Consider the following 52,622-nt stretch of genomic DNA (forward strand, 5'->3'; position numbering starts at 1 on the left):
CTGATGCCTGCTCGAAGTGGACGTCGCATGCTCACACCTTCGTGTATCGGCCCAGCGAGACCAGGGATGAAATCGCCGCGAGGAGGATCGCGGCAGCCAGCAGGAAAGGCGCCACCGTCCAGACGTCACCGGCGCCGATGTAGGGGATCCACCGCACGGAGGTCGCCAGCCAGTCCTGCACCAGGTAGCGCACGCCGAACCACAGGCCGCCGACGGCGAGGCCGGCTCCGATGGTCGCGGCGATCGCGCCCTCGAGCATGAAGGGCAGCTGGATGAACAGGTTCGACGCGCCGACCAGCCGCATGATCCCGGTCTCCCGGCGGCGGCTCATCGCCGAGAGCCTGATCGTCGTGGTGATCAGCAGCGTCGCGGCCAGCAGCATCACCACGGCGAGTCCGCCCGAGATCAGCGTCGCGCGGTTGAGCACCAGGATGAGCGGCTCGAACACCTTGCGCTGGTCCTGGACGACGTCGACCCCGGTGTGCCCGGTGAAGGTGTCCGAGATCACCTGGTACTGGGACGGGTCGACCAGGGCCACCCGGTAGGAGGCCTGCATCTGGTCCGCGGTGACGCTCTGCGCCCACCACTCGTTCGCGTAGCGCTTCTCGAACGACTCGTACGCCTGCTGCTTGGTCTCGAAGTAGACCTTCTTGACGTACGGGGCCAGCGCGTCCGAGTGCAGCTTCTGCCCGATCTCGTCGATCTGGGCCTGGCTCGCCTCGCCACCTGCGCAGGTGGGCTTCTCGGAGTCCTGCGGGCACAGGTAGATCGTGACCTCGACCTTGTCGTACCACTGGTCCTTGACCTGACTGATCTGGGCCTGCAGGAGGGCTGCGGCGCCGACGAACGTCAGCGACACGAAGGTCACCAGGATCACCGAGACCGCCATGGAGAGGTTCCGCCGCAGGCCGACGAACATCTCCGACAGGATGAACTGCAGTCGCACGACGCCCCCTCAGCGATCCGAGCCGTAGACGCCGCGGGACTGGTCGCGCACCACCTGGCCGGTGTCGAGCTCCACCACGCGCTTGCGCATCTGGTCGACGATCTCGTCGTCGTGGGTGGCCATCACGACGGTGGTGCCGGTCCGGTTGATCCGGTCCAGCAGGCGCATGATGCCCACCGACGTGGTGGGGTCGAGGTTCCCGGTGGGCTCGTCGGCGAGCAGGATGCTGGGCCGGTTGACGAAGGCCCGCGCGATGGCCACGCGCTGCTGCTCGCCGCCGGACAGCTCGTGCGGGCGCCGCTTCTCCTTGCCGCCCAGGCCCACGAGCTCGAGGGTGTCGGGCACCGTCGTCATGATGTGGTGCCGCGGTTTGCCGATCACCTGCAGCGCGAACGCCACGTTCTCGAACACCGTCTTGTTGGGCAGCAGGCGGAAGTCCTGGAACACGGTGCCGATCTGGCGGCGCAGGTAGGGCACCTTCCAGGTGGACAGCTTGGACAGGTCCTTGCCGGCGACGAACACCTTGCCGCCCGTGGGGCGTTCCTCGCGCAGCATCAGCCGGAGCAGCGTCGACTTGCCGGACCCGGAGGCGCCGACGAGGAACACGAACTCTCCGCGCTCGATCTCCAGGTCGACGTCGTCCAGCGCCGGGCGCGCGCCGCGGGCGTACACCTTGGTGACGTTGTTGAGTCGAATCACGTGGCTGGCCAGTCGTCGGGGGCAGGGGAGGTACCCGCAGGGCACGCTCCGGTCGAGAGTAAGCACGACGTGGGGGCGGCCCCGCACCGCCACGCCGCGATGACCTGTGCTGATGTGGTGGGGATCGGACCTTTCGGACCGCTGGACGCGACGCGCGCGGGGTGGTTCCGGTCCACCAGCGGCGAGCTCGGGGCGGCCGCCCACGCGGCGAAGGCCCGCTCAGCCGCCCCGGGCCGTCCACCTGGCGGACAGCCGTGCGGACGCTCGTGCACTGGGCGCCGCTCGCCGCGTGGGGCGCCTCCGCTGCGCCGTGGGGCGTAGGGCGGTCCAGGCCGGCGCTGCGCGGGGCAGGATGGAGGCGTGAAGGTCGCAGCGCGTGCCCAGGTCCCACCGTTCGCCGTCATGGAGGTGATCGCCGCCGCCAACGAGCGCCGGCGTGCCGGGCACGAGGTGCTCAACCTCTGCGCCGGTGAGCCCTCCGGCGGCACGCCGGAACCGGTCCGGCGCGCGGCGGCCGCCGCCGTCGCGAGTGCCACCCTGGGGTACACCGAGGCGCTCGGCATGCCCGCACTGCGTGCGGAGATCGCCGAGCACTACCGCCGCTGGTACGGCATCGAGGTGGACCCGCGTCGCATCGCGGTGACCACGGGCGCCTCGGGCGGCTTCGTGCTCACGTTCCTCACCGCGTTCGACGCGGGTGACAGGGTGGCGGTGGTGCGACCGGGCTACCCGGCCTACCGGAACCTGCTCGGCGCGCTCGGCTGCGAGGTGGTGGACGTCCCGTGCGGCCCGGAGGTCCGGTTCCAGCCGACGGTTGAGGTGCTCGAGGCCGTGGTCGCCGAGGGCGGGCCGATCGACGGGCTGGTGCTTGCCGGGCCGGCGAACCCGACGGGGACGCTCGTGGAACCTGCGGCGCTCGACGCACTCGCCGCTTGGTGCAGCGCTCACGGCGTGCGGCTGATCTCCGACGAGATCTACCACGGGATCACCTACGCGACGGCTGCCGGATCGACGCTGCCCGGGCACGGTGCCGGGGCTCCCACGGCCGCGCCGCACCTGGACGCCGGCGCCGTGGTGGTGGGCTCGTTCTCGAAGTACTGGGCGATGACGGGTTGGCGACTGGGCTGGCTGCTGCTGCCGCCGGACCTGGTGGCGGCCGTCGATGCGCTGGCCGGGAACCTGGCGCTGTGCCCGCCGACGCTCTCGCAGCTCGCCGCCGTCGCGGCCTTCAGCCCGGAGTCCTACGCGGCGGCCGACGCCGCCGTGGCCGAGTACGCGCGCTCGCGGGCGGTGGTGCTCGACCGGGTGGGCGACCTGGGCTGGCGGGATCCGGCGCCTGCCGACGGCGCGTTCTACGTCTATGCCGACGTGTCGAGCTCGGGCCTGGACTCGGTGACCTACTGCGCACGGCTGCTGGACGAGGCCGGCGTGGCGCTCACGCCGGGCACCGACTTCGACCCGGTCGGCGGCGGGGCGTACGTGCGGCTGAGCTTCGCGACCACGCCGGACGTGGTGTCTGCCGCGGTGGACCGGATAGCCGCCTGGCGGGCCCGGCTCGGCTGAGGGCAGCCCGGCGCGGGGCGGGCGCCGCGGTCAGTCGTCGGCGCTCGTCAGCGTGAGGTCCACCAGGACCTCCGAGGCGATCCGCTCCAGGGCGGCGCGCAGGCCGGTCAGGTCGAACCCGTCGGGCACGGCGACCAGGGCGCGGGCCTCGAACAGCTGGCCGCCGACCATGGGCGCCTCGCGCGTGCTGGTCTCGAGCTCGGTGACGCTCAGGCCCTGCTCGGCGAGCGCGCCGGAGACCGCCTGGAGGATGCCTGGGTGGTCGTTGCCGAGGACCTCGACCACCACGTCGTGGTGGCTGGCCGAGGCGTGCGGACCGGCGGTGTGCACCTCGACCTCGAGCAGGCCCTCGAGAGGGCGCAGCGCCGCCTCGAGCTCGCGGGCCCGGGCTTGCGGCACCGACACCTCGACGATCCCGGCGAACTTTCCCGCCATCTCGGCCAGGTGGCTGCGTTCCCAGTTGCCGTCGTGGGCCTTCACCACGTCGGCAAGGGCCTTGACGAGCCCGGCACGGTCGTCGCCGATGACGGTCAGCAGCAGCGTGGTCACGGCCGCGATGCTACTCACCCCGTGCGCTGCGCCCGTCGGACGCGGGCGGCCGGGCTACTGTGCGGACGTGAGCCGGGTGATCTTCATGTGCGGCCCCGCCGGCTCGGGCAAGACGACGATCGCGCGTGGGCTCGAGGCGCAGGGCATGGCTCGCCTGTCCTTCGACGACCGGGCCTGGCAGCGAGGGCACCGCGCCATGCCGCTGTCCGACGACGTCCATCGCAAGATCGAGGCCGAGCTGCGCGAGCAGCTGGTGGGCCTGGTCGGCTCGGGGATCGACGTCGTCCTCGACTTCTCGTTCTGGTCGCGGCAGATGCGCGAGGACTGGCGCCGGCTGCTCAGGCCGCTCGGTGTCGAGCCGGAGACGATCTACCTGGCCACACCCCGTGAGGTCGTGCTCGCCCGCGTCCGCGCCCGGGCAGCCGTCCACGCCGACGACTTCCCGCTCACGGAGGCCGTCGCCGCCGCGTACTTCGACCGGTTCGAGCCACCGACGGCTGCCGAAGGCCCGCTCCGGATCATCGAGTAGCTCAGGGCGGTGCGGCAGGTCCGCCGCGGCCGATCGGCGCCGAGCTCGCGCGTGCCCCGAGGTCAGCTCTGGGCGGCGCCCGCGCGCCAGCGGATGCCGGCCTCGATGAAGCCGTCGATGTCGCCGTCGAACACCGCAGCCGGGTTGCCGACCTCGTGCTCGGTGCGCAGGTCCTTGACCATCTGGTACGGCTGGAGCACGTACGAACGCATCTGGTCGCCCCACGACGCCTTGATGTCGCCCGCGAGCTCCTTCTTGGTCGCGCGCTCCTCCTCCTGACGCAGCAGCAGCAGGCGGGACTGGAGCACGCGCAGCGCCGCCGCGCGGTTCTGGATCTGGGACTTCTCGTTCTGCATCGACACGACGATGCCGGTGGGCAGGTGGGTCAGGCGCACGGCGGAGTCCGTGGTGTTGACCGACTGGCCGCCGGGGCCGGACGAACGGAACACGTCGACCTTGATCTCGTTCTCGGGGATGTCGATGTGGTCGGTCTGCTCGATGAGCGGGACCACCTCGACCGCGGCGAACGACGTCTGCCGTCGGCCCTGGTTGTCGAACGGGCTGATCCGGACCAGGCGGTGGGTGCCGGCCTCGACCGACAGCGTGCCGTACGCGTAGGGCACCTTGACCTCGAAGGTCGCGGACTTCAGTCCGGCCTCCTCGGCGTAGGAGGTGTCCAGCACCGCCGTGGGGTAGCCGTGCCGCTCCGCCCAGCGCAGGTACATCCGCAGCAGCATCTCGGCGAAGTCGGCCGCGTCCACGCCGCCCGCGCCGGACCGGATGGTCACCACGGCCTCCCGGGAGTCGTACTCGCCGGACAGCAGGGTGCGGACCTCGTAGCCCGACAGGTCCCTGGTGAGGGCGACGAGCTCCTGCTCGGCGTCCTCGAGGGTCGCCGCGCGCTCGGGGTCGTCCTCCGCCGCGTCCATGCCCATCTCGACGAGCGTCTCGAGGTCGTCCAGGCGCTGGGTGAAGCCCTCGAGCCGCTCGAGGTCGTTCTGGGCGTGCGAGAGTGCGGAGGTCACGGCCTGGGCGCGCTCGGTGTCGTCCCACAGGTCCGGTGCGGCGGCCTGCTCGGACAGCTCGGCGATCTTGGTGCGCAGGCCGTCGGGGTCGATGACGGCCGTGATCGTGGTGAGCGTCGCCCGCAGGGCCGCGATCTCGGTGGGGAAGTCGGTGGCAGCCACGATCGACGAGGGTACCCGGCGCCGGTCCGGCGTGCGTCGCGGCTGGGACCCGGGCGGTCGGGGGGGCGCACGGCGTCGGGCTCGTCCCGCTCGGGCGACCGACGACTGCACCGGTCATTGGGCGGGCGCGCGTCGGTGCAGCGGCCTAGCGTCGTGTCATGACCCACGTGATCCTGGTTCCCGGTTTCTGGCTCAACGGCGACTCCTGGGCCACCGTGACGACGGCCCTGGAAGCGGCGGGCTACCACGTGGAGGCGCTGACGCTGCCGGGCAAGGAGTCGCGCACCGCGGACCGGTCCGCGGTGCGCCTGGCCGACCATGTCGCCGCCGTGGTCGAACGCATCGACGCCGCGCCCGAGCGGGTCGTGCTGGTGGGGCACTCCGGCGGCGGCTCGATCATCTCCGGGGCCGCGGACGCCCGGCCGGACAAGGTCGAGCGAGCCATCTACGTCGACACCGGCCCGTTCGGGGACGGTGCGGTGATCAACGACGAGCTGCCTGTCGAGTCCGACGACGTGCCGTTCCCGGGGTGGGACGCGTTCGAGGAGCCGGAGCTCGTCGACATGACGCCGCAGGTGCGCCAACGCTTCGAGGAGATCGCGATCCCGGAGCCGGCCGGCGTGGCCCGAGATCCGCAGCACGTCTCCGACGACCGCCGCTTCGCGGTCCCCAGCACGGTGATCGCCTGCTCGATGACCAGCGTGGTGCTCGAGACTCTGATGGCCGACGATCACCCCTACATGCGCGAGCTGGCCGCGATGCAGGACCGCTCGATCGTGGACCTGCCCACCGGGCACTGGCCCCAGCTGACCAAACCCGCCGAGCTCGCGGCGGAGATCGTCGGCATCGTCGAAGGTCGGGGCGCGGCGGGGCAGGTGGCTCTGGGCTGACGGCGCGGGCGTCGGGGAGGGCGCGCGCGACCCCTGCGGAGAGTCGTCGGAGACTCGCCGTGCGTGGGACCTTCGGGCCTGGCAACTGGACAAAACGGACGAAAGGGTCCGGAACAGGAGCGGCTCTCACAGGCGGCTCGTCTCGGGCCGCGTCGCCGCTCGCTGGAGGAGCGAGGAGGCTCTCATGTCCGGTAGACACCGCGCGACTTCCCCCCGGTGGCCCTTCGTCGTCACCTCGGTCGCCACGCTCGGCCTGGTAGGTGTGTCCATGGCCCCGGCCGCCGCGGGGGGTGGTCTCGCCCCTGGGGACTCGGTCGAGGGCGACGGCATCTACGACGCCAACGTCTCGATCAGCTCGACCGGCGACGTGCGGTACCTCGTCGAAGGAAGCGACCCCGTGCTCTACGGCGCGGCCAACGACGACCTCAACAGTGCGGTCAACACCAAGAACGGTTGCCTCGGCGCCGCGGGTGGATTCGGTGACGTGGACAGGAAGGACAGCTTCACGTTCGAGCTCGCCGACACGGTGAGCGACTTCTCCCTGCGGATGCTGGACTTCGGGGACTACAACCCGAACCACTCGACCAACCACAGCGTCGTCATGACGGCGTACGACAGCGCTGGGAACGCGATCCCGGGCGCGACGGACACGCTGGCCTTCACGACCGGCACAGCGACCAACCCGACTGAGATGTGGTACACGGGCGACGCCTGCACGGCGACCGAGGGCCAGCCCGGCAACTACCTCTTCTCGGTGGCCGGCACCGGGATCGCCAAGGTGACCCTCGAGGTCGTGCAAGGCCTCGACCCGAACATCGCGTTCACCGACCTGAACTACACGCTGGAGTCCGACCTGAGCTCCGAGCTGATGGCGGGTCGTGACGGACCGGCGGTCGGCGAGGTGGGCATCACGCACGCCGGGGACGTCGCGTACCTGACGGTCGACGTCGACGCGCCGTGGGTGATCTACCGGACGCACGTCGACGTGGTCGACGACCCGGCCGACTTCCCGCAGACCAAGGGTGGGTTGATCCCCGGCCAGTTCACCTACCTGACGGGGCCCTACGTGCCCGGTGTGAGCTCGGACTCGATCGCGCTCCCGCTGCCCGACTCGTGCACGAACTACGTGGCCTTCCACGCCGATCTGCTCAAGCTCTCCGAGCCGGGCTCCTACTGGGCGACGGACGTCGTCTCGGCGCTGCAAGGTACGACGAAGGACGGCGGCCCCGTGCTCCCGGAGCGCAGCGACTCGGCCTCGGCACTCGGGGCGCCTGACGGCGTGTTCTACAGCCTGGGGTTCGGCGGCTCGATCGAGGTCGCGTTCGGCAGCCGGATCTACAACAGCGGCTCCGCCGACGATCTCGCGGGTGTGGAGATCACCAACGGCCGTGCCAGCTACCCGGAGGAGAAGGCGACCGTCGAGTTCCTGTACAACGGCACCTGGTACCCGTCCGCAGACTCGCTGACCAACGCGACCGAGGTCAGCTTCGTCTCGCTCCCGGCCGGGATCCCCTACGCCGACGCGGTCCGGATCACCGATGACACGGATCCCGCGTTGCACATCGGCAGCGCCGACGGGTTCGACCTCGACGCGGTCAAGGCGCACCAGCTCGTGGACGCCACAGCCTCGGGCTGGGCGGACACGTACGGAGTGCTGGTCGGCAACAACTGGTCGATGTACCTGCCCTACTCGCTGAGCTGCGCGCAGGACTGATGTCCGATCCCGCATGAGGCGTGGGTGTGCCCCGGACGGCGTGCCGGGGCACACCCGCATCCGCACACGGTGCCCGGCTGCCCGGGGCGGGGCCGCCCCGGGTCAGCCGGCCCGTGCGCTCGCGGTGACGAGCAGGTCGATCCCGTCCGACCACGGGGCGGTGACCCAGGAGACCAGCGTCGGCCGGGCGAGCGATCTGAGGGTGACCGTCGCGGTGAGGCCGTCGGTCGTGGCCGCGACGAGCTCCACGTGGCCGAGGCCGGCACCGGGGGCGGCCTCGGCCAGGTAGTCCATGACCGCGTCGCGTGCCTCGTCGTCTCGGAGCCGGACAGGCTCGTCGTCGGCGCGGGAGAAGTAGGCGTCCTCGTCCAGGGAGCTCGCTGCGGCCAGGGCCGCCAGGTCCGCCAGGGCGAGCAGGCGCTTGCGCTCGAGGTGGATGCCGCTGGCCGAGACCACTGCTGTGACGAGCAGCAGCGCCACGACGACGAAGCCGATGGTCATGAGCATGATCTGCCCGTCGTCGCCCCGCGGCTGCGGGACGCGGGCGGCGGTCGTGGCGCCGTCGCGCGTCATCCCGCGTCCACGAAGTCGTCGACCCGGCCCGAGGCGACCGCACTGACCGGGACCCCCAGGGTCATGCGGTCCCGGACGAACACTGGGACCAGTGGCAGGTCCACGACGAGCGCGACGCGTGCCGTGACCGTGGCGCCGGGACGGTCGCAGCGTGGGGCGCAGGTCAGTGTCAGCACGTCGTCGCCCCCGACACCCTGGTCACCCAACGCGATCCGGACTGCTGCCGCTGCCGAGAGCTCCGGGTCGCGGTCGTTCTCCCCAGCGACGAGCGCCGCGCGGACGCCTTCGCGGGCCGCGCCGTCCACCGCGAACGCCGCGGCCTGCAGGCGGCCGAGCACGAGCACCAGGTAGACGGTGGGGACCAGGAGCACGACAGCCGTGCCGAGGAACTCGACGACGGCGGTGCCGTCCTCGCGGGACGTCTCCTGCAGGTGCCGCAGTCGTGCGCGCAGCGCTCTCACGGCGCCTCCTCGAGCGCGTGCCCGGTGACCGTCAGCGTGCCTGGGCCCAGCAGGCCGAGCACCGGGAGCGGGGCGGTGACGCGCACCTCGATGACCGGGAGGCCGTCGAGCGTGGTGCGCCGCGCCGAGACGTCGGACGCGTAGGACGAGGTCAGTGACATCCGGATCAGGTCGACCGCTCGGTCCGCGCCGTCGGCGGGTCCGCGGTCCGCCAGTGCTCCGTACCGCGCACCTTCCGCGGCGCAGTCGATCAGGGTCGTGCGGACGTGCAGGGCCAGGCCGAGCTGCAGCACGGAGGCGAACAGCAGCGTCGTGAGTGCGCCCACCAGAACGGTGTCCACCACTGCGGAACCCCCGTCCTCCCGGTGCGCCGGGCGGGGGCCTCGGGCGGCGCGGCGCTCAACCTCCGAAGGACCCGACACGCTCGATGGCCTGCTCGAAGAGGTTGGTCAGGGCCGGTCCTGCGACCGCCCAGAGTGCAAGGACGAGGCCGGCGGTCATCAGGGTCACCAGCACCCAGCCGGGCACGTCGCCGCGGTCGGGCAGGTCCGGACCCTTCCGGGCCGGCGCGGAGGACGCCTCGGGGTGGTCGAGGGCGGGCGCGTCAGTGACGTGAGTCACGGTGTGCTCCTTCACAGGTCGAGCCTCAGCGCGCTGAGGCTGGGGAAGACGGCGAACACGACGGTCACCGGCAGGATCAGAAACACCACCGGGACCATCATGGCGACCTCCTTGCGGCCGCCCAGCTCCATGAGCTCGCGCCGGGACGACTCCCGGACGTCAGCGGCCTGGGAGCGCAGCACGTCCGCCAACGGGGTGCCGCGCTCGACGGCGATCGTGAGCGCTTCGGTGAATCGGGACAGGGCGGCAACCCCCACCCGGTCGGCCATCCGCTCCAGGGCCACGACCAGCGGCGCGCCGGCGCGGGTGTCCGCGACTACGCGGCGAAGCTCGTCGGCGAGCTCCCCGTTCCCGACGGCCGTGACCCGCTCGACAGCACCGCTCGGGCCTTCACCGGCGGTCACGGCCAGAGCGAGCAGCTCGGCGAGGGTGGGCAGCTCCAGCAGGATCCGTTCCCCGCGCCGCCGCGCCTGCCGGGTGAGGGCCACGTCACGCAGCACAAGGCCGGTGAGTGCGCCCACGGCGACGAGCAGGCCGCCCGTCACGGGTCCGACGCCGCGACTCGCGGCCAGCGTCATGACAGCGGCGAGGGCCGCTCCGGTCCCCACCGCGGCAGCGACGACCTGCTCGGCGCGGTACTGCTCGACGCTCTGGCCGCGGCCGGATCGGGCGAGTCGGGCGGCGACGTCGGCGCGTGGCGACCCGAACCGCTCGACGACCCGCACCGCGTCGGACATCACCGGTGCGAGCAGCCGCTCCAGGGTCCCGAAGGGGGTGCGGGGGACCGGGGCGCTACGTGCAGGGAGGGGCGCGCGGAGATACGGGGCGAGGCGGTCGTCGAGGCTTGGGCGCCGCGCCGAGACCCAGGCCACGATCAGCCAGCACCCGACGGCGAGGCCCAGGCCGGCGACAGCCCCGGTCGCGGTCATCGCAGCACCCGCGCGTCCTCGGGCAGGCGACCGATCCGCAGCATCAGGTGGTAGGCGACCACCGAGCTCGCGCCGCCCGCCGCGAGGACCAGAGCGCCGGTCGGGGTGTCGTAGGCCCGCGTCGCCTCCGGTCGCGTGGCCAGCAGCGCGAGCACGACCCAGGGTGCAGCGACGGCCAGCCGTGCCGCGTTGACGCTCCAGCTCTGGCGTGCCTCGAGCTCGCCGCGCGTCCGCTCGTCGGCGCGCAGGAAGCCCGCGAGCGTGCGCAGCTGGCGGCCCAGGTCGGTGCCGCCGACGTCGCGGGTCAGGCGCAGTGCCTCGACGATCCGGTCGGCGACGGGGTCCGCGAGGCGGCCCTTGAGGGCATCGAGGCACTCGGCGAACCGCCCCGTGACGCGGTAGTCCTCCGCGAACGCGGCGAACGGTGCGCGCAGCTCCTCGGGGCCGCGGTCCCCGAGCTGGCCCAGGGCCTCGGGCAGAGAGAGCCCGGCGCGGATCGCCGAGGCGAGGTGGTCCACGACGTCGGGCCACAGTCCGCGCATCGCCGCTCGACGCCGTCGGGCCCGGGTGCGCACCAGTGCCATCGGTGCGTACCCGGCCATGAGGGCGAAGCAGGCGGCGATCGCCGGGGCCCGCGTCAGGCCCGCGACGACCAGGCCGACGAGGGCGGCCGCACCCGCGCTCGTGCCGAGCAGCGCGGCGGGCCGCACCGCAGGAGCGCCGGCCTGCACCAGCAGGTCTGCGAGGGACTGCTGCCAGCGCGGAGTGTGGCGGGCGGCCGCGGGGTCGGACGTGACGGCCCACATCACGAGCACGAGCCCGGCACCCAGCAGCAGGCCGGCGACAACTCCCACGTCAGAGCCCCTCCTCGGTGAGCAGCGCCGCGCAGTCCAGCCCCAGCCGCGTGAACCGCTCCGGGTGCGGCGGGAATCCTCCGGCGCGTACCAGCCGGTCGTCGCGCCGGTGGAAGAGGTCCGTGCACTCGACCACGCCGTTCTCGACCCGACCGGGCACCGCGACGATCTCCGCCGTCCGGCGTCGTCCCCGTCCGTCGACCTCCAGGTGCACCACCAGGTCGACGGCGGCGGCCACCGTCGGGACCACGAAGCCAGCCGTGACGTTCTCGCCCGCGAGCAGCGGCAGGGTGCACACCTTGGTCAACGCCTCACGGGCCGAGTTCGCGTGCACCGTGCACATGCCTGGCACGCCCGCGTTGAGCGCGATGAGCATGTCGAGGCTCTCGGCCTCGCGCACCTCACCGACGATGATGCGGCTGGGCCGCATGCGCAGCGCTTCCTTGACCAGCCGTCGCAGCGTGACCTCGCCGGTGCCCTCCAGGCTGGGTTGCCGGGTCTGCAGGGCGACCGTGTCCCGATGGTCGAGGCGCAGCTCGAAGACCTCCTCGCAGGAGATCACCCGCTCGCGGGGCGGGATCGCCCCACCCAACGCGTTCAGCAGCGTGGTCTTGCCGGCCTGGGTCGCCCCCGACACCAGGATGTTGAGGCCGGCCGCCACAGAGGCCGCGAGGAAGCGCGCTGCGGTCGGTGTCATCGAGCCGAGGGCGACCAGGTCGTCCAGGTGGGAGGCGCGGACCAGGTACTTGCGGATGTTGACCGCCCAGTGCTCGCGCGTGATGTCCGGGATGGCCACGTGCAGGCGCTCGCCGCCGGGCAGGGCCGCGTCCACGAAAGGGCTGGACAGGTCCAGGCGCCGCCCGGAGATCTTGAGCATGCGTTCGACCAGGTCGCGCACCTGTCCGGGTTCGAGGATGGTGCTGGTCAGCTCGGAGCTTCCGCCGCGGGCGACGAACACCTGGTCGGGCGCGTTGATCCAGATCTCCTCGACCGTGGGGTCGTCGAGGTAGGGCTGCAACGGTCCGAAGCCGCCGACGGCGTCCTCGAGGGCCTTGCCGGTGGCGAGCCGGTCGGCGAGCGGGGGGACGTGCCCCCGCAAGGCGCGGTCGTCGTAGTCCGTGAGGGCTTCGTGGACCAGCTCCCGCAGCCGGGCGCGGTCGCGGACGGGGTCCACTCCGCGGGCGCGGACGAGCTCACGCACCTCGTGCTCGAGCTCGGCGGCCGTGTCCATGGCGTTCCCCCTGCGCATGCGTCGGGGGCGGACCGGCCCCCGTGATCACGTCCCGCTGAGCATAGGGTCCGGAAGGTCCCGGTCTGTCGGGTTGTGGACAACCCCTTCGGGTGGCCGAGCGGGCAACGGCGGCCGGGCGGCGCCGCCCGGCCGCGGTCCGGGTCCTTGGTCCCGGGATCGGGTGCTGTCCACGCGGGGGTGTGCGCAGCGCTACCTGCCCGCCGGGCGAGACGCGCTCATCCGCGCTGCTCGCCGGTCAGCAGCGCCCGCAGCCCGGCCACCGCGCCGGCCATCATCCTGTCGTGGTTCCAGCGCATCAGCGGCCGCAGCACCCGGCAGGCCACGGCGAGCGCACCGGTGGCCACGACGTGCTGCTCGTAGCGCAGCAGCGTGCCTGCGGGGTCCTCGGCGAGCTCCCAGCGCGCGACACCTTCCAGGTCGCCGTCCAGCTCGACGGCCAGGACCGGCAGGTCGCGGCACGTGGCGTGCAGCACCAGGTCCAGGGTGTGCGGGAGGACCGAGCGGGCGATCACCCGTGCGTCATCCGGGCCGAGCGACGCCACAGCGAGGACCTGCGGCCACCACGTCATCCAGTGCTCGAGGTCCACGACGACGTCTCGGATGCGGTCCGGTGGGGCCGGCAGGGTCCACGAGTCGGCGAAGGACAGCTCCGCCCGTGGCCCGCGCATGAGCCCATGGTGGGCGTGCCGCCTCGGGGGCGCACGGTCAGGGCGCACGGACGTGGACCCGCGGGGCGCAGCGTGATGCGTGCACTGCCGGTCCGACGTCGTCGATTCCACCCTCAGGGTCCCGCCCTCGGGACCGTGGGTGCTGGCACGCTGGGACCGTGACCTCACCACCGCCGCCGAACGACGGCTTCAACCCACCACCGGGCGGTGGCAGCCCGCCCGGCGGCCACGCACCCGGCCCGGGGTACCCGCAGGGCGCCGGCTACCCACCGCCGGGGGGACCGTACGGGCCACCGCCGGGATGGGGCGGGTACCCGCCGGACCCTTCGGCGCCCTACGGTCGCGACCCGATGACCGGTCAGCCGCTGTCGGACAAGTCGAAGATCGTCGCCGGGCTGCTGCAGATCTTCCTGGGTGTCTTCGGCGTGGGCCGGTTCTACACCGGGCACACCAACCTGGCGATCATCCAGCTCTCGCTGACGCTCGTGGGGTTCGTGACCTCGTTCATCGTGATCGGCGTCTTCGTCCTCATCGGCGTGCAGATCTGGGTGCTGGTCGACGGGATCATGCTGCTCTCCGGTCGCGAGACCGACGCCCGCGGGCTGCTCCTTCGATCCTGACGTGACGTCCCGTCGTCAGCGCTCCGGTAGCGGCCCGGACGATCCGTCGTCCGGGCCGGGTGCGCCGGGCGCCGGGCGGGCGCCGAGGTCGGGGTGCGGACCCGTCGGCGCGGCGACGGCCCGCTGCGCCGCCCGCGCGGCCCTGCGTCGCCGCGCGCGTCGGACCGCGGGCCACAGCGCCAGGATCAGCACGCCGAGGACGGCCAGCCACGGCAGCAGCACGCCGGTCACGCTGAGCGCCCCGGTGCCGAAGGCCACCAGCGCCTTCCACCCTGCGGCGAGACCGCTCAGGAACCCGCTCGGAGGTTCGTCGGGCACCGCCGCGTCGGTGTAGAGGTTCACGGTCAGCGTCGACATCGCGACCTGGTCCGCCAGCGCCGACCGCTGCGACTGGAGCTGCTCGAGCTGGGTCTGCCGGTCGGTGAGCACCTGCTCGGCCTCGACGATGTCGGACAGCGTGGCGGAGCGCTCGAGCAGGCCCTGCAGGCGTGCGATCGAGATCTTCGTCGCCGCGATGCGCGCGTCCAGGTCTCGCGCCTGCGCAGTCACCTCGACGCTCTCGAGCCGGCTCTCCTCGACCGTCCCGAGCGTGCTCAGGTCGTCGAGCACCTCGCTGAGGCGGGTCGCGGGCACCCGGACGGTGATCTGCGCGTAGGGCTTGCGGCCCTCGCCGGCCGACTGCTGGTCGCGCGCGGACACGTACCCCCGCGCCTCTCCACGGCCGTGACCACGCGGGACGCCTTCTCGATCGGGTCGTCGACGACGACGGTGACGAAGCCCGTCACGATCATCTGCCGATCTCCGGCGGGAGCCTGGGCGGGCTGTCCGGCGCTCGTGTCCGCGGTACCTGCGGGTTTCGCGGGCGCCGCGCCGCCGTCCGCACGCGAGCCGCTCTCCCCGGCGACGCTCGCCGAGTCGGCCGATGCGCCACTGCTCGCGGTGCAGCCGGCCAGCAGCCCGGCCACCACGGCAGCGACGACCGCGGGCGCGGTCGCACGCCGTCGCATCCGACGGCGCGGTGCTGCTGAGGTCTGCATGGCATCGACGCTAGGCACCGTCGTGGCGCCGCGTGGGCGGTCGGCGCAACCGTGATCGACTCGACCGCCAACCGTGTCCCAAGGGCAACGACGCCGGGTGCAAGACAGGGCCGCGCGGCGACAGCCGGTGCTCCGGTCGGGTGATGCCGGACAGGGCGGGCGGGTGGCGCCCAGGCTCCCGTGTGACCATTCCGCCGTGACCACCTCACGAGCCGGGACCTCCGCCGACGCCGTGACGAGGCTGCGCGTCTCGGCGGCCGGTGCTGTGCTGCGCAAGGTCGCCGGGCCGGACCCGACGGCAGCCCGCGCCGCCGTGCACCAGGCCCCCGGGCCCCGATGGTTCCCGCCGGACTCGGCGATCGCGCGCGTGCACGGCGACGCATCGATGTTCGTGGGCGGCATCCGCGCGCTGCTGCTGCAGTCGCTGCACCCTCGTGCGATGGCGGCCGTCGCCGCGCACTCCGGATACCGCGGAGATCCCTGGGGCAGGCTGCAACGCACCGCGACGTACCTCGCCCAGACCACGTTCGGGCCCGTCGAGCAGGCCGAGCAGGCGGTGGCCGTGGTCAGGTCCGTGCATCGGCGCGTCGTGGGCGTCAGCGAGGAGGGCGAGCCCTACGCGGCATCGGACCCCGACCTGCTCGCCTGGGTGCACCTGGCCGAGGTGGACTCGTTCCTGCTGGCGCACCAGCGCTACGGGCGTCGACCGCTGGACGACGCCGGGTGCGACGCCTACGTCGCCCAGACCGCCCAGGTCGGCGAGCGGCTCGGCGCGCAGGACCTGCCCCGGACGGTCGTGGAGCTGCACACCGCCCTGGGGGCGTACCGGCCGCAGCTGCGCGGGACCCGTCCTGCGCGCGAGGCGGCGGAGTTCCTGCACCACGAGACCCCGCTGCCCGCTGTCGCCCGGCCCTTCTTCGAGGCGCTGTGGGGAGCGGCCGTCGCGTTGCTCCCGGTGTGGGCGCGGCCCGAGCTCGGCCTGCCGGTGCTCAGGCGGCCCGAGGGCGTCGCCGCGCGTGCGGGCGGTCTGGCGATGACCCACGCGATCCGCTGGGCCCTGGACGCCGCGGACCCCGGCGGCCCTCCCGGCGAGGAGCACCGGGGTGGTCCGACCGCCTGAGACCGCTGCCACGGGGAGGTCAGCCCGGGCGCCGGGGCGTCTCACCACGCGACGTCGGGGGTGCGCGTCCAGGCCAGGCCGGCCGCGGTCCACCGGGGCGCGAACGCCGCGAGCCTCGCCGCGAAACCGTCCCAGCCGCGCACGGCGGGCACGGACCACGCGACCTCGGCGACCGCGGCGAGCCGCGGCAGCAGCAGTGCGGCCAGGTCCTCGCGGCTGCGCACGGTCTCCGTCCACAGGCACGCCTCGACCCCCAGCAGTGCGTCCGCCGGGAGGTCCAGCACCTCCGAGGGTTCCCACTCGTACGCGCGCCGCAGCGGGACGTGGCCCGCCCAGTCCAGGCCGAGGGGGAAGTCCGCGTCGTACTTGAGGTCCAGGTAGGTGCGCGAGGCGGGGGAGAGCACGACCCGCGCGCCGGCACGGGCCGCGGCCGCCACCTGCTGGGCACCGGTCCGCTCGTCCCAGTACTGCACGACGGCGCCGGGCGGCAGCTCCGCGTGGGCGATCTCCTGCCACCCGACGGGCACCTTGCCGGCCGCGGTCGCCGCGCGCAGGGCCAGCGCCACCAGCCTGGTGTACTCGGCGCGGTCCATCTCGAGGGCCTCGTCCCCACCCAGGTGCAGCCAGGGGCCGTCGACCAGGCCGCCGACCTCGCCCAGCACGTCGTCGAGGAACGGGGCGGTCGCGGGCAGGTCCGCGTGCAGCCGGCTGAAGCCCACGTCGATGCCCGTGTACTCCTCGGTGGGTGAGCCACCGGGGACGAGCTCTCCGTAGGCGTGCGTCGCGGCGTTGACGTGTCCCGGCGTGTCGATCTCCGGAACCAGCACGATGCCCAGGTCGGCCGCCGCCGCTTCGATCGTGTGCAGGTCGTCGGCGGTGTAGAAGCCGCCGGGGTCACCACCTACCGCGGTCGCCCCCGAGACCTCGGTCAGCCGCGGGCGTGAGGTGAGCCGGAGCCGCCAGCCCTGGTCGTCGGAGAGGTGCAGGTGCAGCCGGTTGAGCTTGAGGTCGGCCATCACCTCCAGCACGTCGAGCACCGTGGGCACGTCCAGGAAGTGCCTGGCCACGTCCAGCATCAGGCCGCGCCACGCGAACCGGGGCGCGTCCTCGATCCGCATCCCCGGCACGTCCACCGGGCGGGGACGTCCCCGCCCGCCGGGGCGCTCGACCAGGGCGAGGAGCGTGGTGGTCGCATGTCGAAGGCCCGCCGGGCTCGCCGCGGAGAGCACGACGCCTCGCTCGTCGCACGTGAGGCTGAACGACTCGTCCAGCCGCTGCGTGGCGTCCGACGGCGCCTGCGCGGCACGGTGCCCGGAGTCCAGCACCAGCTGGATGTCGGCGGGCCGTTGGGGTCGGCGCCCCGCCCACCGGGAGTCGTCCCGGGGGCGGTGCACGCCCACCGGGCCGCCGAGCGCGCGGCCGAGTCGTTCGGCCAGCCGTCGGGCCACCGGTTCGACGGCTGGCAGGTCCGGAGCCACGACGGCGCTGCCGGCCGCCAACCGCGCACTGCCGGGTAGCTCGGCGTGGAACCGGGGGGCAGGGACGAGGGGCTGTGCCGGTGCTCCAGCGGTGCCCGCGGGGCTCACGAGGTGTACCCGAGCGCTGACCGGGGATGCCCCCCGGCGCGGCGGTCGGCGGGATCGACCTGCGGGGCGGGGTCGACCTGCGGGGCGGGGTCGCCGAGCGGCCCGGGCAGGTCCCCGGAGGCGATGCGTCCGGCGCGCAGCACGGCGAGCGGCGCGAGGGCGTCGTCGACCAGCAGCAGGTCCGCGCGGGCTCCGGGCTCGAGGCGACCCACGTCGGCGCGTCCCAGCACGCCGGCGGGCACCACGGACGCCATCCGCACGGCGGTGACCAGGTCGACCCCGGCGGCCACGGTGTGCCGCAGCACGTCGAGCAGGTGGGCCGTGCCGCCCGCGATCGCGCCGTCACTCGCGAGGCGGGCCACGCCGCCGTCCACCACGACGTCGGCGGTGCCCAGGCGGTAGGCGCCGTCGGGCATGCCGGCCGCGGCCATGGCGTCGGTGACCAGGATCACCCCGTCCGCCGCGGCGGCGACGTCGGCCACGGCGCGCACGGTCTCGGGGTCCAGGTGGACGCCGTCGCCCACCAGCTCCACCACGGCATCGCCGCGCGCGGCGGACGCGAGCAGCGCCGCCACGGGACCGGGGTCGCGGTGGTGCAGGGGTCGCATGCCGTTGAACAGGTGCGTCGCGGTGGGCCGGAGGGAGCGGGCACCGTGCCGCAGCAGGGCAGCACGCGCCTGGCCGACCGCCTCGCGGACCACGCCTGCTCCGGCGTCGGTGTGGCCGAAGGACGGCACGGCGCCCGCCGCCGCGAGTGCCTCGACCACCCCGTCGGGACCCAGCACGCCTCGGACCTCAGGCGCCACGGTCATGGTCACCAGGTGACCGCGCGCGGTGCGGGCGACCTCGCGCACCAGGGCCACCGAGCCGTCGGTCATGAGGTCAGGATCCTGGGCGCCCTTGCGCGCGGGGGACAGGAAGGGGCCTTCCAGGTGGATACCGGCGAGATCCCCGTCGTCGCACACGTCGGCGAGCAGTGCGGTCCGCGCCAGCAGGGTCGCGGGTGCCGCTGTGACGAGCGAGGCCACGAGCGTGGTCGTGCCGTGCGAGAGGTGCTCGCGCACGGCCACGCGCGCCTCGTCGGCGGTGGACACGTCCGGGAACCCGGCGCCGCCGCCCCCGTGGCAGTGCACGTCGACCAGGCCGGGCAGGATCGTCGCAGTGCTCGGTCCGGGCGGTACGACCGGAGACTGCGCCGGCGGACCGACGTAGGTCAGCACGCCCTCCTGGGCCACGACGACGCCGTCTGCGATCACCCGATCGGGGGTGACCACGCGTCCGCGCAGCACCAGGTGAACGGGGGGACGTGCTGTCATCGAACCTCCTCGTCGCCGCGGCACCCCCTGCGCTTGCGGACCTCCGGTGGTCCGTGCGGGCTCCACCCTGCCTCACGGCGGTCGCCGGTGAGGCGACGACACGGCCATCAGGTCACGAATTGATCAACACGACGTCAGCCTCTTGACGCAGAGATTGTAAGGATAGTTCACTAACAAATGTGAAGACAGGGCTCCGGGCGCGGACGAAGGTGTTGCCGGAGGACGCGCGCGCCCATCACCGGTCGATGGTGCTGCAGCGGCTGTTCCACGACGGCCCGACCTCCCGAGCGGACCTCGCCCGAGCCACCGGACTGACCCGCGTCACCGTGTCGGACCTGGTCACAGCGTTGCTGGCCGAGGGTCTGGTCGCCGAGCTCGGCCCGTCGCAGACCGGCAGGGTGGGCAAGCCCGCGACCCTCGTCGGGCTACGTACGCGCGAGCACCAGGTCCTCGCCGTGGACCTCACTGACGACCTCGCCCTGCACGGAGCGGTGCTGGACCTCGAGGGCGAGATCGTCGCCCGCCGTTCGGCCCCCAGTGCGGGCCGAACGGGTGACGCGGCCGTCGACGCGGTCGCAGACCTGTGCCGCGAGCTGGTCGACGCGGCGACCCGGCCCGTGCTCGGGGTCGGCGTGGCGTCCCCGGGTGTGGTGGACGAGCAGGGCGTGGTCCTGCAGGCCCCGAACCGCGGCTGGGTCGACCTCCCGCTCGCCGCGCTCCTCAACGCCCAGCTCGACCTGCCCGTGCACGTGGCCAACGACGCCGATGCCGCCTGCCTGGGCGAGCTCACCTACGGCGGGGCGGATGGCGCCGGCGTGCTCGTGCTCACGGTCGGTCAGGGCGTCGGCGCCGGCATCGTGGTGGATGGCGCCCTGGTCCGCGGCACGGGGCACGCCGCCGGCGAGATCGGCCACGTCACCGCGCTGGACGAACGTGACGAGACCGACGACGCCCCGCTGGGCAGACCGCAGCGCTGCGCGTGCGGCCGCACCGGGTGCCTGGAGACCGTGCTCGCTGTGCCGGCGCTGCGGCGCCGGGTGGCCGAGGGCGACGCCGATGCCCTCGCGGCCGTCGGCAGGCGCCTGGGCATCGTGCTCGCGCCGGTCGTCAGCGCCCTGAACCTCGCCGAGGTGGTCCTGTCCGGGCCACCGGAGCTCCTGGACGGACCCCTGCGGCTCGCAGCCCGGGCGACGTTGCGGAGCCGGACCATGCCCGTCATCAGCGACGCACTGCAGCTTCGCATGACGGCCCTCGGGGAGGACGGGGCCCTGCGCGGCGCGGCCGTGCTGGTCCTGTCCGGTCAGCTCGGGGTCACATGACCCCGAGCCGACCGAACCAGCGTGTCGGAACGATCCCCGTGGCGGTGCCGCCAGCACCGTCGTCCCACCAGGAAGGAACCCCGACGTGAGAATCGTACGGAGTGCAGCTCTCGCCATCGCCGGAGTCATGGCCCTCGCGGCCTGCTCCTCCGGCTCGACCACGCCCGCGGCGTCGAGCGGCTCGGACGCCCCGGGCACCTCGGCGGCCCCGGAGGCGGCCGACATCACGCTCTGGGTCGCCGGTGGTGACACCCCCCAGGAGCTGCGTGACTACCTCATCACGACCTTCGCCGAGCAGAACCCCGGCTCGACGCTGACGATCGAGCAGCAGGACTGGGGCGACCTGGTCACCAAGCTCACCACCGCGCTGCCCGACCCGGCCAACACCCCCGACGTCGTCGAGGTCGGCAACACGCAGTCGCCCACGTTCACCACCATCGGCGCCTTCGCCGACATCACCGACATGTACGACGAGCTGGGCGGCAGCAAGCTGCTGCAGTCCTTCGTGGACGTCGGCAAGGTCGACGGCAAGAACTACGCGCTGCCGTACTACTTCGGCTCGCGCTACATGTTCTACCGCAAGGACATCTGGGACGCCGCGGGCCTGAGCGTGCCCACGACCCTGTCTGACTTCGCCGCGGACGTGAAGCAGCTGCGCACCGACACGATGTCCGGCTTCGCGATGGGCGGCCAGGACTGGCGCGACGGCATCTCCTGGGTGTTCGCCAACGGCGGTGAGCTCGCCACCCAGGACGGTGGCACCTGGACCTCCACGCTGTCCGACCCGAAGACCATCACGGGCTTGCAGCAGTGGCAGTCCATCTACCAGACCGCCTCCAACGTCCCCGCGACCGAGCGTGACGTGGCGTACTGGGACTTCCTCAACGACGGCACCGACGGCGCCGCGCCGGAGGCCGCGACCATCATGGCGCCGGGCTGGGCCCGCTGGTCGATCGGCGACCTGACCAAGAACGACGCGGGAGACGAGGTGCGTGACGGCATGGCCGACACCTCCAAGTTCGGCGTGTTCCCGCTGCCGGGCGTGGACGGCGGCGTCGCCCCGGTGTTCGCGGGTGGCTCCAACATCGCGATCTCGGCCACGTCGCAGCACCAGCAGCTGGCCCGCAACCTGCTGAAGATCATCTTCTCCCCGGAGTACCAGACGATGCTCGGCAAGCACGGGCTCGGCCCGGCCAACAGCGACTACGTCTCCTCGCTCGGCGACGACGTGTTCGCTAAGACCATGATCGAGACCGCTGCGGCCTCCAAGCTCACCCCGGCGGCGCCGGGCTGGGCGGCCGTCGAGGCGGCCTTCGTCTACGAGGACCTCTTCCAGAAGATCGCCGAGGGCGGTGACGTGACGGCTCTCGCCAAGCAGTACGACGAGAAGATCACGCCGATGCTCAACGGCCAGGGCTGACCTGGCACGGCCCGGTCCACCGGAGCGCCGGTGGACCGGGCCGCCCTGCCCGGAGCGTGCTCCGCTCCGCCGCCGACCGCCCGCGTCCGGGCCGCGCCCCTCACCGGGCACCGAGGAGGAGAGCCATGACCACCACGACGTCCGCGCCGCGGACGCGCCGCGGGCGCCGGGCGCGCCTGCCCTACGTGCTGCTGATACCCGCCGTCGCCGTCCTCGCGGTGGGCATGGGCTACCCCGTGTACTGGCAGATCACCACGAGCCTGCACACCTACGGCCTGGCCCAGCAGTTCGGCCAGCCCGCCCCGTTCGTCGGCCTGGCCAACTACACGCGGATCCTCGGCGACGAGCGGCTGTGGGCCGTGGTCGTGCGCTCGGTGCTGTTCTGCCTGGTCAACGCCTTCCTCACGGTCGGCATCGGGGTCGGTGTGGCACTGCTGATGCGAGCCGTGAACCGCATCGTGCGGGTCGTGCTCCAAGTCTCGATGCTGCTCGCGTGGGCCATGCCGATGGTCGCCGCGGTGACCGTGTGGAAGTGGCTGTTCGACTGGCGCACGGGCGTCGTCAACTGGCTGCTCGTCCAGCTCGGGGCGACCTCCTACGACCAGCACAACTGGTTCGCCCAGCCGCTGTCCTTCTTCTTCGTGGCGTCCGTGATCATCGTGTGGATGTCGGTGCCGTTCGTCGCGCTGTCGGTGTTCGCAGCGCTGACCCAGGTGCCCGACGAGGTGGTCGAGGCCGCCCGGATCGACGGCGCCGGGCCGGTCGCGACCTTCCGGTGGATCACCGTCCCGATGATCCGCCCGGTCCTGGCGATCGTGCTGCTGCTGCAGATCATCTGGGACCTGCGGGTGTTCGCCCAGATCCGCCTGCTGCAGGACTCTGGGGCGCCGGTCTCGGAGACCAACCTGCTGGGCAACTTCATCTTCGAGCTCGGCATCGGACGACAGGACTTCGCCTCCGCCGCCGCCGTCTCGATCCTCGTGCTCGCGCTCACGGTGCTCGTGTCCTGGCCGTACGTGCGCAGCCTGCTCAAGGAGGACCGCTCATGAGTGCCACCGTGCGCGTCCGCGCCGGCGCCGCCGCTCGGCCGGCAGCAGCCGACCGGCCGGACGCGACCGTGCGCTCGCGCCGCACCGGCGTGCGCCGACTCGCCGGCCGGGTGCTCGCAGGGCTCGTCGCCGTCGCCGTCTCCCTGGTCTGGGTGTTCCCGGTCTACTGGATGTTGCTGTCCGCGCTGACGCCGAACGCCCGGCTGCGGGCCATGCCACCGACGTTCTGGCCCAGCGCCGCGACCTGGTCCAACCTGCGCGACGTCATCACCGGAACCAGCTTCGCCACCGCGCTGCGGATGAGCCTGGCGGTCACCGGCCTGACCGTGCTCGTGGTGCTGGGGTTCGCGTTCCTCGCCGCGCTCGCGATCAGCCGGTTCCGGTTCCGGGGTCGCACAGCGTTCGTGCTGACCGTGCTCATCGTGCAGATGCTGCCCGCCGAGGGCCTGTTCATCGCGCAGTACAAGATGCTGTCCGCCACCGGTCTGCTGAACAGCGTCATCGGCATCTCCGTGCTCTACACCGCCGCGATCGTGCCGTTCACGATCTGGATGCTGCGGGGCTTCGTCGAGGGCGTGCCTGCCGACCTCGAGGAGGCCGCGATGATCGACGGCCTGTCCCGCACCCAGGCGTTCTGGCGGATCACGCTCCCGTTGCTGGCACCTGGCCTCGTGGCGTCCGGGGTGTACGCCTTCCTCCAGGCGTGGAACGAGTTCACGGTCGCCCTGGTCGCCCTGCCGGCGGAGTCGGCCCAGACCCTGCCGCTGTGGCTCCGCGGCTTCCTCGCCGCGAGCGCCAACAAGGGTGTGGACTGGGGGCAGGTGATGGCCGCCTCCACGCTGCTCGCCGTGCCCGTGATCATCTTCTTCCTCGTGGTGCAGTCCCGGATGACGTCCGGGCTGGTCTCCGGGGCGGTGAAGGGATGAGGGTCGGCGTCGACGTCGGCGGCACGAAGGTGCTCGGCGTCCTGATCGACGAGGCGGCCGGGGGCGCCCCGGTCGTGCTCGGGCGGATCCGGCTGGACTCGCTGCCCGGCGCTGCGGGCGTGACAGGGCAGGTGGTCGCGGCCGTGCAAGGGCTCTGCTCGTCGGCGGGTGTACCGGTGCACCAGCTGTCGGGGGTCGGCGTCGGGATCCCCGGCGTGGTGGACCCGGACCGCGGGACCGTCTCGCACGCGGTCAACCTCGGCCTGGTGGAGACGATCGACCTCGGCGGGATCCTCGCTGCCGAGCTGGGCGTCCCCGTCCGGCTGGAGAACGACCTGAACGCCGCGGCCGTCGGTGCGGCGGCCCTGCTCGGCCTCGCGCGGCGCGACCTCGTGCTGCTGGCACTGGGCACCGGGATGGCCGCCGGCCTGCTGCTGGACGGCCGGCTGCGCCGGGGTGCCGGAGGGGCGGCGGGCGAGATCGGGCACGTGACCTACCGTGCGGACGGTCCGTTGTGCGCGTGCGGGCAGCGCGGCTGCCTCGAGTCGTTCGCCTCGGGGCGGGCGCTCGAAGCCGCCTGGCTCGGCCGGCCGGCGGACGCCGCCGAGCGGCGCGAGGGCCCGGCCCCTGCGAAGGTGGTCGCAGCAGCGCAGGACGGCGAGCCGTGGGCGGTCGCCGTGCACGAGACGTTCGTCGACGCCGTCGCCACTGCGGTGCGCGTGCTGGTGCTGACCTGCGACCCGGAGCACGTCGTGCTGGGCGGAGGGGTGGCCGGCCTGGGTGAAGCGCTGCTCGGTCCGGTCCGTGAGGCGCTGGTGCGGCAGACCGAGGACTCCCCGTTCCTGAGGAGCCTGAGGATCCCGGAACGGCTCGCGCTGGTCCCACCGGGCTCCGAACCCGCCGCCGTGGGCGCAGCTCTCGCCGTGCCCCACCCCGAGCATCAGGAGGTGCTGTGGAGGTCGTGATCGACCGGTCCGAGACGCTGGCAGCGCTCGCTGCCGACGCCATCGAGGCCCTGGTGACCCGCAGGTCCGACGCCGTGCTGGGCCTGGCGACAGGCTCGACGCCGTCAGCCGTGTACGACGAGCTGGTGCGTCGGCACGCCGAGGAGGGGCTGTCCTTCGCCGGCGTGCGCGGTTTCCTGCTCGACGAGTACGTAGGCCTCCCCGAGGGCCACCCGGAGGCGTACCGCACGGTGATCGAACGTGAGCTCGTGTCCCGGCTGGACCTGCCCACCGAGTCCGTCCTCGGGCCGGACGGCCGCGCCGAGGACCTGGCCGCCGCCTGCACTGGGTACGAGCAGGCCATCGCCGACGCGGGCGGCATCGACCTGCAGATCCTCGGGATCGGCACCGACGGTCACGTCGCCTTCAACGAGCCGGGCTCGTCACTGGCGTCACGCACCCGGATCAAGACCCTCACGGAGCAGACCCGGCGGGACAACGCCCGGTTCTTCGACGACGAGGTCGACGCCGTCCCCCAGCACGTGCTCACCCAGGGGCTCGGCACCATCATGGCGGCGCGGCACCTGGTTCTGCTGGCGATGGGTCGGTCGAAGGCGGAGGCCGTGCACCAGCTGGTCGAGGGCCCGATCTCGGCCATGTGGCCCGCGACGATCCTGCAGATGCACCCGCATGTCACCGTCCTGGTCGACGGCGGCGCAGCGAGCCGCCTCCAGCTCGCCGCCTACTACCGCGAGACCTGGCAGTCCAAGCCCGACTGGCAGCCCCTCTAGCCCGACTCCCGACCCGCCCCCGCCCCGCTGTCCCACCCCCCGCCCCCGCCCGGCCCGGTGAGGGGTGCACGTGCAGGCCGGGGGTGTGCCTGGAGGTGCGCGTCTCGCCTGGCCGTGCGCCGCTCGGGCGGTGGGATGGACGTGTGGGCCGTGCCCCGCCCACAGGTCGGGGGTCCGGCGGCTCCGGGGAACGCGGCGGTGGTGGAGCGTCGAGCGCATGACGTCGACTCCACCTCCCGTCTTCGGGCCGCGTGTGATCGTGGCCACGGCCGAGCTCGCGGCAGCGCTGCGCCGCGCGACCGCGAGCGGGGCGCTCCTGAGGATCAGGCGTGGGGCATACGTGGACGCCGCCGAGGTCGGAGAGGGGTGGCAGGCAGCGGAGCAGCTCGCGCGTGCCCGGGCTGTCGCCGTGGTGCGCGCTGCGACCGCCCCGGTCTGGTTGAGCCACGAGTCCGCCGCACTCCTCTGGGCCCTGCCCCTGCTGCGTGTCCCGGCCGTGACGCATGTGGTTCAACGGCACCATCCCGGTTCCCGGCGCGATCGCGCCGTCCTTCGGCATCGCGTTGACCTTCCGCCGTCGCACCGGGCCGAGGTCGAAGGATTACCGGTCACAAGCCTCGAGCGCACCGCCCTGGACTGTGCCTGCTCGCTCCCGGGGCCCGCTGCCCTCGCCGCTGTCGATGGTGCTCTGCGTCGCGGCGCGGACACCGATGCGATGCGCGCGATCCTTGCCGACCGCGTGGGTGGTCGGGGTGTTGTGACTGCGCGGCGCACGTTGACCTGGGCCGACGCCCGCGCCGAGTCCCCGGGTGAGTCCGCGGCCCGGTGGGCCTGCCTCGCAGGCGGTCTTCCGGCGCCGGAGCTGCAGCACGCGATCCGGACCAGGATCGGGACCTTCTACGCGGACCTGGCCTGGCCGGACCTGCACGTGGTGGCTGAGTTCGACGGGGCGGTCAAGTACTCCGGCGCGTACGGCCCCGGAGGCCAGGTGCTCGTCGCGGAGAAGCGCCGGCAGGACGCCATCGAGGAAGCCGGCTGGGTTGTGATCCGCATCACGTGGGCCGATCTGAAGGACCTGGGCGAGCTCGCCGCACGGGTGCGGCGGGCGGCTCGTCGTGCGCCACGCGGCGCACGTTGACGGTGGTGCTCCCAGTCGAGCGCGGTGCCTGGAGGTGCGCCCGCCGGCTGCGTGTGCGCCTTTCGCGAGGGGGTGGGTCGAGCCGGGGTGCTGGGGGAGGGGTGGGGCTGGGGGACGTAGGATCGGGGGTCATGCGTGCGGTGACTCTGCGACCGGTTGACGGCCCTGGACTCGACGAGCCGGGGCGGCCCGACTCCCCGGGCGGCCCCGGGACGGGCACCGGCGTGCTCGAGCAGACCGAGACGGAGCAGGAGCTCGAACCCGGCGATCGGGAGCGCTTCGCCCACTACGTGCGCAAGGAGAAGATCCTCGAGTCGGCGGTGTCCGGCTCCCCGGTGATCGCACTGTGCGGGAAGGTCTGGGTGCCGGGCCGGGACCCGAGCAAGTTCCCGGTCTGCCCGGTGTGCAAGGAGATCTACGAGGGTCTGCGCGACCCTCAGGACGGCGAGGGCGGCGGCGGCGCCCCCGACGCGTGACCCGGCCGAGCCGCCACCACCACCAGGAACCGCTCGCCGCCTCGACTGCGGCTGCATCCCAGCTGCCCCCGGCCTTCCCGGCCCGGGCCGCTTGGGGCACCGCGGGGCGCCTGCGTGCGTGGCAGGCTGCAGCTCTCGAGGCCTACGCCGCCCGGTCCCCGCGCGACTTCCTGGCCGTGGCGACCCCCGGGGCGGGCAAGACGACGTTCGCGCTGCGCATCGCGACCGACCTCCTCGAGCGCAGCGTGGTGCGCCGCGTCACGGTGGTCGCCCCCACCGAGCACCTCAAGCGACAGTGGGCCGACGCTGCCGCCCGCGTGGGGATCCACCTGGACCCCAGCTTCCGCAACGCGCAGGGTCGGCACGGTGCACAGTTCGACGGGGTCGTGGTGACCTATGCCCAGGTGGCGATGAAGCCCGCGCTGCACGCGGCGCGGACCGCCGCTGGGCCCACGCTGGTGATCCTCGACGAGATCCATCACGCTGGTGACGCGCTGACCTGGGGTGACGGTGTCCGGGACGCGTTCGAGGGCGCGACGCGCCGGCTTGCGCTCACGGGGACGCCGTTCCGCAGCGACACCTCGGCCATCCCCTTCGTCACGTATGCCCCGGACGCGGACGGCATCCGCCGCTCGGTGGCCGACCACTCGTACGGCTACGGTGACGCGCTGCGCGACGGTGTCGTGCGCCCGGTGCTGTTCCTGTCCTACTCGGGGCGGATGCGCTGGCGGACGCGGGCGGGCGACGAGGTCTCGGCCGCGCTCGGCGAGGAGGGGCTGACCAAGGACCTCACGGCACAGGCCTGGCGCACCGCCCTGGACCCGGCGGGCGAGTGGATCCCCGCCGTGCTAGCCGCGGCCGACGTCCGGCTGTCCGAGGTCCGGCGCACGGTACCCGACGCCGGCGGCCTGGTGATCGCCTCGGACCAGGCCGATGCGCGCGCCTACGCCGCCCACCTGCGGCGCATCTCCGGCGAACCCGCCACGGTGGTGCTGTCGGACGACGACGGCGCCTCGGCCCGGATCGAGGAGTTCGCGCAGACCGATGCGCGGTGGATGGTCGCGGTCCGGATGGTCTCCGAGGGCGTCGACGTCCCCCGCCTCTCGGTGGGCGTGTATGCGACGTCCACCGCGACGCCGCTGTTCTTCGCCCAGGCCGTGGGCCGGTTCGTCCGGGCGCGCCGACGCGGTGAGACGGCGTCCGTGTTCTTGCCGAGCGTCCCGCAGCTGCTCGAGCTGGCTGCGACGCTGGAGGCGGAGCGCGACCACGCCCTGGACCGGGCCACCGACGAGGACCCCGAGCTCCTGCTCGCCGCGGCCGAGCGAGAGGAGCAGGCCTCCGACACGCTCGTCGACGACGGTGAGCAGGGCACCTTCGAGGCGCTGGAAGCCCAGGCGAGCTTCGACCGGCTGCTGTTCGACGGCGGCGAGTTCGGCGGTGGTGCGGACGCCGGGTCGGACGAGGAGGCGGACTTCCTCGGCCTGCCGGGGCTGCTCGAACCGGACCAGGTCGCGATGCTGCTGCGTCAGCGTCGCGCCGAGCGCGTCGCGGGCGCACCCCAGCAGCGCGCCCCGCAGGTCGACCACCGGCGACTCGCGGAGCTGCGCAAGGAGCTCAACGCGCTGGTGGGGGCGTGGGCGCGACGCAGCGGCCAGGCGCACGGGTCGGTGCACACCGAGCTGCGCCGGCGCTGCGGCGGTCCCGAGGTCGCGCTGGCGTCCGCCGAGCAGCTGGAGGCGCGCACCACGATGGTCCGTGACTGGTTCGTCGGGCGACGCTGACCGTGCCCGTCATCGCTGGTCAGGGCCGGACGCATAGCACCGATCACGGACCGGTGCCCGACGTGCGAGCCTTCGGCAGCGGTGTCACTGTCGAGGAGTCACTGTCCAACGGGTAGGTAGACCCACCCACGACCGTCGGTGCGGCTCGCCTTGTCCGGGCGAGGTCCCGCACCCGGCCGACCACCGGAAGGAACCACCATGCCCAGCTGGCTGCTCATCCTCATCGTCGGAATCGTCCTGCTCGTGCTCGGCATCGCCATCTCGGCCGCCAAGCTGCTGATCTGGATCGGCATCGCCGTGCTCGTCATCAGCGTGATCATGGGAATCGTCGGACGAGGTCGGGCGGGCGTCTAGCCCCGCCCCGACCGCGCTGCGGGGCTCCGTCGCGGGCTCAGAGCGTGACACGCACCGTCGGGATCGCCGGGTCGTCGGCGGACAACCGCAGCGCGGTCACGGGCAGCTCCGCGCACGAGTCGGCGTGCCGGCGGGTGGCGCGCTCGACGCCGTCCGCCCCGGTCCACCCGGGCACCAGCCGACCGTCCTGCACGAACACCTCGTGCAGGGGCCGCATGTCGGGCTCGGGCCGCCACGCGAGCACGGCCGGGTCGGTGCCGCCCACCACGACCTCCTCGGCGGCCTCGCCCGCCACGACCCGGCGCGCCGACGTCTTGCGGCCCAGGTGCCCGGACTTGGCGGCGGAGGTCTTGGCCACCGCCTGCATCGCCCCGGACCGGTCCTCGCGAGCGACGAGCTTGTAGACCATCCCGCACGTGGGCGCGCCGGACCCGGTCACCACCGACGTCCCGACGCCGTAGGAGTCTACGGGCGCCGCGGCCAGGGCGGCGATGGCGTGCTCGTCGAGGTCGGAGCTCACGACGATCTTCGTGCCGGTGGCGCCCAGCGAGTCGAGCTGTTCGCGGACGGCACGCGCCTGGGAGGGTAGGTCCCCGGAGTCCAGGCGCACGGCACCCAGGCCGGTGCCGGCCGCCCGGACCGCACGTTCCACGCCCCTGCGGACGTCGTAGGTGTCGACCAGGAGCGTCGTGCCAGGCCCCATGGCGGCGACCTGGGAGGCGAAGGCCGCCTCCTCGTCGTCGTGCAGCAGGGTGAAGGCGTGCGCCGCGGTGCCGATGGTCCGCAGGCCGTACCGGCGGCCGGCCTCCAGGTTCGAGGTGCCGGCGAACCCGGCGACCACGGCGGCGCGCGCCGCCGCCACGGCTGCCTCCTCGTGCGCGCGCCGGCTCCCCATCTCCAGGCACGGCCGGTCGCCGGCCGCCGACGTCATGCGGGACGCCGCGGAGGCCACCGCGGAGTCGTGGTTGAGCACCGAGAGCACCACGGTCTCCAGGAGCACGGCCTCGGCGAACGTGGACTCGACCTGGAGCAGCGGCGAGCCCGGGAAGAACACCTCCCCCTCGGCGTACCCGCTGATCGATCCCGTGAACCGGTACTGGGCCAGGTAGTCCAGGGTGGCGTCGTCGACCACGCGCTGCGCGGCCAGCCAGTCCAGCTCGGCGGGGGCGAAGCGGAACCCCTCCACGGCCTCGAGCACCCGGCCGGTGCCGGCGACCACGCCGTAGCGCCGGCCCGGGGGCAGGTGGCGGGTGAAGACCTCGAACACGCTGCGGCGGTGCGCGGTGCCGTCGGCGAGGGCGGCCTGCAGCATGGTCAGCTCGTAGCGGTCGGTGAGCAGCGCCGTGGTCATGGCCCCACCGTAGGGCCCGTCGGCGATCACGACCGGGTCTCGGCTTCCGCCTCGGGCTGCCGTGCCGCGACCATCGCTCCTACGATGGGTGGGTGAGCCGGTCCTTCCAGGTCGAACCGATCGAGGAGACCGTGTCCCAGCGTGGCGACTCCTGGTGCACGGTCGTGTGGAACGACCCCGTGAACCTGATGACCTACGTCACGTACGTGTTCCGCAGCTACTTCGGCTATCCGGCTGACCGGGCGGAGCGCCTGATGCGCGAGGTGCACGAGCTGGGCCGGGCGACCGTGTCGCGCGGGCTGCGGGAGCAGATGGAGGTCGACGTCCAGGCCATGCACGGCTTCGGGCTGTGGGCCACCGTGCAGCCGGTGGAGTGACGGTGCTCGGCTTCCGACGCGACGGGGACGCCTTCGTCGCCCGGCTGCGGCCGTCCGAGCGGCCGGTGCTGCTCGACGTCGTGGACGGCGTCGTGGACCTGTTCGGCGAGGTCGCGGCGCCGGGGGACGACCTGGACCCCTTCGCGCGGCTGACGTTCACCGCGGACGAGGTCCCGGTGCCCGCCGATCCCGCGTTGCACAGGCTCCTGCCGGACGCCTCACCCGACCCCGGCCTGGCGGGGGAGCTGCGCCGCCTCACCGAGGGCGACCTGAGGGTGGCGAAGGTGGCGAAGCTGCGGCGCCTGCGGGCGGCGCTCCAGCAGGCCGAGCCGGACATCGTCGTGGTTCCCAGCGAGGCGGCGGACGTCGCCGCTGCGCTCACCGATGTGCGGCTGGTGCTCGCGTCACGACTCGGCCTGGAGACCGATGAGCAGGCCGAGGAGGTCTACGCGCTGGCTGCGGCCACGACGTCGCCGGCCGACGACGAGGCTGCCACCCGCAGGTTCCTGGCGGCCGTCTACTCCGTGCTGACCGAGCTCCAGGAGAGCCTGCTGACGTTGCTGATCGCGGACCTGCCGCCGGATCCCGGTGAGCCGGCTCCGCCGGGTGACGAGTCCGGTCCGCAGGGCAGCCCGGCCGACCCGCCGGCGGACCCGCCGGCCGACCCGCCGGACGACCCGCCGCGCAGCGGGCGGCACCGTCGCTGAGCCCTGCCGGTTAGGCTGCGCCCCGTGAACGACGCGCCCATCGGTATCTTCGACTCCGGGGTCGGCGGTCTCACCGTCGCGCGTGCCGTGCTCGACCAGCTACCGCACGAGTCGGTGCTCTACATCGGCGACACCGCCAACGGCCCGTACGGGCCCAAGCCGCTGGCCGCGGTGCGCGCCCACGCGCTCGAGGTGATGGACGACCTGGTCGATGCCGGCGTGAAGATGCTGGTCATCGCGTGCAACAGCGCGTCCGCCGCGGTGCTGCGCGACGCGCGCGAGCGGTACACCCAGCGGCGTGGCCTGCCGGTGGTCGAGGTGATCCTCCCCGCCGCGCGCCGGGCAGCGGCGGCGACCCGGAACGGCAGGGTCGGCGTGATCGGGACGAGGGCGACGGTCGAGTCTCGCGCGTACGACGACGCGTTCGCCGTCGCCGCCGGGCTCGAGCTCACCTCGCAGGCGTGCCCGCAGTTCGTCGAGCTCGTCGAGGCGGGGGAGACGTCCGGTCCCGAGGTGCTGGAGATCGCGCGACGGTCCCTCGCACCGGTGGTCGCCGCCGGCGTCGACACGCTCGTGCTGGGCTGCACGCACTACCCGCTGCTGACGGGCGTGATCTCCTACGTGATGGGCGACGGCGTGACGCTGGTGTCCTCGGCCGAGGAGACGGCCAAGGACGTGTACCGGACGCTCGTGGCGCACGGGCTCGAACGAGACCCGTCGCTGGGGCCGCCGAGCCACCGGTTCCTGGCCACCGGGGACGCGGCGTCGTTCACGACGTTGGCGCAGCGGTTCCTGGGTCCCGAGGTGACCGCCGTGGAGCCCGCCTCGGAGCTGCGCCGATGAGGCTCGTGGTCGTGGGGTGCGCGGGGTCGTTCCCGAGCGCGGAGTCCGCGGCGTCGTGCTACCTGGTCCAGGCGGACGATGCGACAGGGCGTACCTGGAACGTCGTGCTCGACCTGGGCAGCGGGGCGATCGGCCCGCTGCAGAGGTTGCTGGACCCGGCCGACGTCGACGTCGTGGCGCTGAGCCACCTGCACCCGGACCACATGTCCGACGTGTGCGGGCTGTACGTGTACCTGCGCTACCGGCCGGACCGTGCCGTCGGCGAGGCGCCGATGCCGCTGTACGGGCCGTTCGGCACCGCGTCGCGGGTGGCCGACGCCTACGGCCTCGAGCCCGGTGAGGACATGTCGGGGGAGCTGGCGGTGCACACCTGGCAGGCGGACCGCAGCGTGCGGGTGGGCCCGATGCGGCTCACGCCGGTGCCGGTGAACCACCCGGTCCCGGCGTACGGGATCCGGGTGGAAGGCCCGTCCGAGGCCGACCCGTCCGCGACGGTCACGCTCGCCTACACCGGTGACACGGACGCCTGCGTCGGCCTGGACGAGCTCGCCACCGGCGCGGACCTCCTGCTCGCGGAGGCGGCGTTCGTGGAGGGCCGCGAGGATGCCGTGCGGAACATCCACCTCACGGGCCGGCGGGCCGGAGAGGCCGCGGCCCGCGGCGGGTCGGCCGCGTTGATGCTCACGCACATCCCCGCGTGGAACCCGCCGCAGGTCGCCGCGGTGGAGGCTGCTGGGGTGTTCACCGGTCCGATCACCACGGCGGCCCCCGGGATGGTCGTCGAGCTCTAGCCGACCGCCGGACCCTGGGCCCGCCCGTGCGAGGGCGTCGGCGCGCTGCCGTAGGGTGCGGCCCATGACGGACACCCCAGCCACTGCCTCCCGCCCCGACGGCCGCCGCGCCGACGAGCTGCGCCCCGTGCGCCTGAGCCGCGGCTGGCTCGACGAGGCCGAGGGCAGCGTCCTGGTCGAGTTCGGACGCACCCGTGTGCTGTGCGCGGCGTCGTTCACGCAGGGCGTGCCGCGCTGGCGCAAGGGCTCGGGTCAGGGCTGGGTGACCGCGGAGTACGCGATGCTGCCGCGCGCCACGTCGACCCGCTCGGACCGGGAGTCGGTCAGGGGCCGGATCGGTGGCCGCACGCACGAGATCTCCCGCCTCATCGGCCGGTCGCTGCGCGCGATCATCGACGTCGGCGCGCTGGGGGAGAACACCATCGTGCTGGACTGCGACGTGCTGCAGGCCGACGGCGGTACCCGAACCGCTGCGATCACCGGCGCGTACGTCGCGTTGGCGGACGCCATCACCTGGGGCCGCGCCAACGGCGCCGTGCCGAAGGACGCCCCGGTGCTGACGGACTCGGTGGCCGCGGTGAGCGTGGGCATCGTCGATGGCGTCCCGGTCCTGGACCTGCCGTACGTCGAGGACGTCCGGGCGGAGACGGACATGAACGTCGTCGTCACGGGCTCGGGTGGGTTCGTGGAGGTGCAGGGCACCGCGGAGCGCACCCCGTTCGACCGGGCCGAGCTCGACACCTTGCTGGACCTCGCGCTGGGTGGCACCGCCACCCTCGCGCGGCTGCAGGCCGAGGCGCTGGCCGCGGAGCCCAGCGGTCCTGCGGCGGGCGGCCTGTGAGCGCCGGGCCACGCCTGGTCCTGGCGACGCACAACGCGCACAAGGTCGGCGAGCTGCGCGCGATCCTCACCGCGGCGGGCATCGACGCCGAGGGCGTGGTCGGTGCAGCCGACGTCGGGGCTGAGCCCCCGGTGGAGGACGGGGTCACGTTCGCGGAGAACGCGCTGCTCAAGGCCCGGGCGCTGGCCGCCCACACGGGCCTGCCCGCGGTGGCCGACGACTCCGGCCTGGCAGTGGACGTGCTGGGCGGTGCGCCGGGGATCTTCTCCGCGCGCTGGGCCGGCCGGCACGGCGACGACGCGGCCAACCTGGCGCTCCTCCTCGACCAGCTCGCCGACGTGCCGGCCGCGCATCGCGGGGCGCAGTTCGTGTGCGCCGCCGCACTGGTCACGCCCGACGGCCGGGAACAGGTCGAGACGGGGGTGCTCCGGGGGCGCCTGACCACGGCACCACGAGGATCGGGTGGCTTCGGCTACGACCCGGTGCTCGAGCCGGATCGCCAACCCGCCCGGGCGGACCGGGTGCTCACGTGCGCGGAGCTGACACCCGAGGAGAAGAACGCCATCTCGCACCGGGGCCAGGCGTTCCGGGCCCTCGCACCCGCGATCGCCGACCTGCTCGGTTGAGGTCCCGCCCCGTCAGGGCAGCCGGCCGACGTGCGCCATGGCCTGCCGCAGCAGGTAGCCGTGGCCGCCGCTCATCTCGAGCTGCACCTCGTCACCGCAGGCCTCCTCGGGCGTGATCCACGCAAGGTCGATCGCGTCCTGCTGCGGCTGGCAGTCACCGGCCACGGGCACCACGTAGGCCAGGGAGACCGCGTGCTGCCGCGGGTCGTGGTACGGCGTCACGCCCGGGGTCGGCAGGTACTCGGCGACCGTGAACGGCTGCGGGCTGGACGGCACCTGGGGCAGCGCGACGGGCCCGAGGTCCTTCTCGATGTGGCGCAGCAGGGCATCGCGCACCCGCTCGTGGTAGAGCACCCGCCCGGAGACCAGGGCGCGCGTCATGCGGCCGTCGACCATCCGCAGGAGCAGGCCCACGGCCACCACGTCACCACTGTCGTCCACGCGCACCGGGACCGCGTCGACGTAGACGATGGGGAGCTGGCGGCGAACCGCTGCGAGGGTGGCGTCGTCCAGCCAGCCCTCGGGTCGCCAGTCGGCGGTGGTCATGGCCCCGAGCCTAGGCGGACGCGGCACCGACTCGCGCGCGGGCCGCGCGCCTGCGACGGTTGCCGCGGCCCGGCTGATACCCCGGTGGGAATACCGTGCGGATGTCGTCGTTGACGTCCGTATGCGTTCGGATGGTTCGCACCCGACGGAAGGACTTCGATGCCCACCACGCAGCTGACCGAGCAGACGTTCGAGGAGATCGTCACGAGCAACGACATCGTGCTCGTGGACTTCTGGGCCGACTGGTGCGGCCCCTGCAAGATGTTCGCACCCGTCTTCGAGGCGTCGTCCGAGGAGCACCCGGACATCGTGCACGGCAAGGTCGACACCGAGGCCGAGCAGGGCCTCGCGCAGGCCGCGGGGATCTCCTCCATCCCGACCCTGATGGCGTTCCGCGAGGGCATCCTGGTGTTCGCCCAGCCCGGCGCGCTGCCCCGGGAGTCCCTGGAGAAGGTCGTCCAGGCGGTCAAGGGCCTCGACATGGACGACGTCCGCCGCCAGGTCGCCGAGCACCGCGCCGCTCAGGAGCAGGAGGCCGGCCCGCAGGCCTGAGGGGCCTGCGTCGCCGCACGGTGCGCACGTCCACGGTGACCGCGGGCAGCCGTCACTCGGTGTGGACGTGTCCGGGGATGACGGGGTGCCCAGCCACGAGCGGGGTGTCGGCGGCCACGACCCCCACCTTCGCCGCGCCACCCGGCGACCCGAGGGGTTCGGCGAAGCCAGGCAGCGGCTCGGTGAAGAACGTGGCGTTGTCCTGGAGGTAGGGCGTGAGGGCCGACGGGAGGTCGTCCTCGTAGTAGATGGCCTCGACGGGGCAGACCGGCTCGCACGCGCCGCAGTCGACACACTCGTCGGGGTGGATGTACAGCGAGCGCTCACCCTCGTAGATGCAGTCCACCGGACACTCGTCCACGCACGCCCGGTCCTTGACGTCGATGCACGGGGCTCCGATCACGTAGGTCATGGCACGTCCTTCCTGGGCGCCGCGGTGCCGTGAGGCATGCCCACGTACACCTGGCCCGCCTCCGTGCGCACCGGGAACGTCCGCACGTCCTTCACCGCTGGTGGCCCGAGCACCTTTCCCGTGGCCAGGTCGAAGCGTGACCCGTGCAGGTAGCACTCGATCGCGCCGTCCTCGACCTCGCCGGCCGACAACGGGACGTCCTGGTGGCTGCATCGGTCGATGAGCGCATAGACCTGGTCGCCGCTCCGCGCCAGGCAGACGGGCACTCCGGCGCAGGTGGCCGCGACCGCGCCACCCTCCTCGATGTCGTCGAGCGCGGCGCCTCGGACCCAGCTCACGTCATCGGGGAGCGTCACGGTGCTCCTGCCTCGCGCGGAGGTAGTCGCGCAGAGCGACGGCATTGTTGTGCTCCCGGTCACGCGAGCTGTAGAGCAGCGTGAGATCGTCCTCGGTGAGCAGGGGGGTCACGGCATCGGGGTGGCGGTCGAGCTCGTCGAAGTACCGTCGTCGGAACTCCGCCCAGCGCGCCGGATCGTGCCCGAACCATCGGCGCAGGTCACTGCTCGGTGCCGCCTCCTTGGCCCAGCCGTCGATCTGGAGAGTGTCCCGACCGACGCCCCGGGGCCACAGGCGCTCGACGAGGAACCTGCGACCCGCGACGGGATCGTCGTGGTCGTACACGCGCGACAGGCGGATCGATCCCATGGCCCTCCTCGCTGCTGCGACGACGCTAGCCTGTTTACCGGAACACATTCCTTTCATCAACTGGATCACCCATGGCTGACGCGACCGCACCTCTCACCGACCCCACGCGTGCGCTCGGCAGGACGCGCGCGAGAGTCCTCGGAGTGCTCCGTGACGCGGAAGCCCCCCAGACCGCCGATCAGGTGGCTGCGGCGACCGGGCTGCACGTCAGCACCGCCAGGTTCCACCTCGACCACCTCGTCGCGGACGAGCTCGCGTCACGACAGGTCGAGAGGCGTGCGACGCCCGGCCGTCGCCGTGTCCTCTATGCGGCGTCGGCCACCGGGGTCCGCAGCTACGGCCTCTTGTCCGAGGTGCTCTCGGGGGTGGTCGGGTCCTTGGTGCGCACGGGAGGTGAGCCCGACTCCCTGCGGCAGGCGGGGACGGAGTGGGGCGGCCGCCTCGTCGAGCGGGCGACCCCGTCGCCGCACCCCTCCGACGGCGACGACATCCGCCGGCTGACCACGATGCTCGCGGAGATCGGCTTCGCGCCCAGGGTGGACGAGGAGGTCGACCTGCTGACGGTCGCGCTCCGGCAGTGCCCCTTCCGCGAAGTCGCCGCTGCCCACCCCGACGTGGTCTGCGAGCTCCACCATGGCTTGATCGACGGCGCACTCAGCCGGCTCGGGTCCACCTGGCGGGCGACATCGCTTCACCCGTGGGTCGGCCCGTCCCGGTGCGTCGCGACGCTCCAGCGCCTAGCTGATGACGATCGGCAGTGACACGGTGGCGCACTGGTCGCCGCCGCCCGTGCGCGTGACAGTGGTCGTGCCGAGGCCCTCGCCGGGGAACCACGCGGCCAGCACTGCGTCCACGGCTGCGCTCATGCTGGTGCCGGGCTCACCGGTGACTGGTGCGAGCGTCGCCATGGTCCCGTCGGTGCCGCAGCGCACCGTGGGTGTTGTGCTTCCGTCGGGAGATCGGTCACCGGTCGGCAGATCCGGGCAGGGCTTCTCCTGGGTCTCGCCAACGGTTGGTCGCTGCATCTGCTCGCGCGCCGCGTCCTGCTTGGCGACGGCAGCGTCGGCAGCGCGACGCTCGGCGGGGCTGGCGACGTCGATGCCGGTCACGTTGATCGTGACGTCGGCGTCCAGGTCGGCCAGTGCGGCGAGCTGCTCATCGGTGGCGGTCCGCAGGTCGACGTCGACGCTGCGCGCGTGCACACGTTCGGCACGCTGGGCTGCCTGCCCGCCTGTCCCATCCGGCGACGTGGGCGCTGCTCCCGCTGTGGGGGCTGCGACCAGGGCGCCAAGACCGAAGGCCAGGGCGAGCACCGTCAGGTGCTTCCTTCTCACGACCTTCCCCCATGCTGCCAGGTCGTCACCCGGCTCGGACCTCAAGCCTTCCGAGCCCCGGGCGCGGCTTTCAAGGGGGATTGGTCCCGGAGTCGCTGCTCCTCGGGCCGTTGTCGGCGTTCCTCCGGGAGTCACGGTGGGTGTTCACGTGCGCGAGGCAGAGCTGGGGCCCGGTGAACGGTTCGAGTGAGGCCTCCAACGACCCGCCTGACTCCGCGAGCACCGCCTGCATGAGGCCGAGGTGCATCCCGCAGACCACCTCGCGATGCGTGAGCGCGACCTCTCGGAACGGGCAGTGCCGTAGCGCGATCGAGAAGCCCCCGTCGCGCGCCGAGACGTCCGGCCGGAAGCCGGCCTGCACCAGTGCCCGGCGCAGCGTCTCGATCGCGCGGTCCGTGGGGGCGTCCTCCGGCGCCGCATCTCCCGCGGTCTGCCGTGCGACCGCCCGCCCCCACCCGTGGCCGGCGGCGACTGCTCGGGCGTCCGCGTCGGCAGAGGCTGCGACGTGGGCCGCCAGCAGCTCCGCGAGGAGGCGGTAGTTGCGTTCCTCGTCCGGTGCGGCGCATGCCGTGTACAGCACGCGCGGTCGGCCGGGGGAGGCGCGCCGCTCGACCGCGCGGCTGGCACGTCCCTCGTTCGTCAACGCGTCGAGGTGGAAGCGGGCGGTGTTCGGATGCAGTCCGGTCAGAGCCGCGACCTCGGCGGTCCCGAGCCCGTCCGGCGACTGGCGCAAGTGATCGAGGACGAGGTCCCTGCGGGCTCTGGGCGACGCCGTCACGGATCCTCCCAGCTCATCGCCGTACGGGTGTGTCGCTGCACGTCGGGCGGTCGACAGGATTGAAACAAGATTGATAGTAGCAATCCGGGCGCGGTGCGAATCGTCGCCGGGCTGGTGCACCGGAGTTGACCTCCGTCAAGGCAGCACACGCCGGGGCCCTCCTACCTTGACGGCAACGACGACGAAAGGAGCACCGCGATGGCTACGAGAAGGATCCGCGCACTCATCGCTGCGCTGAAGCCGGTGACTGTGCGCGCTCACTGCGACACCGCCGACGGCCCGCTCGTCAAGGACGGCACGCGGGCTCTGCTGACGGGGAACATCAACCACGCCCTCAAGTGGATCCCGGTCCGCGACGAGGACGAGCTGCGTGGGGTCTTCGACAGGGCCCAGCGGGTACGGGGTGCGGCGGGGGAGGCGACATCGCTCGCCGACCAGCTGTTCCTCGAGACGCTCGCGCGAATCCACCGCGTGGCCGAAGGGGCGGGTTTCACCGGCATCAAGCCCAGCGGGACGGAGGTCCCCGCGGTGGTGCGAGCTGCCGACGCCGCGCTCGAGAGCGGGACCGACGCCGACCTGCTGGCGCTGCTCCCCGAGGAGCGGCGGGCGGAGCTCGACCGTCGATTCCTCGCGGCGGGGGCTCTCGCCGACTTCGACGTCGACGATGTCGAGGCCGGGCGCCGCTATCTCGACGCCTACGTCAGCTTCGTCGGGTACGCCGAGGGAGAGGACCGCGACCGCCACATGCACCACGAGCCCGGGCGGGGCCCGGCTGGGTCGTGCTCCGGGCACGAGCATGAGGAGGTCTCGTGTGGCGCCTCGCGCGGGTGACGGGCGTCTCGATGCTGCCCACCTACCGGCCGCAGGACACTGTGCTCCTGCGGCCGGTGGGGCCCGCCGGCCCCTCCCGCGGTGACGTCGCTGTGCTGCGCCGAGGGGCGATGCGACTGGTCAAGCGGGTCGTGGGGCTCGGCGGCGACCGGGTGGAGATGGAAGCCGGACGCCTGTTCGTCAACGGTGTCCCGGTGGACGGCCGTACCCGGGTCCCGGGTCCCGCGACCTGGGTCTGGGACGTACCCGCGGACCGGTGCTTCGTGGTAGGCGACAACGCGGCCGCCTCCGAGGACTCCCGCACGTGGGACGAGCCCTTCGTGCCGACGCAGGACGTCGATGCGGTCGTCCTCGCGCGGCTGCCCGGGCTGCGTCGCAGGACCACCAGGGTCACTCGCCGTCGGCGACCTGCTGCAGCACGTCGGGCTGGTCGATCGTGACCGAGCGCCCGTGACCGACGGTGATGGCACCCGCCTGGGAGAGGTGCCGCAGGGCGCGGCTCAGGCTCTCGGGCGTGGTGTCCAGCACCGAGGCCACGTCCCTCTTGGACAGGGGGAGCGAGACGGTGACGACGGCGCCGCGCCAGCGACCCGGCAGGCCGAGCAGGTAGTGGGCCACGCGCGCCTCCACGCCGCGCGACACGAGCGCGTGCAGCCGGTCCTCCGTCTGCTTCAGGCGCGTCGTGACTGCTGCGAGCATCCGCAGCGCAAGGTCGGGGTGGTCGCCGACGAAGGTTGCGAGGTCGTCGTGGTGGAAGACGCAGACGTGGCAGTCGTCCATGGCCCGACCGGTGTCGGTGGGCGGGTCGGCGCTGAACACCGCGGCCTCACCGGCGAAGTCGCCCGGCGAGAGGACTCGCATGAGGTGCTCGGCTCCGTCGGCCGACAGTCGCGAGACCCGCAGGTGCCCGGTATGGACCACCACGAGTTTCGGTTCGGGGTCGGCCGGGGAGTAGGCGACCGCACCTTCCGGCAGTCGGGTGGCGCGGGCAAGGCCGGCGATCGAGAGCTGGTCACTCGGGGCCAGGGCCGCGAAGACCGGGACTCGCGAGACGCACATGTCGGCCACGAGCCGAGCCTAGGTGCCCGGCCTCGGCCGCCCGAGAGCATCGGTCGACCTGGTGGCTCGGAACCGGATTGACACGACGAGACTTGTGTAAAAGGCAGACATGGGATGACACTGGCTCCATGGACAGCTCGTCGACTCCCGTTCCCCCCACCGATCTCGACGCTGCGGCCGGCGCCCTTGAGGAGCAGGCCGAGTGGATCGAGTCCGTCGACGCGATGATCGCCGCCCGCGGCGTGCAGCCCGCCGGTACCATCCTGGACGAGGTGGTCGGTCGCGCCCGGGCCCGTGGAGTCGGTGTGACCGGGCGCACCGCGTACCGCAACACCATCCCCGACGACCTGGTCCCGCCGTACCCCGGTGACGAGCAGGTCGAGGGCCGCATCAACGCCTACCTGCGCTGGAACGCCATGGCCATGGTGGTGCGCGCGAACAAGCACCACGACGGCATCGGCGGGCACCTGTCCACCTACGCCTCCACGCAGACGCTGTGGGAGGTCGGCTTCGAGCACTTCTTCCACGGGCGCGGTGACCAGGACCAGCGTGTGGTCCCGGGCGACCAGGTCTTCTTCCAGGGGCACGCCAGCCCCGGCATCTACGCCCGGGCGTTCCTCGAGGGCAGGCTGTCGGAGCAGGAGCTGGACCTCTTCCGGCAGGAGGTCACGGGCCCGGTTCGCGGGCTGCCGTCCTACCCGCACCCGCGGGCGATGGGCGACTTCTGGGAGTTCCCGACCGTGAGCCTCGGCATCGGGCCTCTCAACGCCGTCCACCAGGCACGGATGAATCGGTACCTGGCCGCGCGCGGGCTGGTGGACACCGACGCCGCGCACGTGTGGTGCTTCGTGGGAGATGGTGAGACCGACGAGCCCGAGACGTTGGCGGCCATCCGCCTGGCGGCACGTGAACGCCTGGACAACCTCACGTTCGTGGTCAGCTGCAACCTGCAGCGGCTCGACGGACCGGTCCGTGGGAACACCAGGATCGTCGACGAGCTCGAGGGCGTCTTCCGTGGCGCCGGCTGGCGAGTGGTCAAGGTGCTGTGGGGCAGTGAGTGGGAAGCGCTCTTCACCGATCCTGCGGGCCCCCGCCTGCAGGCCCGGCTGGAGGCGATGAACGACGGGGACCTGCAGCGGCTCACCGTGCTGGAGCCCGCAGAGCTGCGCGCGGAGCTGTTCGGCGACGACCCGGCCTTGGCGCGACTGGGGGCATCCCTCGACGACGGCGAGCTCCGGGCCCTGCGGCGCGGCGGCCACGACCCACGCCAGGTCCACGCCGCGTACGCCGACGCTCTGGCGCACCGTGATGGACCCACCGTCGTGCTCGCGCAGACGGTCAAGGGCTATGCCCTGGGCCCGAACTTCGAGGGCCGCAACGCGACGCACCAGATGAAGAAGATGACCGCGGCCCAGCTGAAGATCTTCCGCGACATCCTCGACCTGCCGATCACGGACTCCGAGCTCAGCGACGGACTGCCGCCCTATCTGCGACTGCCCGAGGGCTCCGAGGAGCTCCGGTACCTGCGCGAGCGACGCGCGACGCTCGGTGGGGTGCTGCCCCGCCGCCCGGTGACCGCCGCAGTTCTGCCCTCACAACCCGGCGCGCCGGTGTTCGAGGAGTTCGACGCCGGGTCCTCGGGGCGGCCCACGTCGACGACCGTGGCCTACACCAGGCTCCTCCGCGGTCTGATGCGTGACCCGGAGATCGGCCCGCGCGTGGTCCCTGTCGTGCCGGACGAGGGCCGCAGCTTCGGGTTCGAGGTGCTCTACAGCGAGTTCGGGATCTACGCCCCCGGTGGGCAGCGCTACACGCCGGTGGATGCCGGGCTCCCGCTGTCCTATCGGGAGGCCGCGGCGGGACAGGTGCTCCAGGTCGGCATCACCGAGGCCGGCGGCCTCGGTGACTTCACCGCTGCGGCCACCGCGGGCGCGACCTGGGACACGGCCGTGATCCCCTTCTTCACCTACTACTCGATGTTCGGGTTCCAGCGCGTCGGGGACCTGATCTGGGCGCTGGCCGACGCGCGCGGCCGGGGCTTCCTCGCCGGCGCGACCGCAGGACGGACCACCCTGTCCGGCGAAGGCGTTCAGCACACCGACGGCTCGTCGCACCTCGCCGCACTGGCGGTGCCGTCGTGCCGGGCCTACGACCCCGGCTACGCCTACGAGACCGCCACGATCGTGCGCGACGGGATCAGGCGGATGTACGGCCAGGGTGAGGAGTGCTTCTACTACCTCACGCTCTACAACGAGAACTACGCCCAGGCCGCCAAGCCGTCCGTCTCGGGTGTGCCCGGGGTCGACGTCGACGACGCGATCGTCGCGGGCCTCTACCGGCTCGACGCCGCTCCCGAGGACCAGCCGGCGCAGGTGCGCCTGCTCGCGTCCGGGCCCTCGGTGCTCGCCGCGCGCCAGGCCAGGGATCGGCTGGCGCAGGAGCACGGGATCGCGGCCGAGGTCTGGTCGGTCACGAGTTGGAAGGCGCTGCGCGACGACGCCCTGGAGACCGAACGGTGGAACCGCGAGCACCTCTCCGGGCCCCGACGCACCAGCTACCTGCGACGGGCTCTGTCGACGTCGGTCCCCACCGTCGCTGTCACCGACTACGTCACTGCTCTGCCGGACCAGCTCGCCAGGTTCGTGCGCGCCCCGTTCACCGCGCTGGGCACCGACGGCTACGGGTGGTCCGACACGCGCGAGGCCCTCCGTGCGCACTTCGGGACCGACGCCGACGGGATCGCTTCAGCGACGCTCGCTCTCCTCGCCGAGAACGACGCGGACGGCCGACCCCAGCCCGCACCGACGATCCCTCTCGTCGCATGAGGAAGCGGGCGACCACCGTGCGCGAGGCGGGACTCGAACCCGCACGCCCGGGGGCACCAGGACCTAAACCTGGCGCGTCTGCCAGTTTCGCCACTCGCGCGTCAGGGTGAGCCTAGGGCTTCGTCCCGCCGGTGCGGACCACGCGAGCGTGTCTCAGTCGAGCCCGAGCTGGCGCCGCAGCGCGGAGACGTGGCCGCTGGCCCGCACGTTGTACTTCGCGACCCGGACGGTGCCGTCGGCGTCGATGACGAAGGTGGAGCGGATCACGCCCTCGACCACCTTGCCGTACAGCTTCTTCTCCCCGAACGCCCCGTACGCCTCGAGCACGCTGCGCTCGGGGTCCGAGGCCAGCGGGTAGGTGAGTTGCTCCTGCTCGGCGAACTGGGCAAGGCGCTCGACGGGATCCGGGGAGATGCCGATCACCGTGTATCCCGCACCCTGGAGCGAGGCGTAGGAGTCGCGGAAGTCGCATGCCTCGGTCGTGCACCCGGGGGTCATGGCGGCGGGGAAGAAGAACACCACCACACCCGTGCCGCGCAGGTCGGAGAGGGTCACCGACCCACCGTCGGCGGTCGGCAGGGTGAAGTCAGGAGCGGGTGATCCGACGTCCAGGCGGGTCATGGCGGTCCTTCCTCGGGGAGGGGTTGCCAGCCTAGCCGCGGCACGGCCCCGTCGCGGGCGCAAGGCGCGGAGGCGCGGACGTCCCCCCTCGCGCGCCGCGCGGGCCGCGGAGCCGGTAGCGTCGGCCCGTGCCCGGAACACCGACCCCCGCCGTTCGGATGCTGCACGACCGCGTCCTGGTCCGACCGGATGCCGAGTCCGCGGAGCGGATGTCCGGTTCGGGCATCGTCATCCCGGCGACGGCGAGCGTGGGCCGTCGGTTGGTGTGGGGCACCGCCGTGTCGATCGGGCAGTACGTGCGCCAGGTCGAGGTCGGCGACCGGGTATCCTGTTCGACCCGGAGGACCGTGCCGAGGTGGAGCTCGCGGGCGTCGACTACGTGCTCCTTCGAGAGCGGGACGTCCACGGCGTCGCCGACCCGGCCGTGGGCGGGGAGCGCACCGGCCTGTACCTGTGACGGGCCGTCCGGGTGAGTGCGTGCGCACGGCCCTTGTGCCGCAGTCCCCGCTCGGAGATGATCGGCGCGTCTTGCGACGTTGCGCCCGGCCCGGGTGGATGGTGCAGTAGGGGATCTCCCCGGTCCGGACAGGAGAGGTGACGTGGACGCGAAGCCTGAGGAGCGCGCGCAGGCGCCCGGTGAGGACGCCCGGCGCGCTGCCGAGCGCGCGCCCGACGCCGAGCAGATCGGCACGTCGCAGGCCGCGGAGGACGAGTCCGGCGAGACCGAGGAGAAGGTGCTCAGCGCCGAGATGATGCACCTCCTGCACGAAGGGATCCCGCTCGCGCTCCTGGCGGACCTGGCCAGCCCTGGGGGTCCGCACTCGCCGGACATCCTGGAGGACGAAGGCCTCCCCGACGTCGAGTGGTGGGGTCCGCACGACGGAGGTGTGGCGCCCTCGGAGCAGACTGAGGAGCCGTTGGCGGGCGAGGAGTCCTGACCGCGGGCGGTGCCCGGCGGGTACGCCGCGGAGCGCTCGCAGGCCACCCGACCAGCGGTTTCGTCGCTGCGCAGACCCGGTGCTACGCTTCATCACCGCGCGCCATTAGCTCAATTGGCAGAGCAGCTGACTCTTAATCAGCGGGTTCGGGGTTCGAGTCCCTGATGGCGCACCAGCAACTCCGTGGGGTCCATCCCGAACAGCTCGGCGAACCTCTGCACGTCATCCAGGTTCAGTCGCGTGCGCCCATTTAACCGGTCCGAGACGGCCTGCTGTGACATGCCCACCAGGGCCGCAGCGCGGCGGGCGGATAGCCGCCGCCGCCCGAGTTCGGCCGTGATGTTCGCGAGCACGACGTCGTTCAGGCGATCCGGGCTCGGTGCGGGTAGCGGGGTGATCGCAATGCTCATGGCCTGAGGTTACCGCGTTCGGCGGTGAAAGTTGCCAAGTCAACCGAGTTGAACTGCGGCGTGTCTCCACCAGAGTTACCGCGTTTGGTGGTCAGATCGGCGCCATGCCAGACATCGCGTCGAACGTCACCGCCACGGTGCGCCAGGTGCTGCGCGAACGGCACCTCTCCCAGGAGCAGCTAGGCGAGGTGCTCGGGCTGTCCCAGCAGGCCGTGTCCGACCGCCTCCGTGGACGCACTCGCTTCTCGTTGCGCGACCTCGATGCCCTTGCTCGGCATCTCGGTGTCCCCGTCGCTGAGCTGCTCGAGGCGCCGGCGTCGTTGGTGGCGCCGATGGGGCGTGCCTCGTGAGTGCCGTGGTGCGCGTGGTCGAACAGCGCCTCACGGACACGTTCAGCGTGATCCAGCTCGCCCGTGCGGCGCGAGCGCTGGACAACTACGGCATGGATGGCGTGACGCCGTTGCGTGAGGCGGTGCGGCGACAGCTGTACGCCGCGGCCGCGGCCGCGGTCGCGCTCGAGGTGGGGGCGTCAGCCGAGAACCGCGATCGGGATCTCGCGGCCGACGAGGAGCTTGACCTCTGTCTGGCCGTGCTTCGCGATGAGCCATCCGGTCCCCGACTCGTTGTCCGCGCGGTCGCGGATGAGGCGATCGATCGTCTGCACGACCTGGCTCGAGAACTGGTCCGGGACGTCGAACGTGGTGCCGGCGTAGATGACGGTAGCCATGGGAATCCTCCTGCGGTTGGTGCCTTCGGTGCGCTCACACCGGACGGCGATACCCCGACCGTAGGGACCCCCGCCGACACGTCGCCTCGTCCTGCGGTGGGCGGCGTGTCGGCGGTGCGGGATGAGGACGCGTCATGAACGGCGTCGCCACCGCGGAGGTCGCGGCGGGTGCGGTGACCTTGGGGGCTATCGAATCCGGCGCGGTGACCTTGGGGGCTATCGAATCCGGCGCGGTGACCTTGGGGGCTATCGAATCCGGCGCGGTGACCTTGGGGGCTATCGAATCCGGCGCGGTGGATTTGGGCGCTCGTCCGGATCGGCAAGGTGGACCAGCGCCCACCAGGGCAGTAGGTGGGGGCGCACGTAGACCGTCGTCTCCTCGAGCCGGTCGCCGGGTACGACGCGGACTTCGATCGGTGCGGCGGTCTCGACTCCTGCAGAGAGGCGTGCTCGGACGTCTTCGGGGTCCTCGGTTGCTGCCAGCCGCCAGTTCGGTTCGCTCGCCCCGAGCAGCAGGTGGTGGGCCATCGTCGTCTCCTTCGGTTCGGACGGCCCGGCTGGATACCGGCGCCGTCGACGGTGCGCCGGGCGCTGGAACGCCTGGCGCAGTGGTCCCGACCGTAGGAGCACCCGCCGACACTGCCCCGGGCACGTCTTCCCCGGGCGCTGGTGAGGTGGATGCCCCGGCCGGCGACGGGTCGTCGCCGGCCGGCGGCCTTGGGTGCTCCGGTGTGCGCTCATGAGCGGGCCTGTGATCCCGGCCGGGGCGGATCGGTCTGAGCGGACCAGCTGCTGGGCGACGCACTACTGCGACGGGTGTGACGGGGTGATCCCGCCCGGACAGGAGCACTACGACCACGCCCGCGTCCACCCCTGCGAGCGGTGCGAACGCGCCGTCGAGACAGGTCAGAAGCCGCCCTACCACGGGCACGTGGTCACGATCTTGCACGAGTGCCTGGCGTGCGCGGTGCGCAACGGCCGGCCCGAGGTAGCCGACTCGGAGACCGCTGAGCAGCCGCTAGACCTGGGCGGCATCGCGTGATCCGGCGCAGCGTCAGGCGTTCCGCCGAGCCGTGGGTGGTGCCGGGAAAGGGCGGGATCAGCTACACCCTGTCGGCTCAGCGTCCGGTCGCTTCGATCGACCGGCACCTGGGCAGTCTCGCGCTCGCGTGGCGGCGTACCGGGGTGTGGAACAGCGACATCGACGCACTGCTGGACGCGCGGCTGTTCCTGACGGCGCGGGGAGTGGGCCTGTGATCCGCTCTCTGATCCGATTCGCCTTCTACAGCGTGTGCGCGTTGGTGCTGCCGGCCGCGGTCGCGCTGGCGGCGGCCTGGGCGGGCCCGTCATGAGCGGCGCCCTGGTCGGCTTCGGCCTGGCCGTGCTGCTCGCCGGCGCCGTGAGCTCCGCGTGCGACTGGCCCACGGCGGACCGTGGTGAGCGGGCCGCCATTGTCGTTGCCGTCGCCGCGGTGCTCCTCGCGGCCGCGGCCGCGGTTGCCTTCCTCGCGGATCGGGTGGGGTGAGGCCGGCCCCCAGTGCCAGCGTTCTAGAAGACCTGCAACCCGCCCTCGGGCGGGACTTTGGCATGCCCGGGGGCTTCCGGGTGCGGGTCTCTCGCCGGCACGAGGCCCGCCAGTCGGTCGTGGCGCGGGCGATCCCGGAGGGCTCGTCCCGGGCCCCGTCGCAGCGGGCGTTCCTCGAGGCGGTCGCGGCGTGCGGGGCGCTGGACGAGTTGCGCGCGGACGGGCGGGCCACGGTGCTCGAGGTGGCCCGCCACCTGGCCTGGTGGGCCGACTGGGACACGATCACGTCCCGACCTACCTGGGCGGTGCTGTGCGAGCGCACCGGGCGCTCACGGGCGACGGTGGCGCGTGCTCTGGCGCGGCTGCGCGCGGTGGGCTTGGTGGGTGTGGTGGCCACCGGCCGGTCGGCCGCCTACCAGCCCGCCGCGCGGGACGCGGGCGTGGCCGAGGCTGCGGTGTACGTGCTGTGCGTGCCTAGCCCGCTGGCGGCTGTGGACGAAGATGAGACCCCCACGGGTCTACCCGCTGTGAGTGGAACTCACCCCCCGCGCGCGCGAGAGAGCGAACCACCATCGGAGCCGCTGCGCGGCCGTCTGTCGGCGCCTGCGGCGCGTGGCGCGGGGCTCGAGCGCGTGGACGGCCCGGTCGGGCGGCCGGCAGGTGGCGACCGGCCGGGTCTCAGACGCAAGGACGACAGGATGGCGGCCGCCTTGGCCCTGTCAAGGGCCGTTCGCGCTCGGACCCCGGCGTTGCGGGGCATCTCCGAGCGGTACGTGGCCTGGGTGGTGCGTGACTTCGCCGACGCCGGCTGGTCGGCCGGCGAGCTGCTCGCAGCGATCGATCGGCGACCCGACGGCCGGCCCTGGCCCTACGACGGGGCCACGGGCATCGACCCGCACAACCTCGCCGCGTGGCTGACCTGGCGCCTGTCGGCGTGGCGTGACAAGACCGGCGCGCCGATGGCCTCCCCGGGCCAGGTCGCCGCGGCCGAGGCCCGCGAACGCCTCGCCGCGCAGCTGGCCGAGCGGGCCAGGCGCGACGCCGCGGCCGCCGAGCGGAACGCGGCCGGCGCGGTCCGTGACGCTCTCGGTCCCGGGCACCTCGAGGCGCGCCGGGTGCTGGACGAGCTCGCCCGGGCCCGCTCCCGCCGGCCCCGCGGCACCTGGCGGGCCCCGTGAAGCTGCCCGTGCACCAGATGAGCACCCCGGCGCTGGCCCAACGCCGTGCCGAGCTGATGCGCGCCCGGTACCGGATCGACGTCGAGCTGCGCCGGGTGACCGGCGTCCTGCTTGAGCGGGACCGGGCCAACCGGCCCAAGCCGATCACCCACGGGGCAGCCGGCTACCGGCGCGGGTGCCGCTGCCCGGTGTGCACCGCCGGCAAGACGAACGAGAAGCGCCGCGAGCGGGCCGCCCGGTCCGCCGACACCAACCCCGGGAGGGAACGATGAACACCACGATCGTCAAGTGGATCGGCCGCGGCCTGATCGCCGGCACGATCTTCGCCCTGCACGCCAACATCGTGCGCACCGCCTACGCCGCCGGGCACGTCCGTGGCCGGGTGCGCGGGATGCTGGACGTGACCGCGCTGGATCCGGACCGGTTCGAAGACGCCGAGTCGTGCCTGTTCAGCATCGACCGGTCGCTGCGATGACCGAGCTGTACGCGGCGACGGGCCGGCACCTGCGGGCGGTGACGCTCGAGGACGTGCGTCTGGACCTGGCGGAGTTCCTGCGCAACCCGGGCCGGCGCTACCGGGGTAGGCACTCCACCGGGGAGGTTCCCGAGGTGACGGCGGCGCTGATCTGGGAGGCAAGTGGCCTGGTCAGCGACCTGGACGCGGGGGCTAGTTCGCCACGGTGAGCGGGCCGGGGGTGTCGGGACGTTGGTTGACCCGCCACCCCCGGCTTTCCACGGTGAGCGTGTCGCACCGGTTGGACCTCGTGCGGCTCGCACCTCATCCCGGGGGGGTTCTGGGTGCGGGCCGTTCGTGGTCCCACCGGTGGTGTAGGTCCCCGAACCGAGGAGTCGTTGTGTCCATCAAGAACCTGCTGCTGACGGCCGGCGTCGCCCTGGTCGTCGTCGTGGCCTACGAGAAGTCCAAGGGCAAGGTGCCCGGTCTGAAGATGGCGCCCTGACCCATGAGGGCGCCGCGTCAGCTGATGTTCTGGGTCGCCGTCGGCGGCGTCTCGATCATCAGCACCACCCTGTTCAACATCGCCGCCGACCGTCTGCCGATCCCCGGGCTGCAGACACTCAACGCCTACAACACCCGGAGGAACGGCTGACATGCCCACTGTCACGCGCGAGACCGGCACGCAGCGCTACATGCAGGGCGTGGCTGTGCCGGCAGAGTCCGTCAACCCCGCCGAGTTCTTCCGGCGCACCCGCCGCCACACGGCGACCGAGCGCACCGAGAACTACTCGAGCGCCAACCCCCAGCCCTCGATCACGTTCCCGCTGCTGCGGTCGGACATCCTGGCCGGGATCAACATCCGGTTCGTCGGCACGGTGACCACCGTCAAGGGCGCCGGGACGGTGGCCACGGCCCGCCGCTGGCCCTACGACCTGCTCAAGGCCGTGAAGTTCTCGGCCAACGGGGTCTCCAACCTCATCAACGTCTCCGGGGCCAAGCTCAAGGCCCGCGAGGTGATGAAGAAGGGCGACCAGGACGACCGTGGTGTGTCGCGCACCATCGGCGCGGCCGCGGTCACGCAGGGCACCCTGTCGATGGCCTCGGAGTCCTGGGGCGTCGGCTCCGGGGAGACCGGCATCGCGGACGCCACCTACGACGTGGACGTGACCTGGCCCGTGCCGGTCGCCGAGGACGAGATCGACCTCGCCGGTGCGATCTTCCTGGCCACCTCGAGCACCGACCTGTCGCTGACGATCGACCTGGCGACCGTGGCCGAGCTGTTCGCGCTGACCTCCGACGCCGCGGTGACCGTGGCCGGAACCTTCCAGATCGAGACCACGAAGTACTCGATCCCGATCGGCCCGAACGGTCAGATCGTGGTGCCGGACCTGTCGCTGTTCCACTCGCTGATCCAGTCCCGCACGACCGAGCTCGGCAACGCCGAGAACGAGTCCGTGATCGTGGGCTCGGGCGCCGGCCAGTCCCTCCTGCGCATCTTCTGGCAGGTGTGGAACGGTGCCGGGACCGCGGCGGCCCCGCTGGTGCAGAACGACGCCAACTTCGGTCTGCAGGCGTGGCGCTACGGCTCCAACGAGACCCCCGACCGGGTGGTGTCCGGCGCCCGGATGCGGCAGAAGGCCGAGCGGCTGACCAACTGCGACCTGGGCGGCCAGTACGGCTTCGGCCTGATCGACTTCGCCGCGGAGAACGCCTTCCGCGACGTGGTGGACCTGGGCACGACCGCCGACTTCCGCCTGGTGACCACCATCGGTGACGGCGTGGTGCTCGCGAGCCCCGCGCTCGAGTACGTCACCGAGAAGGTCTACCTGTCGGGTCAGGCCGCCTGACCATGGCAGCCGACTGGACCGCCCAGCCGGCCGGGGCCCGTTTCGGGCTCACGGCCGGCGGGGCGGCGACCCCGCAGCACACCGAGACGTCCTCGATCCCGGCGCCGTCGGCGGCCGAGCAGCACGCCCGGGAGCTCTGGCACCCGGACTCCCCGCTGCTGTGGTTCGCCGGCATCGCCGCGATCACGTTCGGGTTCATGGCCGTGTCCACCAACGTCCGGGTCGGCAAGGCCAAGGCGTCGGTGGCGCTGGGCAAGTCCTGACCCAAGGAGCACTCGTGACGTTCGCAGCCCCAGCAGCTCGGGCGGTCGCCGGCAAGGCGGCCGGCCGCGCTGCTGCGCGCTCGAGCGCCAAGGCCGCGGCCGGCAAGGCGGCCAAGGCCACCACCGCCAGCGACCGCGCCAAGCAGCTGCTGGCCGCGGGCACCTCGAGGACGGACACGGCCCGGATCATCCGTGACGAGTACGGTTCGACGCTCGCCGAGGCCCGGTCCGTGCTGCCCCCCGCACAGCCCAGCACGCCCCCCACGCCACCGGTTGAGAACGCAGAGCCCGGCCGGCCGGACGCGGCCTCCCCGTCCGGCCGGCCGGCGCCACGGCCCACCTCCGGGGGCGCCAGCGCCACGATCGGTGGCCTGGTCCTGGGCGTGCTGGCCTGGGCGGTCGGTCTGACGTGGCTGCGCTCGGGCCCGGGCGGGGTCAAGGCGCTGCTGGCGGCCAAGTTCCTCAACCGGACCGGTGCCGCCGCCCCTGCAACCGCGGGAGGCTCGGGCCGCTCCGGCTTCGGGTCCTCCGGCCAGGCCGGCGGCGGCGCCTCGGACTCGGGGGGTGGGTCGTGGTGAAGGGTTCGGCGGCCGGCGGCGCGGTGCTGATGATCCTGGGCGTGTGGGTCATCACGCAGGTCGTGGCCGGCAACGCGCTGCAGCGCCTGGGGATCGTGGGGTCCAGCTCGTGAGGGCGCTCACCTCGGCCCTGACCGCTGGCCTCGGTCTGATCGCCCTGCAGGCCATCGTGTCCCGCGGCGGATCGG

69 protein-coding genes, 2 tRNA genes and 1 pseudogene (2 of these 72 running past the window's edge) are annotated in these 52,622 nt (G+C 72.9%); 43 read left to right on the forward strand and 29 right to left on the reverse strand.

The window, feature by feature from the left end; translation table 11 throughout:
• The 3 genes in view from Q6348_RS07695 to ftsE are tightly spaced (at most 9 nt apart) and all read right to left on the reverse strand, a layout consistent with a single transcriptional unit that may run on beyond the window.
• Window positions 1-29 carry the start of a M23 family metallopeptidase gene (locus Q6348_RS07695; protein ID WP_304600715.1) on the reverse strand. Its footprint begins 1,261 nt before the window's first position, so the window shows 29 of its 1,290 coding nt (coding positions 1-29); its start codon is at window positions 27-29; its stop codon lies beyond the left edge, outside the window.
• 2 nt (window positions 30-31) lie between these two features.
• Window positions 32-946 carry a permease-like cell division protein FtsX gene (gene ftsX / locus Q6348_RS07700; RefSeq protein ID WP_304600716.1) on the reverse strand — a complete coding sequence of 305 codons (915 nt, stop codon included), beginning with the start codon at window positions 944-946 and terminating at the stop codon, window positions 32-34.
• Window positions 947-955: 9 nt separating this feature from the next.
• Window positions 956-1,645 carry a cell division ATP-binding protein FtsE gene (gene ftsE / locus Q6348_RS07705; RefSeq protein ID WP_304600717.1) on the reverse strand — a complete coding sequence of 230 codons (690 nt, stop codon included), beginning with the start codon at window positions 1,643-1,645 and terminating at the stop codon, window positions 956-958.
• 360 nt (window positions 1,646-2,005) lie between these two features.
• Here ftsE and Q6348_RS07710 point away from each other — a divergent pair, with 360 nt between their 5' ends.
• Window positions 2,006-3,208, forward strand: coding sequence for a pyridoxal phosphate-dependent aminotransferase (locus Q6348_RS07710; protein ID WP_304600718.1), 1,203 nt, complete (start codon window positions 2,006-2,008; stop codon window positions 3,206-3,208).
• A gap of 30 nt (window positions 3,209-3,238) precedes the next feature.
• On the opposite strand, the gene Q6348_RS07715 is transcribed toward Q6348_RS07710, so the two are convergent.
• Window positions 3,239-3,757 carry a glycine cleavage system transcriptional repressor gene (locus tag Q6348_RS07715; RefSeq protein ID WP_304600719.1) on the reverse strand — a complete coding sequence of 173 codons (519 nt, stop codon included), beginning with the start codon at window positions 3,755-3,757 and terminating at the stop codon, window positions 3,239-3,241.
• A 67-nt stretch (window positions 3,758-3,824) separates the two neighbouring features.
• Between Q6348_RS07715 and Q6348_RS07720 the strand changes: the two genes are divergently transcribed.
• A complete protein-coding gene (locus Q6348_RS07720; protein WP_304600720.1) occupies window positions 3,825-4,286 on the forward strand; it encodes a P-loop nucleotide/nucleoside kinase family protein in 462 nt (153 codons plus the stop codon).
• A gap of 62 nt (window positions 4,287-4,348) precedes the next feature.
• On the opposite strand, the gene prfB is transcribed toward Q6348_RS07720, so the two are convergent.
• On the reverse strand, window positions 4,349-5,473 hold the full coding sequence (gene prfB, locus Q6348_RS07725; RefSeq protein ID WP_304600721.1) for a peptide chain release factor 2: 1,125 nt from the start codon (window positions 5,471-5,473) through the stop codon (window positions 4,349-4,351).
• Between the two features lie 158 nt (window positions 5,474-5,631).
• Here prfB and Q6348_RS07730 point away from each other — a divergent pair, with 158 nt between their 5' ends.
• Together Q6348_RS07730 and Q6348_RS07735 are read left to right on the forward strand one after the other, a co-directional pair.
• On the forward strand, window positions 5,632-6,363 hold the full coding sequence (locus tag Q6348_RS07730) for an alpha/beta fold hydrolase (RefSeq protein WP_304600722.1): 732 nt from the start codon (window positions 5,632-5,634) through the stop codon (window positions 6,361-6,363).
• 184 nt (window positions 6,364-6,547) lie between these two features.
• A complete protein-coding gene (locus Q6348_RS07735) occupies window positions 6,548-8,077 on the forward strand; it encodes a hypothetical protein (RefSeq protein WP_304600723.1) in 1,530 nt (509 codons plus the stop codon).
• A 102-nt stretch (window positions 8,078-8,179) separates the two neighbouring features.
• On the opposite strand, the gene Q6348_RS07740 is transcribed toward Q6348_RS07735, so the two are convergent.
• From Q6348_RS07740 to Q6348_RS07775, 8 genes are all read right to left on the reverse strand, one after another.
• Entirely contained in the window at window positions 8,180-8,650 is a 471-nt protein-coding gene (locus tag Q6348_RS07740; RefSeq protein ID WP_304600724.1) for a pilus assembly protein TadG-related protein, read from the reverse strand.
• Window positions 8,647-9,111: a pilus assembly protein gene (locus Q6348_RS07745; RefSeq protein ID WP_304600725.1), complete on the reverse strand. Its 465-nt coding sequence runs from the start codon at window positions 9,109-9,111 to the stop codon at window positions 8,647-8,649. Before Q6348_RS07745 ends, Q6348_RS07740 begins: the two co-directional genes overlap by 4 nt.
• The gene (locus Q6348_RS07750; RefSeq protein ID WP_304600726.1) at window positions 9,108-9,452 is read right to left on the reverse strand and encodes a TadE/TadG family type IV pilus assembly protein; all 345 of its coding nucleotides are present in this window, start codon (window positions 9,450-9,452) and stop codon (window positions 9,108-9,110) included. Before Q6348_RS07750 ends, Q6348_RS07745 begins: the two co-directional genes overlap by 4 nt.
• 58 nt (window positions 9,453-9,510) lie before the next feature.
• Window positions 9,511-9,732: a hypothetical protein gene (locus tag Q6348_RS07755; protein ID WP_304600727.1), complete on the reverse strand. Its 222-nt coding sequence runs from the start codon at window positions 9,730-9,732 to the stop codon at window positions 9,511-9,513.
• 11 nt (window positions 9,733-9,743) lie between these two features.
• Entirely contained in the window at window positions 9,744-10,661 is a 918-nt protein-coding gene (locus tag Q6348_RS07760; RefSeq protein WP_304600728.1) for a type II secretion system F family protein, read from the reverse strand.
• Window positions 10,658-11,515 carry a type II secretion system F family protein gene (locus tag Q6348_RS07765; protein ID WP_304600729.1) on the reverse strand — a complete coding sequence of 286 codons (858 nt, stop codon included), beginning with the start codon at window positions 11,513-11,515 and terminating at the stop codon, window positions 10,658-10,660. The genes Q6348_RS07760 and Q6348_RS07765 overlap by 4 nt, the downstream gene beginning before the upstream one ends.
• Window position 11,516: 1 nt before the next feature.
• Complete coding sequence (locus Q6348_RS07770) at window positions 11,517-12,746, reverse strand: TadA family conjugal transfer-associated ATPase (protein ID WP_304600730.1); 1,230 nt, start codon at window positions 12,744-12,746, stop codon at window positions 11,517-11,519.
• Window positions 12,747-12,982: 236 nt separating this feature from the next.
• The gene (locus Q6348_RS07775; protein WP_304600731.1) at window positions 12,983-13,435 is read right to left on the reverse strand and encodes an SRPBCC family protein; all 453 of its coding nucleotides are present in this window, start codon (window positions 13,433-13,435) and stop codon (window positions 12,983-12,985) included.
• A 350-nt stretch (window positions 13,436-13,785) separates the two neighbouring features.
• Between Q6348_RS07775 and Q6348_RS07780 the strand changes: the two genes are divergently transcribed.
• Window positions 13,786-14,055: a TM2 domain-containing protein gene (locus tag Q6348_RS07780; RefSeq protein ID WP_304600732.1), complete on the forward strand. Its 270-nt coding sequence runs from the start codon at window positions 13,786-13,788 to the stop codon at window positions 14,053-14,055.
• A 15-nt stretch (window positions 14,056-14,070) separates the two neighbouring features.
• On the opposite strand, the gene Q6348_RS07785 is transcribed toward Q6348_RS07780, so the two are convergent.
• Window positions 14,071-15,000: a DUF4349 domain-containing protein gene (locus Q6348_RS07785; RefSeq protein WP_350339676.1), complete on the reverse strand. Its 930-nt coding sequence runs from the start codon at window positions 14,998-15,000 to the stop codon at window positions 14,071-14,073.
• A 288-nt stretch (window positions 15,001-15,288) separates the two neighbouring features.
• Here Q6348_RS07785 and Q6348_RS07790 point away from each other — a divergent pair, with 288 nt between their 5' ends.
• Complete coding sequence (locus Q6348_RS07790; protein WP_304600733.1) at window positions 15,289-16,212, forward strand: oxygenase MpaB family protein; 924 nt, start codon at window positions 15,289-15,291, stop codon at window positions 16,210-16,212.
• Between the two features lie 41 nt (window positions 16,213-16,253).
• On the opposite strand, the gene Q6348_RS07795 is transcribed toward Q6348_RS07790, so the two are convergent.
• Together Q6348_RS07795 and Q6348_RS07800 are read right to left on the reverse strand one after the other, a co-directional pair.
• Window positions 16,254-17,798 carry a family 20 glycosylhydrolase gene (locus Q6348_RS07795; RefSeq protein WP_304600734.1) on the reverse strand — a complete coding sequence of 515 codons (1,545 nt, stop codon included), beginning with the start codon at window positions 17,796-17,798 and terminating at the stop codon, window positions 16,254-16,256.
• On the reverse strand, window positions 17,795-19,114 hold the full coding sequence (locus Q6348_RS07800; RefSeq protein ID WP_304600735.1) for an N-acetylglucosamine-6-phosphate deacetylase: 1,320 nt from the start codon (window positions 19,112-19,114) through the stop codon (window positions 17,795-17,797). The genes Q6348_RS07795 and Q6348_RS07800 overlap by 4 nt, the downstream gene beginning before the upstream one ends.
• Window positions 19,115-19,359: 245 nt before the next feature.
• On the opposite strand from Q6348_RS07800, the gene Q6348_RS07805 reads away from it, so the two are divergent.
• The 10 genes from Q6348_RS07805 to Q6348_RS07850 all read left to right on the forward strand — a co-directional run bounded on the left by Q6348_RS07805 (window position 19,360) and on the right by Q6348_RS07850 (window position 29,312).
• Window positions 19,360-20,433, forward strand: coding sequence for an ROK family transcriptional regulator (locus tag Q6348_RS07805; protein WP_304600736.1), 1,074 nt, complete (start codon window positions 19,360-19,362; stop codon window positions 20,431-20,433).
• 85 nt (window positions 20,434-20,518) lie between these two features.
• Window positions 20,519-21,853: an extracellular solute-binding protein gene (locus Q6348_RS07810; RefSeq protein WP_304600737.1), complete on the forward strand. Its 1,335-nt coding sequence runs from the start codon at window positions 20,519-20,521 to the stop codon at window positions 21,851-21,853.
• A 125-nt stretch (window positions 21,854-21,978) separates the two neighbouring features.
• Window positions 21,979-22,902: a carbohydrate ABC transporter permease gene (locus tag Q6348_RS07815; protein ID WP_304600738.1), complete on the forward strand. Its 924-nt coding sequence runs from the start codon at window positions 21,979-21,981 to the stop codon at window positions 22,900-22,902.
• The gene (locus Q6348_RS07820; RefSeq protein WP_304600739.1) at window positions 22,899-23,828 is read left to right on the forward strand and encodes a carbohydrate ABC transporter permease; all 930 of its coding nucleotides are present in this window, start codon (window positions 22,899-22,901) and stop codon (window positions 23,826-23,828) included. The genes Q6348_RS07815 and Q6348_RS07820 overlap by 4 nt, the downstream gene beginning before the upstream one ends.
• Complete coding sequence (locus Q6348_RS07825; RefSeq protein WP_304600740.1) at window positions 23,825-24,793, forward strand: ROK family protein; 969 nt, start codon at window positions 23,825-23,827, stop codon at window positions 24,791-24,793. The genes Q6348_RS07820 and Q6348_RS07825 overlap by 4 nt, the downstream gene beginning before the upstream one ends.
• Window positions 24,781-25,563, forward strand: a complete 783-nt coding sequence (gene nagB / locus Q6348_RS07830; RefSeq protein WP_304600741.1) for a glucosamine-6-phosphate deaminase — start codon at window positions 24,781-24,783, stop codon at window positions 25,561-25,563. The genes Q6348_RS07825 and nagB overlap by 13 nt, the downstream gene beginning before the upstream one ends.
• Window positions 25,564-25,780: 217 nt before the next feature.
• Window positions 25,781-26,701 carry a type IV toxin-antitoxin system AbiEi family antitoxin gene (locus Q6348_RS07835; RefSeq protein ID WP_304600742.1) on the forward strand — a complete coding sequence of 307 codons (921 nt, stop codon included), beginning with the start codon at window positions 25,781-25,783 and terminating at the stop codon, window positions 26,699-26,701.
• Window positions 26,702-26,832: 131 nt separating this feature from the next.
• Entirely contained in the window at window positions 26,833-27,177 is a 345-nt protein-coding gene (locus tag Q6348_RS07840) for a DUF3039 domain-containing protein (RefSeq protein WP_304600743.1), read from the forward strand.
• Window positions 27,174-28,958 carry a DEAD/DEAH box helicase gene (locus Q6348_RS07845; protein ID WP_304600744.1) on the forward strand — a complete coding sequence of 595 codons (1,785 nt, stop codon included), beginning with the start codon at window positions 27,174-27,176 and terminating at the stop codon, window positions 28,956-28,958. Before Q6348_RS07840 ends, Q6348_RS07845 begins: the two co-directional genes overlap by 4 nt.
• Before the next feature lie 198 nt (window positions 28,959-29,156).
• Window positions 29,157-29,312, forward strand: coding sequence for a hypothetical protein (locus Q6348_RS07850; protein WP_304600745.1), 156 nt, complete (start codon window positions 29,157-29,159; stop codon window positions 29,310-29,312).
• A 37-nt stretch (window positions 29,313-29,349) separates the two neighbouring features.
• Here Q6348_RS07850 and Q6348_RS07855 read toward each other — a convergent pair whose 3' ends face one another.
• Window positions 29,350-30,663 (reverse strand): nicotinate phosphoribosyltransferase, encoded by a 1,314-nt coding sequence (locus Q6348_RS07855; protein WP_304600746.1) that lies wholly within the window; start codon window positions 30,661-30,663, stop codon window positions 29,350-29,352.
• Window positions 30,664-30,755: 92 nt separating this feature from the next.
• Between Q6348_RS07855 and clpS the strand changes: the two genes are divergently transcribed.
• The 6 genes from clpS (at window position 30,756) to rdgB (ending at window position 34,848) form a co-directional block, all read left to right on the forward strand.
• Window positions 30,756-31,040, forward strand: coding sequence for an ATP-dependent Clp protease adapter ClpS (gene clpS, locus Q6348_RS07860; RefSeq protein WP_304600747.1), 285 nt, complete (start codon window positions 30,756-30,758; stop codon window positions 31,038-31,040).
• A 2-nt stretch (window positions 31,041-31,042) separates the two neighbouring features.
• Window positions 31,043-31,747, forward strand: a complete 705-nt coding sequence (locus Q6348_RS07865) for a DUF2017 family protein (RefSeq protein WP_304600748.1) — start codon at window positions 31,043-31,045, stop codon at window positions 31,745-31,747.
• A 24-nt stretch (window positions 31,748-31,771) separates the two neighbouring features.
• A complete protein-coding gene (gene murI / locus Q6348_RS07870) occupies window positions 31,772-32,590 on the forward strand; it encodes a glutamate racemase (RefSeq protein WP_304600749.1) in 819 nt (272 codons plus the stop codon).
• Window positions 32,587-33,381, forward strand: coding sequence for an MBL fold metallo-hydrolase (locus Q6348_RS07875; protein WP_304600750.1), 795 nt, complete (start codon window positions 32,587-32,589; stop codon window positions 33,379-33,381). Before murI ends, Q6348_RS07875 begins: the two co-directional genes overlap by 4 nt.
• A 64-nt stretch (window positions 33,382-33,445) precedes the next feature.
• Entirely contained in the window at window positions 33,446-34,222 is a 777-nt protein-coding gene (gene rph, locus Q6348_RS07880) for a ribonuclease PH (RefSeq protein WP_304600751.1), read from the forward strand.
• Complete coding sequence (gene rdgB, locus Q6348_RS07885) at window positions 34,219-34,848, forward strand: RdgB/HAM1 family non-canonical purine NTP pyrophosphatase (protein ID WP_304600752.1); 630 nt, start codon at window positions 34,219-34,221, stop codon at window positions 34,846-34,848. The genes rph and rdgB overlap by 4 nt, the downstream gene beginning before the upstream one ends.
• Window positions 34,849-34,860: 12 nt before the next feature.
• Here the strand turns inward: rdgB and Q6348_RS07890 are convergent, their stop codons facing one another.
• Complete coding sequence (locus Q6348_RS07890) at window positions 34,861-35,394, reverse strand: NUDIX hydrolase family protein (protein WP_304600753.1); 534 nt, start codon at window positions 35,392-35,394, stop codon at window positions 34,861-34,863.
• A 159-nt stretch (window positions 35,395-35,553) separates the two neighbouring features.
• Between Q6348_RS07890 and trxA the strand changes: the two genes are divergently transcribed.
• A complete protein-coding gene (gene trxA, locus Q6348_RS07895) occupies window positions 35,554-35,946 on the forward strand; it encodes a thioredoxin (protein WP_304600754.1) in 393 nt (130 codons plus the stop codon).
• Between the two features lie 52 nt (window positions 35,947-35,998).
• Here trxA and fdxA read toward each other — a convergent pair whose 3' ends face one another.
• The 3 genes from fdxA to Q6348_RS07910 are packed head-to-tail and all read right to left on the reverse strand — an operon-like array spanning window position 35,999 to window position 37,063.
• Entirely contained in the window at window positions 35,999-36,358 is a 360-nt protein-coding gene (fdxA, locus tag Q6348_RS07900) for a ferredoxin (RefSeq protein ID WP_304600755.1), read from the reverse strand.
• Window positions 36,355-36,714 carry a Rieske (2Fe-2S) protein gene (locus Q6348_RS07905; RefSeq protein ID WP_304600756.1) on the reverse strand — a complete coding sequence of 120 codons (360 nt, stop codon included), beginning with the start codon at window positions 36,712-36,714 and terminating at the stop codon, window positions 36,355-36,357. The genes fdxA and Q6348_RS07905 overlap by 4 nt, the downstream gene beginning before the upstream one ends.
• Window positions 36,698-37,063, reverse strand: a complete 366-nt coding sequence (locus tag Q6348_RS07910) for a DUF488 domain-containing protein (RefSeq protein WP_304600757.1) — start codon at window positions 37,061-37,063, stop codon at window positions 36,698-36,700. The genes Q6348_RS07905 and Q6348_RS07910 overlap by 17 nt, the downstream gene beginning before the upstream one ends.
• A 71-nt stretch (window positions 37,064-37,134) precedes the next feature.
• Here Q6348_RS07910 and Q6348_RS07915 point away from each other — a divergent pair, with 71 nt between their 5' ends.
• The gene (locus tag Q6348_RS07915) at window positions 37,135-37,824 is read left to right on the forward strand and encodes a helix-turn-helix transcriptional regulator (RefSeq protein WP_304600758.1); all 690 of its coding nucleotides are present in this window, start codon (window positions 37,135-37,137) and stop codon (window positions 37,822-37,824) included.
• Here the strand turns inward: Q6348_RS07915 and Q6348_RS07920 are convergent.
• Both Q6348_RS07920 and Q6348_RS07925 read right to left on the reverse strand, forming a co-directional pair.
• Window positions 37,801-38,397, reverse strand: a complete 597-nt coding sequence (locus Q6348_RS07920; RefSeq protein WP_304600759.1) for a hypothetical protein — start codon at window positions 38,395-38,397, stop codon at window positions 37,801-37,803. The two genes, Q6348_RS07915 and Q6348_RS07920, sit on opposite strands and share 24 nt — an antisense overlap.
• A 70-nt stretch (window positions 38,398-38,467) precedes the next feature.
• Entirely contained in the window at window positions 38,468-39,175 is a 708-nt protein-coding gene (locus Q6348_RS07925; RefSeq protein ID WP_304600760.1) for a helix-turn-helix transcriptional regulator, read from the reverse strand.
• A gap of 198 nt (window positions 39,176-39,373) precedes the next feature.
• Between Q6348_RS07925 and Q6348_RS07930 the strand changes: the two genes are divergently transcribed.
• Complete coding sequence (locus tag Q6348_RS07930) at window positions 39,374-40,006, forward strand: DUF6448 family protein (protein WP_304600761.1); 633 nt, start codon at window positions 39,374-39,376, stop codon at window positions 40,004-40,006.
• A complete protein-coding gene (gene lepB, locus Q6348_RS07935; protein WP_304600762.1) occupies window positions 39,985-40,446 on the forward strand; it encodes a signal peptidase I in 462 nt (153 codons plus the stop codon). The genes Q6348_RS07930 and lepB overlap by 22 nt, the downstream gene beginning before the upstream one ends.
• Here lepB and Q6348_RS07940 read toward each other — a convergent pair.
• Window positions 40,397-41,065, reverse strand: coding sequence for a Crp/Fnr family transcriptional regulator (locus tag Q6348_RS07940; protein ID WP_304601940.1), 669 nt, complete (start codon window positions 41,063-41,065; stop codon window positions 40,397-40,399). The two genes, lepB and Q6348_RS07940, sit on opposite strands and share 50 nt — an antisense overlap.
• A 128-nt stretch (window positions 41,066-41,193) precedes the next feature.
• On the opposite strand from Q6348_RS07940, the gene aceE reads away from it, so the two are divergent.
• Entirely contained in the window at window positions 41,194-43,890 is a 2,697-nt protein-coding gene (gene aceE / locus Q6348_RS07945; RefSeq protein ID WP_304600763.1) for a pyruvate dehydrogenase (acetyl-transferring), homodimeric type, read from the forward strand.
• Window positions 43,891-43,908: 18 nt separating this feature from the next.
• On the opposite strand, the gene Q6348_RS07950 is transcribed toward aceE, so the two are convergent.
• Both Q6348_RS07950 and bcp read right to left on the reverse strand, forming a co-directional pair.
• Window positions 43,909-43,990 (reverse strand) — tRNA-Leu (locus Q6348_RS07950).
• A gap of 53 nt (window positions 43,991-44,043) precedes the next feature.
• Entirely contained in the window at window positions 44,044-44,511 is a 468-nt protein-coding gene (bcp, locus tag Q6348_RS07955; RefSeq protein WP_304600764.1) for a thioredoxin-dependent thiol peroxidase, read from the reverse strand.
• 158 nt (window positions 44,512-44,669) lie between these two features.
• Between bcp and Q6348_RS07960 the strand changes: the two are divergent.
• The 3 genes and pseudogenes from Q6348_RS07960 (at window position 44,670) to Q6348_RS07970 (ending at window position 45,624) form a co-directional block, all read left to right on the forward strand.
• Window positions 44,670-44,968: pseudogene (locus Q6348_RS07960) on the forward strand (GroES family chaperonin).
• Between the two features lie 142 nt (window positions 44,969-45,110).
• The gene (locus tag Q6348_RS07965) at window positions 45,111-45,449 is read left to right on the forward strand and encodes a hypothetical protein (RefSeq protein WP_304600765.1); all 339 of its coding nucleotides are present in this window, start codon (window positions 45,111-45,113) and stop codon (window positions 45,447-45,449) included.
• 99 nt (window positions 45,450-45,548) lie between these two features.
• Window positions 45,549-45,624: transfer RNA gene (locus Q6348_RS07970), tRNA-Lys, on the forward strand.
• Here the strand turns inward: Q6348_RS07970 and Q6348_RS15695 are convergent.
• Window positions 45,587-45,859: a helix-turn-helix domain-containing protein gene (locus Q6348_RS15695; RefSeq protein ID WP_350339677.1), complete on the reverse strand. Its 273-nt coding sequence runs from the start codon at window positions 45,857-45,859 to the stop codon at window positions 45,587-45,589. The two genes, Q6348_RS07970 and Q6348_RS15695, sit on opposite strands and share 38 nt — an antisense overlap.
• A 104-nt stretch (window positions 45,860-45,963) precedes the next feature.
• Between Q6348_RS15695 and Q6348_RS07975 the strand changes: the two genes are divergently transcribed.
• Window positions 45,964-46,209, forward strand: a complete 246-nt coding sequence (locus Q6348_RS07975; RefSeq protein ID WP_304600766.1) for a helix-turn-helix domain-containing protein — start codon at window positions 45,964-45,966, stop codon at window positions 46,207-46,209.
• Between the two features lie 179 nt (window positions 46,210-46,388).
• Here Q6348_RS07975 and Q6348_RS07980 read toward each other — a convergent pair whose 3' ends face one another.
• Window positions 46,389-46,586 carry a hypothetical protein gene (locus tag Q6348_RS07980; RefSeq protein WP_304600767.1) on the reverse strand — a complete coding sequence of 66 codons (198 nt, stop codon included), beginning with the start codon at window positions 46,584-46,586 and terminating at the stop codon, window positions 46,389-46,391.
• A gap of 276 nt (window positions 46,587-46,862) precedes the next feature.
• Window positions 46,863-47,114, reverse strand: a complete 252-nt coding sequence (locus Q6348_RS07985; RefSeq protein ID WP_304600768.1) for a hypothetical protein — start codon at window positions 47,112-47,114, stop codon at window positions 46,863-46,865.
• A gap of 298 nt (window positions 47,115-47,412) precedes the next feature.
• Between Q6348_RS07985 and Q6348_RS07990 the strand changes: the two genes are divergently transcribed.
• From Q6348_RS07990 to Q6348_RS08045, 12 genes are all read left to right on the forward strand, one after another.
• Window positions 47,413-47,628 carry a hypothetical protein gene (locus Q6348_RS07990; protein ID WP_304600769.1) on the forward strand — a complete coding sequence of 72 codons (216 nt, stop codon included), beginning with the start codon at window positions 47,413-47,415 and terminating at the stop codon, window positions 47,626-47,628.
• 35 nt (window positions 47,629-47,663) lie between these two features.
• Window positions 47,664-47,843 (forward strand): hypothetical protein, encoded by a 180-nt coding sequence (locus tag Q6348_RS07995; protein WP_304600770.1) that lies wholly within the window; start codon window positions 47,664-47,666, stop codon window positions 47,841-47,843.
• A gap of 91 nt (window positions 47,844-47,934) precedes the next feature.
• Entirely contained in the window at window positions 47,935-48,111 is a 177-nt protein-coding gene (locus Q6348_RS08000; RefSeq protein ID WP_304600771.1) for a hypothetical protein, read from the forward strand.
• A 62-nt stretch (window positions 48,112-48,173) separates the two neighbouring features.
• Entirely contained in the window at window positions 48,174-49,289 is a 1,116-nt protein-coding gene (locus Q6348_RS08005; protein ID WP_304600772.1) for a helix-turn-helix domain-containing protein, read from the forward strand.
• On the forward strand, window positions 49,286-49,561 hold the full coding sequence (locus Q6348_RS08010; protein ID WP_304600773.1) for a hypothetical protein: 276 nt from the start codon (window positions 49,286-49,288) through the stop codon (window positions 49,559-49,561). Before Q6348_RS08005 ends, Q6348_RS08010 begins: the two co-directional genes overlap by 4 nt.
• Window positions 49,558-49,764 (forward strand): hypothetical protein, encoded by a 207-nt coding sequence (locus Q6348_RS08015; protein WP_304600774.1) that lies wholly within the window; start codon window positions 49,558-49,560, stop codon window positions 49,762-49,764. Before Q6348_RS08010 ends, Q6348_RS08015 begins: the two co-directional genes overlap by 4 nt.
• Entirely contained in the window at window positions 49,761-49,973 is a 213-nt protein-coding gene (locus Q6348_RS08020) for a hypothetical protein (RefSeq protein ID WP_304600775.1), read from the forward strand. The genes Q6348_RS08015 and Q6348_RS08020 overlap by 4 nt, the downstream gene beginning before the upstream one ends.
• 278 nt (window positions 49,974-50,251) lie before the next feature.
• Complete coding sequence (locus Q6348_RS08025) at window positions 50,252-50,398, forward strand: hypothetical protein (protein WP_304600776.1); 147 nt, start codon at window positions 50,252-50,254, stop codon at window positions 50,396-50,398.
• A gap of 1 nt (window position 50,399) precedes the next feature.
• Window positions 50,400-51,593, forward strand: a complete 1,194-nt coding sequence (locus Q6348_RS08030) for a hypothetical protein (protein WP_304600777.1) — start codon at window positions 50,400-50,402, stop codon at window positions 51,591-51,593.
• 2 nt (window positions 51,594-51,595) lie between these two features.
• Window positions 51,596-51,856, forward strand: a complete 261-nt coding sequence (locus tag Q6348_RS08035) for a hypothetical protein (RefSeq protein WP_304600778.1) — start codon at window positions 51,596-51,598, stop codon at window positions 51,854-51,856.
• Between the two features lie 14 nt (window positions 51,857-51,870).
• Window positions 51,871-52,434 carry a hypothetical protein gene (locus tag Q6348_RS08040; RefSeq protein WP_304600779.1) on the forward strand — a complete coding sequence of 188 codons (564 nt, stop codon included), beginning with the start codon at window positions 51,871-51,873 and terminating at the stop codon, window positions 52,432-52,434.
• A 109-nt stretch (window positions 52,435-52,543) separates the two neighbouring features.
• Window positions 52,544-52,622: the 5' end (the start) of a hypothetical protein gene (locus Q6348_RS08045; protein WP_304600780.1), read on the forward strand. Its footprint extends 161 nt past the window's final position; only the first 79 of its 240 coding nucleotides appear in the window; its start codon is at window positions 52,544-52,546; its stop codon lies beyond the right edge, outside the window.

The organism is Actinotalea lenta, from assembly GCF_030586465.1.
In the GTDB taxonomy this organism is placed as follows: domain Bacteria; phylum Actinomycetota; class Actinomycetes; order Actinomycetales; family Cellulomonadaceae; genus Actinotalea; species Actinotalea lenta.

Bases quoted from the DNA above. Each gene is read 5' to 3' on its own strand.
- Q6348_RS08030 (WP_304600777.1), top strand. From the start codon at position 50,400: ATGCCCACTGTCACGCGCGAGACCGGCACGCAGCGCTACATGCAGGGC.
- Q6348_RS08020 (WP_304600775.1), top strand. From the start codon at position 49,761: ATGACCGAGCTGTACGCGGCGACGGGCCGGCACCTGCGGGCGGTGACG.
- Q6348_RS07775 (WP_304600731.1), bottom strand. From the start codon at position 13,435: ATGCGCGGGCCACGGGCGGAGCTGTCCTTCGCCGACTCGTGGACCCTG.
- Q6348_RS07740 (WP_304600724.1), bottom strand. From the start codon at position 8,650: ATGACGCGCGACGGCGCCACGACCGCCGCCCGCGTCCCGCAGCCGCGG.
- Q6348_RS08035 (WP_304600778.1), top strand. From the start codon at position 51,596: ATGGCAGCCGACTGGACCGCCCAGCCGGCCGGGGCCCGTTTCGGGCTC.
- Q6348_RS07850 (WP_304600745.1), top strand. From the start codon at position 29,157: ATGCCCAGCTGGCTGCTCATCCTCATCGTCGGAATCGTCCTGCTCGTG.
- Q6348_RS07825 (WP_304600740.1), top strand. From the start codon at position 23,825: ATGAGGGTCGGCGTCGACGTCGGCGGCACGAAGGTGCTCGGCGTCCTG.
- Q6348_RS07760 (WP_304600728.1), bottom strand. From the start codon at position 10,661: ATGACCGCGACCGGGGCTGTCGCCGGCCTGGGCCTCGCCGTCGGGTGC.
- fdxA (WP_304600755.1), bottom strand. From the start codon at position 36,358: ATGACCTACGTGATCGGAGCCCCGTGCATCGACGTCAAGGACCGGGCG.
- Q6348_RS07805 (WP_304600736.1), top strand. From the start codon at position 19,360: ATGGTGCTGCAGCGGCTGTTCCACGACGGCCCGACCTCCCGAGCGGAC.
- Q6348_RS07815 (WP_304600738.1), top strand. From the start codon at position 21,979: ATGACCACCACGACGTCCGCGCCGCGGACGCGCCGCGGGCGCCGGGCG.
- Q6348_RS07730 (WP_304600722.1), top strand. From the start codon at position 5,632: ATGACCCACGTGATCCTGGTTCCCGGTTTCTGGCTCAACGGCGACTCC.
- Q6348_RS07940 (WP_304601940.1), bottom strand. From the start codon at position 41,065: ATGTGCGTCTCGCGAGTCCCGGTCTTCGCGGCCCTGGCCCCGAGTGAC.
- Q6348_RS07915 (WP_304600758.1), top strand. From the start codon at position 37,135: ATGGCTGACGCGACCGCACCTCTCACCGACCCCACGCGTGCGCTCGGC.
- Q6348_RS07930 (WP_304600761.1), top strand. From the start codon at position 39,374: ATGGCTACGAGAAGGATCCGCGCACTCATCGCTGCGCTGAAGCCGGTG.
- Q6348_RS07835 (WP_304600742.1), top strand. From the start codon at position 25,781: ATGACGTCGACTCCACCTCCCGTCTTCGGGCCGCGTGTGATCGTGGCC.
- Q6348_RS15695 (WP_350339677.1), bottom strand. From the start codon at position 45,859: ATGAGCATTGCGATCACCCCGCTACCCGCACCGAGCCCGGATCGCCTG.
- Q6348_RS07800 (WP_304600735.1), bottom strand. From the start codon at position 19,114: ATGACAGCACGTCCCCCCGTTCACCTGGTGCTGCGCGGACGCGTGGTC.
- Q6348_RS08025 (WP_304600776.1), top strand. From the start codon at position 50,252: ATGAGGGCGCCGCGTCAGCTGATGTTCTGGGTCGCCGTCGGCGGCGTC.
- Q6348_RS08005 (WP_304600772.1), top strand. From the start codon at position 48,174: ATGCCCGGGGGCTTCCGGGTGCGGGTCTCTCGCCGGCACGAGGCCCGC.
- Q6348_RS07780 (WP_304600732.1), top strand. From the start codon at position 13,786: ATGACCGGTCAGCCGCTGTCGGACAAGTCGAAGATCGTCGCCGGGCTG.
- rph (WP_304600751.1), top strand. From the start codon at position 33,446: ATGACGGACACCCCAGCCACTGCCTCCCGCCCCGACGGCCGCCGCGCC.
- Q6348_RS07840 (WP_304600743.1), top strand. From the start codon at position 26,833: ATGCGTGCGGTGACTCTGCGACCGGTTGACGGCCCTGGACTCGACGAG.
- bcp (WP_304600764.1), bottom strand. From the start codon at position 44,511: ATGACCCGCCTGGACGTCGGATCACCCGCTCCTGACTTCACCCTGCCG.
- Q6348_RS07735 (WP_304600723.1), top strand. From the start codon at position 6,548: ATGTCCGGTAGACACCGCGCGACTTCCCCCCGGTGGCCCTTCGTCGTC.
- Q6348_RS08000 (WP_304600771.1), top strand. From the start codon at position 47,935: ATGAGCGGCGCCCTGGTCGGCTTCGGCCTGGCCGTGCTGCTCGCCGGC.
- Q6348_RS07770 (WP_304600730.1), bottom strand. From the start codon at position 12,746: ATGGACACGGCCGCCGAGCTCGAGCACGAGGTGCGTGAGCTCGTCCGC.
- Q6348_RS07975 (WP_304600766.1), top strand. From the start codon at position 45,964: ATGCCAGACATCGCGTCGAACGTCACCGCCACGGTGCGCCAGGTGCTG.
- Q6348_RS07855 (WP_304600746.1), bottom strand. From the start codon at position 30,663: ATGACCACGGCGCTGCTCACCGACCGCTACGAGCTGACCATGCTGCAG.
- Q6348_RS07875 (WP_304600750.1), top strand. From the start codon at position 32,587: ATGAGGCTCGTGGTCGTGGGGTGCGCGGGGTCGTTCCCGAGCGCGGAG.
- Q6348_RS07910 (WP_304600757.1), bottom strand. From the start codon at position 37,063: ATGGGATCGATCCGCCTGTCGCGCGTGTACGACCACGACGATCCCGTC.
- trxA (WP_304600754.1), top strand. From the start codon at position 35,554: ATGCCCACCACGCAGCTGACCGAGCAGACGTTCGAGGAGATCGTCACG.
- aceE (WP_304600763.1), top strand. From the start codon at position 41,194: ATGGACAGCTCGTCGACTCCCGTTCCCCCCACCGATCTCGACGCTGCG.
- Q6348_RS07890 (WP_304600753.1), bottom strand. From the start codon at position 35,394: ATGACCACCGCCGACTGGCGACCCGAGGGCTGGCTGGACGACGCCACC.
- Q6348_RS07980 (WP_304600767.1), bottom strand. From the start codon at position 46,586: ATGGCTACCGTCATCTACGCCGGCACCACGTTCGACGTCCCGGACCAG.
- Q6348_RS07985 (WP_304600768.1), bottom strand. From the start codon at position 47,114: ATGGCCCACCACCTGCTGCTCGGGGCGAGCGAACCGAACTGGCGGCTG.
- Q6348_RS07820 (WP_304600739.1), top strand. From the start codon at position 22,899: ATGAGTGCCACCGTGCGCGTCCGCGCCGGCGCCGCCGCTCGGCCGGCA.
- Q6348_RS08015 (WP_304600774.1), top strand. From the start codon at position 49,558: ATGAACACCACGATCGTCAAGTGGATCGGCCGCGGCCTGATCGCCGGC.